The sequence below is a fragment of the Streptomyces sp. NPDC001851 genome, from assembly GCF_040297165.1.
Taxonomy (GTDB): domain Bacteria; phylum Actinomycetota; class Actinomycetes; order Streptomycetales; family Streptomycetaceae; genus Streptomyces.
On record NZ_JBEOYR010000018.1, the window covers coordinates 1 to 56,550 of the forward strand.

General features: G+C 71.8%; 51 protein-coding genes, 1 tRNA gene and 1 pseudogene (1 of these 53 only partly in view). 35 read left to right on the plus strand and 18 right to left on the minus strand.

Features of this window, described 5'->3' with window-relative positions:
- The 7 genes and pseudogenes from ABT171_RS25550 to ABT171_RS25580 all read left to right on the plus strand — a co-directional run.
- Window positions 1–120: pseudogene (locus ABT171_RS25550) on the plus strand (UTP--glucose-1-phosphate uridylyltransferase); the annotation flags it as partial.
- Window positions 117–1,439 carry a molybdotransferase-like divisome protein Glp gene (gene glp / locus ABT171_RS25555; protein WP_351247594.1) on the plus strand — a complete coding sequence of 441 codons (1,323 nt, stop codon included), beginning with the start codon at window positions 117–119 and terminating at the stop codon, window positions 1,437–1,439. The pseudogene ABT171_RS25550 and the gene glp, both read left to right, overlap by 4 nt.
- An 85-nt stretch (window positions 1,440–1,524) precedes the next feature.
- Window positions 1,525–2,037 (plus strand): cyclic pyranopterin monophosphate synthase MoaC, encoded by a 513-nt coding sequence (gene moaC / locus ABT171_RS25560; RefSeq protein ID WP_351247596.1) that lies wholly within the window; start codon window positions 1,525–1,527, stop codon window positions 2,035–2,037.
- On the plus strand, window positions 2,034–2,534 hold the full coding sequence (locus tag ABT171_RS25565; protein ID WP_351247597.1) for a MogA/MoaB family molybdenum cofactor biosynthesis protein: 501 nt from the start codon (window positions 2,034–2,036) through the stop codon (window positions 2,532–2,534). Before moaC ends, ABT171_RS25565 begins: the two co-directional genes overlap by 4 nt.
- Before the next feature lie 20 nt (window positions 2,535–2,554).
- Window positions 2,555–3,178 carry a GNAT family N-acetyltransferase gene (locus ABT171_RS25570; protein ID WP_351247599.1) on the plus strand — a complete coding sequence of 208 codons (624 nt, stop codon included), beginning with the start codon at window positions 2,555–2,557 and terminating at the stop codon, window positions 3,176–3,178.
- 173 nt (window positions 3,179–3,351) lie between these two features.
- Entirely contained in the window at window positions 3,352–4,593 is a 1,242-nt protein-coding gene (gene sepX, locus ABT171_RS25575) for a divisome protein SepX/GlpR (RefSeq protein ID WP_351247601.1), read from the plus strand.
- Window positions 4,594–4,684: 91 nt separating this feature from the next.
- Window positions 4,685–4,758 (plus strand) — tRNA-Ala (locus tag ABT171_RS25580).
- A 49-nt stretch (window positions 4,759–4,807) separates the two neighbouring features.
- On the opposite strand, the gene ABT171_RS25585 is transcribed toward ABT171_RS25580, so the two are convergent.
- Window positions 4,808–5,284 carry a GNAT family N-acetyltransferase gene (locus ABT171_RS25585; RefSeq protein WP_351247603.1) on the minus strand — a complete coding sequence of 159 codons (477 nt, stop codon included), beginning with the start codon at window positions 5,282–5,284 and terminating at the stop codon, window positions 4,808–4,810.
- A 79-nt stretch (window positions 5,285–5,363) separates the two neighbouring features.
- Here ABT171_RS25585 and ABT171_RS25590 point away from each other — a divergent pair, with 79 nt between their 5' ends.
- Entirely contained in the window at window positions 5,364–6,167 is an 804-nt protein-coding gene (locus ABT171_RS25590; RefSeq protein WP_351247605.1) for an exodeoxyribonuclease III, read from the plus strand.
- A gap of 4 nt (window positions 6,168–6,171) precedes the next feature.
- Here ABT171_RS25590 and ABT171_RS25595 read toward each other — a convergent pair whose 3' ends face one another.
- Window positions 6,172–6,792: a MerR family transcriptional regulator gene (locus ABT171_RS25595; protein WP_351247909.1), complete on the minus strand. Its 621-nt coding sequence runs from the start codon at window positions 6,790–6,792 to the stop codon at window positions 6,172–6,174.
- Window positions 6,793–6,978: 186 nt separating this feature from the next.
- Between ABT171_RS25595 and ABT171_RS25600 the strand changes: the two genes are divergently transcribed.
- The 4 genes from ABT171_RS25600 to ABT171_RS25615 all read left to right on the plus strand — a co-directional run bounded on the left by ABT171_RS25600 (window position 6,979) and on the right by ABT171_RS25615 (window position 10,689).
- Entirely contained in the window at window positions 6,979–8,487 is a 1,509-nt protein-coding gene (locus ABT171_RS25600) for a flavin-containing monooxygenase (RefSeq protein WP_351247607.1), read from the plus strand.
- Window positions 8,484–9,476 carry an alpha/beta fold hydrolase gene (locus ABT171_RS25605; protein WP_351247609.1) on the plus strand — a complete coding sequence of 331 codons (993 nt, stop codon included), beginning with the start codon at window positions 8,484–8,486 and terminating at the stop codon, window positions 9,474–9,476. The genes ABT171_RS25600 and ABT171_RS25605 overlap by 4 nt, the downstream gene beginning before the upstream one ends.
- A complete protein-coding gene (locus ABT171_RS25610; RefSeq protein WP_351247611.1) occupies window positions 9,473–10,357 on the plus strand; it encodes an SDR family oxidoreductase in 885 nt (294 codons plus the stop codon). The genes ABT171_RS25605 and ABT171_RS25610 overlap by 4 nt, the downstream gene beginning before the upstream one ends.
- Before the next feature lie 95 nt (window positions 10,358–10,452).
- Window positions 10,453–10,689: a hypothetical protein gene (locus ABT171_RS25615; RefSeq protein ID WP_351247613.1), complete on the plus strand. Its 237-nt coding sequence runs from the start codon at window positions 10,453–10,455 to the stop codon at window positions 10,687–10,689.
- A gap of 90 nt (window positions 10,690–10,779) precedes the next feature.
- Here ABT171_RS25615 and ABT171_RS25620 read toward each other — a convergent pair whose 3' ends face one another.
- Window positions 10,780–14,322, minus strand: coding sequence for a S41 family peptidase (locus ABT171_RS25620; protein ID WP_351247615.1), 3,543 nt, complete (start codon window positions 14,320–14,322; stop codon window positions 10,780–10,782).
- A gap of 154 nt (window positions 14,323–14,476) precedes the next feature.
- On the opposite strand from ABT171_RS25620, the gene ABT171_RS25625 reads away from it, so the two are divergent.
- From ABT171_RS25625 to ABT171_RS25650, 6 genes are all read left to right on the plus strand, one after another.
- On the plus strand, window positions 14,477–15,121 hold the full coding sequence (locus tag ABT171_RS25625; protein ID WP_351247617.1) for a TetR/AcrR family transcriptional regulator: 645 nt from the start codon (window positions 14,477–14,479) through the stop codon (window positions 15,119–15,121).
- Between the two features lie 155 nt (window positions 15,122–15,276).
- Complete coding sequence (locus ABT171_RS25630; RefSeq protein ID WP_351247619.1) at window positions 15,277–17,481, plus strand: MMPL family transporter; 2,205 nt, start codon at window positions 15,277–15,279, stop codon at window positions 17,479–17,481.
- Window positions 17,482–17,634: 153 nt separating this feature from the next.
- On the plus strand, window positions 17,635–18,147 hold the full coding sequence (locus ABT171_RS25635; RefSeq protein ID WP_351247621.1) for a YbaK/EbsC family protein: 513 nt from the start codon (window positions 17,635–17,637) through the stop codon (window positions 18,145–18,147).
- On the plus strand, window positions 18,144–18,989 hold the full coding sequence (locus tag ABT171_RS25640) for an EamA family transporter (protein WP_351247622.1): 846 nt from the start codon (window positions 18,144–18,146) through the stop codon (window positions 18,987–18,989). Before ABT171_RS25635 ends, ABT171_RS25640 begins: the two co-directional genes overlap by 4 nt.
- Before the next feature lie 66 nt (window positions 18,990–19,055).
- Entirely contained in the window at window positions 19,056–19,967 is a 912-nt protein-coding gene (locus ABT171_RS25645) for an NAD(P)-dependent oxidoreductase (protein ID WP_351247624.1), read from the plus strand.
- A 64-nt stretch (window positions 19,968–20,031) separates the two neighbouring features.
- Window positions 20,032–20,307 (plus strand): DUF1876 domain-containing protein, encoded by a 276-nt coding sequence (locus ABT171_RS25650; protein ID WP_351247626.1) that lies wholly within the window; start codon window positions 20,032–20,034, stop codon window positions 20,305–20,307.
- Here ABT171_RS25650 and ABT171_RS25655 read toward each other — a convergent pair.
- The 6 genes from ABT171_RS25655 to ABT171_RS25680 all read right to left on the minus strand — a co-directional run bounded on the left by ABT171_RS25655 (window position 20,297) and on the right by ABT171_RS25680 (window position 25,202).
- Window positions 20,297–21,502, minus strand: coding sequence for a serine hydrolase domain-containing protein (locus ABT171_RS25655; RefSeq protein ID WP_351247628.1), 1,206 nt, complete (start codon window positions 21,500–21,502; stop codon window positions 20,297–20,299). The two genes, ABT171_RS25650 and ABT171_RS25655, sit on opposite strands and share 11 nt — an antisense overlap.
- Window positions 21,503–21,585: 83 nt before the next feature.
- A complete protein-coding gene (locus tag ABT171_RS25660; protein WP_351247630.1) occupies window positions 21,586–22,032 on the minus strand; it encodes an organic hydroperoxide resistance protein in 447 nt (148 codons plus the stop codon).
- Between the two features lie 153 nt (window positions 22,033–22,185).
- Window positions 22,186–22,650 (minus strand): MarR family winged helix-turn-helix transcriptional regulator, encoded by a 465-nt coding sequence (locus tag ABT171_RS25665; protein ID WP_351247632.1) that lies wholly within the window; start codon window positions 22,648–22,650, stop codon window positions 22,186–22,188.
- Window positions 22,647–23,408 (minus strand): energy-coupling factor ABC transporter ATP-binding protein, encoded by a 762-nt coding sequence (locus ABT171_RS25670; protein WP_351247634.1) that lies wholly within the window; start codon window positions 23,406–23,408, stop codon window positions 22,647–22,649. The genes ABT171_RS25665 and ABT171_RS25670 overlap by 4 nt, the downstream gene beginning before the upstream one ends.
- On the minus strand, window positions 23,396–24,157 hold the full coding sequence (gene cbiQ / locus ABT171_RS25675; RefSeq protein WP_351247636.1) for a cobalt ECF transporter T component CbiQ: 762 nt from the start codon (window positions 24,155–24,157) through the stop codon (window positions 23,396–23,398). Before cbiQ ends, ABT171_RS25670 begins: the two co-directional genes overlap by 13 nt.
- Window position 24,158: 1 nt before the next feature.
- Window positions 24,159–25,202, minus strand: coding sequence for an energy-coupling factor ABC transporter permease (locus ABT171_RS25680; RefSeq protein WP_351247638.1), 1,044 nt, complete (start codon window positions 25,200–25,202; stop codon window positions 24,159–24,161).
- 169 nt (window positions 25,203–25,371) lie between these two features.
- Between ABT171_RS25680 and ABT171_RS25685 the strand changes: the two genes are divergently transcribed.
- Window positions 25,372–25,710, plus strand: a complete 339-nt coding sequence (locus tag ABT171_RS25685; protein WP_351247640.1) for an SsgA family sporulation/cell division regulator — start codon at window positions 25,372–25,374, stop codon at window positions 25,708–25,710.
- Here ABT171_RS25685 and ABT171_RS25690 read toward each other — a convergent pair whose 3' ends face one another.
- Both ABT171_RS25690 and ABT171_RS25695 read right to left on the minus strand, forming a co-directional pair.
- Entirely contained in the window at window positions 25,711–27,381 is a 1,671-nt protein-coding gene (locus tag ABT171_RS25690) for a penicillin-binding transpeptidase domain-containing protein (protein WP_351247642.1), read from the minus strand. It abuts the gene before it with no gap.
- Between the two features lie 160 nt (window positions 27,382–27,541).
- On the minus strand, window positions 27,542–29,290 hold the full coding sequence (locus ABT171_RS25695) for a dolichyl-phosphate-mannose--protein mannosyltransferase (protein ID WP_351247644.1): 1,749 nt from the start codon (window positions 29,288–29,290) through the stop codon (window positions 27,542–27,544).
- A 110-nt stretch (window positions 29,291–29,400) separates the two neighbouring features.
- On the opposite strand from ABT171_RS25695, the gene rsmI reads away from it, so the two are divergent.
- The 6 genes from rsmI to ABT171_RS25725 all read left to right on the plus strand — a co-directional run bounded on the left by rsmI (window position 29,401) and on the right by ABT171_RS25725 (window position 35,307).
- On the plus strand, window positions 29,401–30,249 hold the full coding sequence (gene rsmI, locus ABT171_RS25700) for a 16S rRNA (cytidine(1402)-2'-O)-methyltransferase (protein WP_351247646.1): 849 nt from the start codon (window positions 29,401–29,403) through the stop codon (window positions 30,247–30,249).
- 252 nt (window positions 30,250–30,501) lie between these two features.
- Window positions 30,502–30,903: a hypothetical protein gene (locus tag ABT171_RS25705; RefSeq protein ID WP_351247648.1), complete on the plus strand. Its 402-nt coding sequence runs from the start codon at window positions 30,502–30,504 to the stop codon at window positions 30,901–30,903.
- A 47-nt stretch (window positions 30,904–30,950) separates the two neighbouring features.
- Window positions 30,951–31,847, plus strand: a complete 897-nt coding sequence (locus ABT171_RS25710; protein ID WP_351247650.1) for a TatD family hydrolase — start codon at window positions 30,951–30,953, stop codon at window positions 31,845–31,847.
- 158 nt (window positions 31,848–32,005) lie between these two features.
- Window positions 32,006–33,430, plus strand: a complete 1,425-nt coding sequence (locus ABT171_RS25715; RefSeq protein WP_351247652.1) for a resuscitation-promoting factor — start codon at window positions 32,006–32,008, stop codon at window positions 33,428–33,430.
- Window positions 33,431–33,547: 117 nt separating this feature from the next.
- The gene (rsmA, locus tag ABT171_RS25720) at window positions 33,548–34,417 is read left to right on the plus strand and encodes a 16S rRNA (adenine(1518)-N(6)/adenine(1519)-N(6))-dimethyltransferase RsmA (RefSeq protein ID WP_351247654.1); all 870 of its coding nucleotides are present in this window, start codon (window positions 33,548–33,550) and stop codon (window positions 34,415–34,417) included.
- Window positions 34,414–35,307: a 4-(cytidine 5'-diphospho)-2-C-methyl-D-erythritol kinase gene (locus ABT171_RS25725; protein ID WP_351247656.1), complete on the plus strand. Its 894-nt coding sequence runs from the start codon at window positions 34,414–34,416 to the stop codon at window positions 35,305–35,307. Before rsmA ends, ABT171_RS25725 begins: the two co-directional genes overlap by 4 nt.
- 4 nt (window positions 35,308–35,311) lie before the next feature.
- Here the strand turns inward: ABT171_RS25725 and ABT171_RS25730 are convergent, their stop codons facing one another.
- A complete protein-coding gene (locus tag ABT171_RS25730; protein ID WP_351247911.1) occupies window positions 35,312–35,905 on the minus strand; it encodes a Uma2 family endonuclease in 594 nt (197 codons plus the stop codon).
- A 157-nt stretch (window positions 35,906–36,062) separates the two neighbouring features.
- Between ABT171_RS25730 and ABT171_RS25735 the strand changes: the two genes are divergently transcribed.
- The 4 genes from ABT171_RS25735 (at window position 36,063) to ABT171_RS25750 (ending at window position 43,035) form a co-directional block, all read left to right on the plus strand.
- Window positions 36,063–37,871 carry an ABC-F family ATP-binding cassette domain-containing protein gene (locus tag ABT171_RS25735; protein ID WP_351247658.1) on the plus strand — a complete coding sequence of 603 codons (1,809 nt, stop codon included), beginning with the start codon at window positions 36,063–36,065 and terminating at the stop codon, window positions 37,869–37,871.
- Between the two features lie 578 nt (window positions 37,872–38,449).
- A complete protein-coding gene (locus tag ABT171_RS25740) occupies window positions 38,450–40,222 on the plus strand; it encodes an outer membrane protein assembly factor BamB family protein (protein WP_351247660.1) in 1,773 nt (590 codons plus the stop codon).
- A gap of 80 nt (window positions 40,223–40,302) precedes the next feature.
- Window positions 40,303–42,123, plus strand: a complete 1,821-nt coding sequence (locus tag ABT171_RS25745; protein ID WP_351247662.1) for an outer membrane protein assembly factor BamB family protein — start codon at window positions 40,303–40,305, stop codon at window positions 42,121–42,123.
- Window positions 42,124–42,351: 228 nt separating this feature from the next.
- Window positions 42,352–43,035, plus strand: a complete 684-nt coding sequence (locus tag ABT171_RS25750) for a helix-turn-helix transcriptional regulator (protein WP_351247664.1) — start codon at window positions 42,352–42,354, stop codon at window positions 43,033–43,035.
- A 91-nt stretch (window positions 43,036–43,126) separates the two neighbouring features.
- Here the strand turns inward: ABT171_RS25750 and ABT171_RS25755 are convergent, their stop codons facing one another.
- The gene (locus ABT171_RS25755; protein WP_351247666.1) at window positions 43,127–43,471 is read right to left on the minus strand and encodes a hypothetical protein; all 345 of its coding nucleotides are present in this window, start codon (window positions 43,469–43,471) and stop codon (window positions 43,127–43,129) included.
- A gap of 21 nt (window positions 43,472–43,492) precedes the next feature.
- Window positions 43,493–45,184: a sodium:solute symporter family protein gene (locus ABT171_RS25760; RefSeq protein ID WP_351247668.1), complete on the minus strand. Its 1,692-nt coding sequence runs from the start codon at window positions 45,182–45,184 to the stop codon at window positions 43,493–43,495.
- Window positions 45,185–45,362: 178 nt separating this feature from the next.
- On the opposite strand from ABT171_RS25760, the gene galT reads away from it, so the two are divergent.
- The 4 genes from galT to ABT171_RS25780 all read left to right on the plus strand — a co-directional run bounded on the left by galT (window position 45,363) and on the right by ABT171_RS25780 (window position 49,690).
- Window positions 45,363–46,424 carry a galactose-1-phosphate uridylyltransferase gene (gene galT, locus ABT171_RS25765; RefSeq protein ID WP_351247670.1) on the plus strand — a complete coding sequence of 354 codons (1,062 nt, stop codon included), beginning with the start codon at window positions 45,363–45,365 and terminating at the stop codon, window positions 46,422–46,424.
- Window positions 46,421–47,383, plus strand: coding sequence for a UDP-glucose 4-epimerase GalE (gene galE / locus ABT171_RS25770; RefSeq protein WP_351247672.1), 963 nt, complete (start codon window positions 46,421–46,423; stop codon window positions 47,381–47,383). The genes galT and galE overlap by 4 nt, the downstream gene beginning before the upstream one ends.
- On the plus strand, window positions 47,383–48,537 hold the full coding sequence (gene galK / locus ABT171_RS25775) for a galactokinase (RefSeq protein ID WP_351247674.1): 1,155 nt from the start codon (window positions 47,383–47,385) through the stop codon (window positions 48,535–48,537). Before galE ends, galK begins: the two co-directional genes overlap by 1 nt.
- A 385-nt stretch (window positions 48,538–48,922) precedes the next feature.
- A complete protein-coding gene (locus tag ABT171_RS25780) occupies window positions 48,923–49,690 on the plus strand; it encodes a LuxR C-terminal-related transcriptional regulator (RefSeq protein WP_351247676.1) in 768 nt (255 codons plus the stop codon).
- Here ABT171_RS25780 and tamR read toward each other — a convergent pair.
- Window positions 49,649–50,146 carry a MarR family transcriptional regulator TamR gene (gene tamR / locus ABT171_RS25785; protein WP_069780386.1) on the minus strand — a complete coding sequence of 166 codons (498 nt, stop codon included), beginning with the start codon at window positions 50,144–50,146 and terminating at the stop codon, window positions 49,649–49,651. The genes ABT171_RS25780 and tamR overlap by 42 nt on opposite strands.
- Window positions 50,147–50,234: 88 nt before the next feature.
- Here tamR and ABT171_RS25790 point away from each other — a divergent pair, with 88 nt between their 5' ends.
- On the plus strand, window positions 50,235–51,047 hold the full coding sequence (locus ABT171_RS25790; protein ID WP_351247678.1) for a trans-aconitate 2-methyltransferase: 813 nt from the start codon (window positions 50,235–50,237) through the stop codon (window positions 51,045–51,047).
- Window positions 51,048–51,248: 201 nt separating this feature from the next.
- On the opposite strand, the gene ABT171_RS25795 is transcribed toward ABT171_RS25790, so the two are convergent.
- Window positions 51,249–51,926, minus strand: coding sequence for a TetR family transcriptional regulator (locus tag ABT171_RS25795; protein WP_351247680.1), 678 nt, complete (start codon window positions 51,924–51,926; stop codon window positions 51,249–51,251).
- Complete coding sequence (locus ABT171_RS25800; protein WP_351247682.1) at window positions 51,923–52,930, minus strand: acyl-CoA desaturase; 1,008 nt, start codon at window positions 52,928–52,930, stop codon at window positions 51,923–51,925. Before ABT171_RS25800 ends, ABT171_RS25795 begins: the two co-directional genes overlap by 4 nt.
- Window positions 52,931–53,232: 302 nt before the next feature.
- Here ABT171_RS25800 and ppc point away from each other — a divergent pair, with 302 nt between their 5' ends.
- Window positions 53,233–55,965: a phosphoenolpyruvate carboxylase gene (gene ppc / locus ABT171_RS25805; RefSeq protein WP_351247684.1), complete on the plus strand. Its 2,733-nt coding sequence runs from the start codon at window positions 53,233–53,235 to the stop codon at window positions 55,963–55,965.
- A gap of 68 nt (window positions 55,966–56,033) precedes the next feature.
- Here the strand turns inward: ppc and ABT171_RS25810 are convergent, their stop codons facing one another.
- Window positions 56,034–56,550, minus strand: the 3' portion of a protein-coding gene (locus tag ABT171_RS25810) for a hypothetical protein (protein ID WP_351247686.1). 182 nt of this gene lie beyond the right edge of the window; only the last 517 of its 699 coding nucleotides appear in the window; the start codon falls outside the window, past its right edge — the gene reads right to left on this strand; its stop codon occupies window positions 56,034–56,036.

Genomic DNA, 56,550 nt, shown 5'->3' on the forward strand with positions numbered 1-56,550 from the left:
GGCGACCGTGGCGACTATCTGCGTGCCATTGTCAGACTCGCGTGCGAACGTGAAGACCTGGGCCCGGGCTTCCGGACCTGGCTCCGCAGTTACGTAGCCGAGGAGATGCAGCAATCTTGAGCAGCGCCGCGACCCGCCCCGCCGGCCGGGACCAGCTGTGGTCGGTGGACGATCACCTGGAGGACATCCTCTCGACGGTCCGCCCCCTCGAACCCATCGAGCTGCACCTGCTCGACGCCCAGGGCTGCGTCCTGGTCGACGACGTCACGGTGCCGGTGTCCCTGCCGCCGTTCGACAACAGCTCCATGGACGGGTACGCGGTGCGGGTCGCGGACGTCGCCGGCGCCAGCGAGGAGTTCCCGGCCGTCCTGGAGGTCGTCGGTGACGTCGCGGCGGGCGCCGCCGACCCGGTCCGGGTCGGCCCCGGCCAGGCCGCCCGCATCATGACCGGCGCCCCGCTGCCGCCCGGCGCCGAAGCCGTCGTCCCGGTGGAGTGGACCGACGGCGGACTCGGCGAGGGACCCGTCAGCGGCATGCGCGCGCGCAGCCTCGCCCCCGAAGGCGCCGAGGGGCACGTGCGCGTGCACCGCCCCGCCGAGCCACGCGCGCACGTGCGCGCCAAGGGCAGCGACGTGAAGGCCGGCGACCGCGCCCTGGAAGCCGGAACGGTGCTCGGCCCGCCGCAGATCGCTCTGCTGGCCGCGATCGGCCGCGGGACGGTACGCGTGCGCCCGCGCCCGCGCGTGGTCGTCGTGTCCACCGGCAGCGAACTCGTCCAGCCCGGCGAGGAACTGGCCGACGGCCAGATCTACGACTCCAACAGCTTCGCCCTGACCGCCGCCGCGCGGGACGCGGGCGCCATCGCCTACCGGGTGGGCGCCGTCGCCGACGACGCCGAGACCCTCCGCTCCACCATCGAGGACCAGCTCGTCCGCGCCGACCTGCTGGTGACCACGGGCGGGGTGAGCGTGGGGGCGTACGACGTGGTCAAGGAGGCGCTGTCGTACGCCGGTGACGAGGACGAGGCGGGCAGCGGCGTGGAGTTCCGCAAGCTCGCCATGCAGCCCGGCAAGCCCCAGGGGTTCGGCTCCATCGGCCCCGACCACACGCCGCTGCTGGCCCTGCCGGGCAACCCCGTGTCGTCGTACGTCTCCTTCGAGCTGTTCGTCCGTCCCGCCATCCGCGCCCTGATGGGCCTCACGGACGTGCACCGGCCCCGTGTCCGCGCCACCCTGAAGGCGGACAAGGCGCTGCACTCGCCCCAGGGGCGCCGGCAGTTCCTGCGCGGTGCCTACGGCGACGGCCAGGTGACCCCCGTGGGCGGCACCGGCTCGCACCTGATCGCCGCGCTGGCACACGCCGACGCGCTGATCGTCGTCCCCGAGGACGTCGCGTCCGTCGAGCCCGGCACCGAGGTGGAGGTGGTCCTGCTCGGCTGAGCCCCGCTGGTTGGGGGTACCGTGTCGCGCACAGCAGGCCCGTGCACCGCACTGTGACGGGCCCGGACCGGGAGCGGCACACAGCATGACTGAGTCTTTCCGGGGGGAGACCCCCGGACCCGTTGCGCAGGACCGACTGACGCACATCGACGAGGCGGGCGCGGCCCGCATGGTCGACGTGTCCGAGAAGGACGTGACCGTGCGCACCGCCCGCGCCAGCGGCCGCGTCCTCGTCTCGTCCCGCGTGGTCGAGCTGCTGCGCGGCGAGGGGATGCCCAAGGGGGACGCACTCGCCACCGCGCGTATCGCCGGCATCATGGGCGCCAAGCGCACCCCGGATCTGATCCCGCTGTGCCACCCGTTGTCGGTGTCCGGTGTGAAACTGGATCTGTCGGTCGCGGACGACGCCGTGGAGATCCGAGCCACCGTGAGGACGACGGACCGCACAGGCGTCGAGATGGAGGCCCTCACCGCCGTGACGGTTGCCGCGCTCACCGTGATCGACATGGTCAAGGCGGTCGACAAGGGAGCGGTCATCACGGACGTACGGGTGGAGGAGAAGACGGGCGGCAAGTCGGGCGACTGGAGCCGGGCATGAGCTACCGCGCTCTGGTGGTCACCGCCTCCAACAGGGCCGCCGCGGGCGTCTACGAGGACAAGGGCGGCCCCTTGGTCGCCGACGGCCTGAAGAGCTTCGGGTTCGATGTCGACGGCCCCCAGGTCGTCCCGGACGGGGATCCCGTGGCGGCGGCCCTGCGCGCGGGAGCCGACGCCGGGTACGACGTCATCGTCACCACCGGCGGCACCGGGATCTCGCCCACCGACCGCACGCCCGAGGCGACCCGCGCGGTGATCGACCACGAGGTGCCGGGCATCGCGGAGGCCATCCGGGCGTTCGGACGGGAGAAGGTTCCCACCGCGGCGCTCTCCCGGGGCCTGGCCGGGGTGGCGGGACGGACCCTGATCGTCAATCTGCCGGGCTCCACGGGCGGGGTGAAGGACGGCCTCGCCGTGCTGGAGCCCCTGCTGGTCCACGCCGTCGACCAGATCCGCGGCGGCGACCACCCCAGACCCAGCAGCGGGGGTGCGAGCTGAACAGCCCTTCCTGGCCCGTCGTGCTGGCGGACGGCGATGTCGTCCTCCGTCCGATAAAGCTGCGCGACCAGCGGGCCTGGCGCGAGGTGAACCGGCGCAACCGGGACTGGCTGCGCCCCTGGGAGGCGACCATTCCGCCGCCCACGCCGAGCGGGCCGATCGCGCACCGGCCGACCTACCGCCAGATGGTCCGGCACCTGCGCTCCGAGGCCCACGCGGGCCGGATGCTGCCGTTCGTCATCGAGTACCAGGGGCGGCTCGTCGGGCAGTTGACGGTCGCCGGGATCACCTGGGGGTCGATGTGCTCGGGGCACATCGGCTACTGGGTGGACGAGGCCGTGGCCGGACGCGGGGTGATGCCGACGGCCGTCGCGCTCGTGGTGGACCACTGTTTCCGCATGGTCGGCCTGCACCGCATCGAGGTCTGCATTCGCCCCGAGAACCGGCCCAGCCGCCGGGTCGTGGAGAAACTCGGTTTCCGCGAGGAGGGGCTCCGGCCGCGTTATCTGCACATCGACGGGGCCTGGCGCGACCATCTGGTGTTCGCGCTCACTGCGGAAGAGGTGCCCGACGGGTTGCTCGCACGGTGGCACCGGGCAGGCTCCCCGCAGGTGCGGCAGAAACCCCAGAACACGGGAAATTGAATATGTGTTCGAAATTGAGCGGGCGTTGACCGCCTTGGATGCATCGAATTCGGTCCCGAGGTGGTCGGCTGATCGCATCGGTCGCAAAAGAAGCTGGAAATATCAGCCAGATCGTGCGACACACCGGCCCAATTGGCGGATGGCCTCACGCAAACCCCTCTACGGTGTGAGACGTGAGCAGCAGCGGCCTCATCTACGCAGTCATTGTCGGGGCCTGGGCCGCCTACTTGGTGCCGATGTGGCTCCGTAGGCAGGACGAGCTGAACGAGGCCCGTCCGACGGAACGCTTCAGCACCGCCATCCGGCTGCTGTCCGGAAGGGCGGGTATGGAGCGCCGGTACGCCAAGGACCTGCGGGCGCGCTCCACCGAGGAGGGGGAGCCGGACACCGGCGATCCGGACGCCGTCACCGACTCGGTGGACGTCCGGGCCTTCGCCATGCCTCCGACCCGCCGTCAGGTCCACGCCGGCGCCGACCTCGACGCGCCCGCGAAGGCGGAACCGGCACGCGAGCAGGCCTCCGGGCCGGTGCCCAAGCCCGCGTCCGCGCCCGCGTCCGGCGCCGTGCGCTCCTCCGGTGCCGCGCCCGCGTCTGCGTCCGGCTCCGTGCCCGCGCAGAAGCGAGTGCCGTCCGCGCGGCGCACGCCCTCGGCGCAGGCGGCCGCGGCGCGCGCCCAGCGCTCGAAGGTCCTCGCGCGCCGCCGGCGCACCACTGTGGTGCTCTTCCTCGCCTTCACGTTCGGCGCCATCGTCGCCGCCGTCGGCGGTTTCGCCTTCCTGTGGGCGCCGGCCGTACCGGCCGTGCTGCTCAGCGCGTACATCGCCTACCTGCGCTCCCAGGAGCGCCGGCGCTTCGCGTATCAGATGGACCGCCGGCGCGCCGAGGACGCCGCCCAGCGGCTGCGGGCGCGCCAGCCGCGCCGGCGCGCCCCCGCCGAGGCGGACCCCGGCGCGGAGGAAACGGAGGAGGCCTCACAGGCCGGGACGGACACCGGGCTCGCCGCGCTCGCCGCGGACCGGCGCGCCCTGGTCGAGCAGACGGACCACGCCGAGTGGGTCGACCAGCAGCGCGAGCGGCAGCGACGGCCCGGCGGGGACAGCTGGGACCCGGTGCCGGTGCCCCTGCCGACGTATGTGACCGCGCCGGTCGCGCCGCGTGCGACCTCCGACGTGGACCTGGGCGCGCCCGGCACATGGAGTTCGGCGCGCTCCAGCTCGGTGGCTCCGGAGCACGAGGCGAGCCACGCGCCGCAGGCCGGGGCGGCCGAGCCGGCGCCCGCGGCCGAGGGCAAGCCGGCCAGCGGTCGCAGCGACGCGCGCCGCGCGGCCTCCGCGCGCCGGGCGCGCGAGCGCGGCGGCACGCCGCTCTTCGATCAGTACGAGGACGGCGACCGCCCCCGCGCCGCCAACGAGTGACGGCCGCCACACTTCGGGAATGCCTGCTGACCAGTCAGGGAGCGGATTTCCAAGCACCCCGATCGGGATGCTAAAGTTTCACTCGTTGCAAGGGCCTGTGGCGCAGTCCGGTAGCGCACCTCGTTCGCATCGAGGGGGCCAGGGGTTCAAATCCCCTCAGGTCCACGCAGCATGAAGCCCCGGTCGGCGGAAGTCGACCGGGGCTTCATCGTCTTCACAGCCGCTTCGCGAAGCAGCGGCTCTCCTCGTGGTGGCGGTAGTAGCCGAACTTGGCGCACGGCTCGTAACCGCTGGAGGTGTACAGGGCGATGGCCTCCGGCTGCTTGGAGCCCGTCTCCAGGACCATGCGGACACGGCCGGCCATGCGGGCGTCCTCCTCCAGCTCCGCCAGGATCCGGCGGGCCAGGCCCCGGCCGCGCATCTCGGCGATGACGAACATGCGCTTCAACTCGGCGTCGCCGTCCAGGTTGCCCTCCTCGTTGCGGTCCTGGCTGCGCCAGCCGCCGGTGGCCACGGGGCGGTCGAACTCGTCGTACGCGATCAGGTAGACGCCGTGGGGCGGGTCGAAGTCCGCCGCGTCGAGGACGGTGGCGTCGCCGTCGTCGCCGTAACGCTCGGCGTACTCGGCCTGGACCTCGTCGTTGAGTTTGACGGCATCAGGGTGATCGAAACGAACACGACGTATATGCATGCTGGGCATCGTACTTCTATGCGAGGGTGGGGGCGCTGGGCTTTCCGGGCCCCGTCCAGTGTGCCGGTATCGTGCCCTGGTGCTGACTGTGACCTCGGTGAACGTGAACGGACTGCGAGCCGCCGCCAGGAAGGGCTTCGTGGAGTGGCTCGCGCAGACCTCCGCGGACGTCGTCTGCCTGCAGGAGGTGCGCGCCGAGCCGCATCAGCTGCCCGAGGAGGTGCGGCAGCCCGACGGCTGGCACGTCGTGCACGCCCCGGCAGCCGCCAAGGGCCGCGCGGGCGTCTCCCTCTACACCCGGCGTGAGCCCGACCGGGTCCGCGTCGGTTTCGGCTCGGCCGAGTTCGACGGCAGCGGCCGCTACGTCGAGGCCGACCTGCCCGGCGTCACCGTCGCCTCCCTCTATCTGCCCTCCGGTGAGGTCGGCACCGAGCGGCAGGACGAGAAGGTCCGCTTCATGGGCGAGTTCCTCGGCCACCTCAAGGAACTGCGGGAGCGGGCCGCCGCCGACGGCCGCGAGGTGGTCGTGTGCGGCGACTGGAACATCGCCCACCAGCAGGCCGACCTCAAGAACTGGCGCGGCAACACCAAGAACTCCGGCTTCCTGCCCGAGGAGCGCGAGTGGCTCGGCCGCGTGTTCGCCGCCGAGGAGGGCGGCTACGTCGACGTCGTACGGGCCCTGCACCCGGACGTCGAGGGACCGTACACCTGGTGGTCGTACCGGGGGCGGGCCTTCGACAACGACTCCGGGTGGCGCATCGACTACCACGTCGCCACGCCCGGTCTCGCCGGCAAGGCCGTCAAGGGCTTCGTCGAGCGCGCGGCCACGCACGCCGAGCGCTGGTCCGACCACGCGCCGGTGACCGTCGTCTACGACCTCTAGGGTCCTAGTCCCGCTTGCTGGTCCACCGGTCCAGCGCCAGGGACAGTTCCGCCTCCACCACGCTGCGCGCCAGCGGGCGCAGGCGCTGGAGGTCCTCCCGGCGGGCGTGGCGGAGGATCAGGTCGGTGAAGAGTGCGGCCAGTGCGTCGGCGTGTTCGCGGACGCGGGCGGCGGCCGTGAGTACCTCGCCGAGCGGGATGCCCTCGCGGACCAGGGCGGAGGAGACGTCCAGCAGGCGGCGGCTGATGTGGACGATCTCGTCGCCGTCGGTGCCGAGGTAGCCCAGGTCCAGGGCGGCGGCGAGGTTCTCGGGGGTGACCTCGCCCTCGAAGCGGGCGGCGAGTTCCTCGGGGGTGAGGCGGACCGGCTCCTCCTCGCTCGGGGGGCCGACGCCGAGGAGGTCGGCGACGTTCCGGCCCTGGTCGAGGGCCTCCGCGAGTTCCGCGATGCCGTTCAGGGTGTGGCCGCGCTCCAGCAGGGCGGCGATGGTGCGCAGACGGGCCAGGTGGTGGTCGTCGTACCAGGCTATGCGGCCCTCGCGGCGGGGCGGGGGGATCAGCTTGCGCTCGCGGTAGAAGCGCAGGGTGCGCACGGTGATGCCGGCGAGCCGCGCCAGCTCCTCCATGCGGTACTCGCGGCCGGCTTCCTGGTGTTCTGCGTCCTCTGCCACGCCCGCAGCCTATGGTGTACCGCCGGTAACTTCCTTACTCCGACCCCTACCGCTCGGTACGGAGCTGCTCTACAGTCCCATTGCGCCAGTGTTCACTGGCAGAGTTCCTGGGTTCCTAGGTGATGCGTGGAGGCTTCGTCGATGGCCGAGCACGAGCATGTACGGGTGGCGGTGATCGGGTCCGGCTTCGGCGGGCTGGGGGCCGCCGTGCGGCTGCGCCGCGAAGGGATCACCGACTTCGTCGTCCTGGAGCGGGCGGACAGCGTCGGCGGCACCTGGCGGGACAACAGCTACCCCGGGTGCGCCTGTGACGTGCCCTCCCACCTCTACTCCTTCTCCTTCGCCCCCAACCCCGACTGGCCGCGCACCTTCTCCGGGCAGGAGCACATCCGCGCCTACCTGGAGCACGTCACCGACGTCTTCGGGCTGCGCCCGCACCTCCGCTTCGACTCCGAGGTCAAGCTGATGACCTGGGACGCCGGGAACCTGCGGTGGCAGATCGAGACCGCGCGGGGCACGCTCACCGCCGACGTCGTCGTCTCCGCCACCGGGCCGCTGTCCGACCCGAAGATCCCCGAGATCCCGGGCCTCGCCTCCTTCCCGGGCAAGGTGTTCCACTCCGCCCGCTGGGACCACGACTACGACCTGCGCGGCAAGCGCGTCGCCATGGTCGGCACCGGCGCCTCCGCCATCCAGATCGTGCCCGCCATCCAGCCGCAGGTCGGCCGGCTCACCCTCTTCCAGCGCACCCCGCCCTGGGTCATGCCCCGCGTCGACCGCGCCATCAGCGGCGCCGAGCGCCGGCTGCACCGGTCGCTGCCCTTCACCACCCAGCTCAGGCGCGGCCTGCTGTGGGGCATCCGGGAGCTGCAGGTCCAGGCGTTCACCAGGCACCCCGACGAACTCGGCCTCGTGGAGCGGCTCGCCAAGCGCAACATGGCCCGCGCCATCAAGGACCCGGCCCTGCGCGCCAAGCTCACCCCCGACTACCGCATCGGCTGCAAGCGGATCCTGCTGTCCAGCACGTACTACCCGGCGCTGGCCGAGCCGAACGTGGACGTCGTCGCCGGCGGCCTCAGCGAGATCCGCGGCTCGACCGCCGTCGCGGCCGACGGCACCGAGGCCGAGGTCGACGCGATCGTCTTCGGTACGGGCTTCCACGTCACGGACATGCCGATCGCCGAGCGGGTGATCGGGGCCGAGGGCGTCACGCTCGCCGAGTCCTGGAAGAACGGCATGCAGGCGCTGCGCGGCGCCGCCGTCGCCGGGTTCCCGAACTGGATGACGATCATCGGACCCAACACCGGCCTCGGGAACTCCTCGATGATCCTCATGATCGAGTCCCAGCTGAACTACATGGCCGACTATCTGCGCCAACTGGACGTCCTCGGAGGCCGTACAGCCCTCGATGCCCGGCCCGCGGCCGTCGAGCACTGGAACCACAGGGTGCAGGAGCGCATGAAGCGCACCGTGTGGAACACCGGCGGCTGCACCAGCTGGTACCTGGACGCGAGCGGCCGCAACACCACCATCTGGCCCGGTACGACGTCCGAGTTCCGGCGCGCGACCCGGCGGGTGGACCTGGGGGAGTACGAGGTCATCCGCACGCCGGCGGCAGCGCCCGGGAAGCGGAGCGAGGCCGTCGCATGAGCCGCCGCGCCTCCGTCACCTCCGTCACCTCCGTCACCTCCGGCCCCTATGCCCCGCCCGTCCCCTCCCGCGAACTCACCGTCTTCTCCGCCGACGGCGCGCGGCTGCACGTCGAGGTGCACGGCCCGAAGGACGCGCCCCCCGTCGTCCTCTCCCACGGCTGGACCTGCTCGACCGCCTTCTGGGCGGCGCAGATACGGGACCTGGCGGCCGACCACCGGGTGATCGCGTACGACCAGAGGGGGCACGGGCGTAGCCCCGCGAGCCCCACGTGCACAACCCGCGCGCTGGCGGACGACCTGGAAGCGGTGCTCGCGCAGACACTCGCGCGCGGGGAGAAGGCGCTGATCGTCGGCCACTCCATGGGCGGGATGACGGTCATGGCCGCAGCCACGCGCCCCCGGTTCCGTGAGCACGCCGCCGCCGTCCTGCTGTGCAGCACCGGCAGCTCGCGGCTGGTCGCGGAGTCGCGGGTGGTGCCGTTGCGCGCCGGGCGTGTGCGCACCTGGATCACCGGGCGCGTACTCGGATCACGCGCCCCGCTCGGACCGGTCACGCCGGTCGCGAAGAGCATCCTCAAGTACGCCACCATGGGCGCCGGTTCCGCCCCGCACATGGTGGAGGCGTGTGCGCGGATCGTGCACGCCTGCCCGCGCGCCGTGCGCCACGCCTGGGCCGGCGTGCTGGAGGCGCTCGATCTCGACCACGGCGTACGTGAGTTGCACGCGCCCACCGCGGTGCTGCACGGCGCGTCCGACCGGCTCACGCCCCCGGTGCACGCACGTGCGCTGGTCGCCGCGCTGCCGCACTGCGTCGGCCTCACCGAGCCGGCCGGCGTCGGCCACATGACCCCGATCGAGGCTCCCGACCTGGTGATCGACAGGATCCGGGAACTCGTCACCACGTACGTCACCGTCACCGGGACCGACCCCGACGACGAGCACGACGAGCGCCGTTCCACCCCGGCGCAGACCAAGGAGGGCGCATGAGCAGGGTCAGCCTCGAAGGGCAGGTCGCGGTCGTCACCGGAGCGGCGCGCGGGGTCGGTGAGCTGCTGGCGCGCAAGCTCTCCGCGCGCGGCGCGAAGGTCGCGCTGGTCGGCCTGGAGGAGGAGGCGCTCAAGGAGGTCTCCTCGCGCCTGCACAGCGACAGCGCCCACTGGTACGCCGACGTCACCGACCATGAGGCCATGGGCCGGGTCGCGCAGGAGGTGAAGGCGCGGTTCGGGAAGGTCGACATCGTGGTGGCCAACGCCGGTGTGGCGACGGGCGGCCCGTTCGCCGACTCCGACCCGCAGGCATGGCGGCGCGTGATCGAGGTGAACCTGATCGGGTCGGCGGTGACCGCGCGGGCGTTCCTGCCGGTGCTGGTGGAGAGCCGGGGCTATCTGCTGCAGATCGCCTCGCTCGCCGCGATCACCCCGGCGCCGATGATGACGGCGTACTGCGCGTCCAAGTCGGGTGTGGAGGCGTACGCGCACAGTCTGCGCGCCGAGGTCGGCTACCAGGGCGTGCGCGTCGGCGTCGGGTACCTGTCCTGGACCGACACCGACATGGTGCGCGGCGCCGACCAGGACGACGTCATGCGGGAGTTGCGGCAGCGGCTGCCGTGGCCGTCCAACAAGACGTACCCGCTGGGACCGGCGGTGGACCGGCTGGTCGCCGGGATCGAGCGGCGCTCGGCGCATGTGTACGGGCAGTGGTGGCTGCGCGGCATGCAGGGCGTGCGCGGATATCTGCCGGCGCTCATCGGCACGGTCGGGCAGCGCGAGATGAAGCGGTTCGCGCCGCGCCTGCAGGGGATGCGCTCGGGACTCGTGGGCGCGGGCGGAGCGGCCGACGAAGCAGCGCGCGCTACGCACCGTGACTGATCCACATGCATACCGTGGTCGGCCGTGTGAATCTGGGTGAGGCCCCCCGAGGGGGGCCGATTCCCCCACCTCACCCACTACGGGAGTGAACCCACATGGGTATGAAGGACAAGGCCAACGAGTGGCAGGAACAGGGCAAGCAGAAGATCGGTCAGGCCCGGGAGCGGGCCGGCCAGCAGCAGCCCCAGCGTGGCCAGCAGCAGTCCCAGCGCGGTCAGCAGCAGCCGCAGCGCGGTCAGCAGCAGTCCCAGCGCGGTCGTGAGAACATGCGCGACATCGAGGACACGGAAGCGGAGATGGAAGACCGCTTGGACCGGGACTACGACGCGTAGTCGCTGCGCTCGGCTCTGGCCGGTGTGACGTGGGGCACCCTCCCTTGTGGAGGGTGCCCTGCACTTGTGGAGAGTGCCCTGCGTTTGCGGCTACTGGCGTGGCGGCAGCTTGGGGCGGGAGCGGTCGGGGGTCTCGCTGTAGTCGGGGGGGACGGCCGCCGGGTTGGACTCCAGGAGTTCCAGGGCGAGTTGGACCGCGTCGTCGAGCTGGGCGTGGCGGCCCTCCGCCCAGTCCAGGGGGGTGCGCAGGATCTCCAGGTCGGGGGCGACGCCGTGGTTCTCCACGGACCAGCCGTAGGCGTCGAACCAGGCCGCGTTCATCGGTACGGTGATGACCGTGCCGTCGCCCAGCCGGTGGCGGCCGGTCATGCCGACCACGCCGCCCCAGGTGCGCTGCCCGACCACCGGGCCGAGCTTCAGCAGCTTGAAGGCGGCCGTGATCATGTCGCCGTCGGAGGAGGTCGCCTCGTCGGCGAGGGCCACGACCGGGCCCCTCGGCGCGTTCGAGGTGTACGACACCGGTTGCGCGTCCCGTGTCAGGTCCCAGCCCAGGATCGTCCGGGTCAGCTTCTCGATGACGAGTTCGCTGATGTGCCCGCCCGCGTTGCCGCGCACGTCCACGATCAGGGCCGGCCGGGACACCTCCATGCGCAGGTCGCGGTTGAACTGGGCCCAGCCGGAGCCGCCCATGTCGGGGATGTGCAGGTAGCCGCACTTGCCGCCGCTCAACTCCCGGACGACGTTGCGGCGTTTGGCCACCCAGTCCTGGTAGCGCAGCGGCCGTTCGTCGATCAGCGGGACGACGGCGACCCGGCGGGCCCGGCCCGGCTGCCCCTCCGGCGGGGTGAACGTCAGCTCCACGGTCGTACCCCCGGAGCCGGCGAGGAGCGGGTACGGTCCGGTCACCGGGTCCACCGGGCGGCCGTCGACGTGGGTGAGGACGGCGCCCTCGCGGATGCCCGTGCCGGCCAGCGGTGAGCGGGCCTTGGAGTCGGAGGAGTCGCCGGGCAGGATGCGTTTGACGACCCAGCCCTCCTCCCGGTGCACGAAGTTGGCGCCGAGGAGGCCCTGCCAGCGCTGGTAGTGGGGCGGGCCCTCGTTGCGGCGGGCGGCGGTGACGTAGGCGTGCGAGGTGCCCAGTTCGCCGAGGACCTCCCGCAGCAGATCGGCGAACTCGTCCGGGGAGGCGACCCGTTCGACGAGCGGCCGGTACTGGTCGAGCACCGCGTCCCAGTCGATGCCGCTCATGCCCGGGTCCCAGAAGTAGGCGCGGATGATCCGGCCCGCCTCGTCGTAGGCCTGACGCCACTCGGCGGGCGGGTCGACCGCGTGGAGGAGGCGGCGCAGGTCGATCCAGACGGTCGTGTCGCTGTCGCCCGGCTCGGTGGAGGGGGCCGCGCGCAGGTCGCCCTCGTCGACGACGACCAGGCGGGTGCCGTCGCCGCTGACCGCGAACCAGTCCAGGTGGTCGACCAGTTCGGACTTCTTCGCCTTGGTGAGGTTGAAGTACTCCAGGGTCGGGCGGCCGCTGATGTCGGAGGGGTTGGCGAAGGTCTCGCCGAGCGCGCCGGAGATCGGCCAGCGCAGCCAGACCAGGCCGCCGCCGGCGACCGGGTGCAGCGCGGAGTACTTGGAGGCGATGACCGGGAACGGCGTGACCCGCATCGCCAGGCCCTCCACCTCCACGGTCACCGTGCCGGCCTCGCCCGTCTCCTCGTCCTCGGCCGGGTCGAGTCCGCCGGCCGCCGGACGGCCCTCGGGGTTCAGGGCGAAGGGCGAGGGCGTCGCCGAGTTCAGCGGGACGAGGTACGGGCGGCAGCCGAGCGGGAAGGACAGGTCGCCGGTGTGGACGTCGTAGACCGGGTCGAAGCCGCGCCAGGAGAGGAAGGCGAGATAGCGGCCGTCGCGGGTGAAGACGGGGTTCTCGTCCTCGAAACGCCCGTTGGTCACGTCCACGATCAGCCGGTCCTTGATACGGGCCAGCTTGATCTGGCGCAGGGAGCGGCCGATGCCCGGGTGGGACCAGGCGAGCCAGGCGCCGTCCGGCGAGAAGGCGAGGTCACGGACGGGGCCGTTGACGGAGCGGATCAGCTCGGTGACCGGGCCTACGGCGGCTTCCCCGGGCCCGGCGCCCTGCTCCCCGGCGGCTTCCCCATGTCCGGTGCCCTGCTCTCCGGCGGCCGCTGCGGCTACGGCGTCCTGCCCCCCGGCGCCTGCTGCGGCTACGGCGTCCTGTTCGCCGGCGCCTGCTTCGGACCCGGCCCCCTGCGTACCCTCCCCGGCGTCCCCGGCGTCCCCGGCGTCCCCGGCGTCCCCGGCGTCCGTGGCCTCCCCAGTCCCAAATGCCTCTACCGCCTCTGTGCTGGCCTCTGTGGCCTCCCCAGCCCCCGCCTCCTCAGCCCCCGCCTCCTCCCCCGCATCGATCAGCAGCAGCCGCCCGTCATGCGAAGCGATCGCCAGCCGTTCGCCCAGGGGGTCGGAGATCATCTCCAGGACGCGGCCCAGTGCGCCGGAGGCGACCCGGCGGGGAGCGCGGTCGCCGGTCGTGCGGGGGAGCTGGGCGATCTCGACGGCGTCCTCGCCCTCGGCGTCCGTCACATACGCGACCTGGCCGGTCGTGCCCAGCATCTCCGGCAGCCGTACCCGCACCCCGGGTGTGTCGGTGATCGTACGGGCGGGGCCGTCGCGGTGGGTGAGCCAGTACAGGCTGCCGCGTACGACGACGGCGCTGGCCCGGCCGGTGTCGTCCACGGAGATGCCGTCGACGTTCTGCGCGGCCGGCACCTGGTACCGGCGGCGCCCGGTGGCCGGTCCGCCGAGGCGGATGTCCAGCTTGCGCGGTACGGCGTCCGGGGAGAGGTCGTCCACGAGCCACAGGTCGCCCGCGCACTGGTAGACCACGCGGCTGCCGTCGCTGGAGGCGTGCCGGGCGTAGAAGGCGTCGTGGTCGGTGTGGCGGCGCAGGTCGGTGCCGTCGTGGGCGCAGGAGTACAGGTTGCCGACGCCCTCGTGGTCGGAGAGGAAGGCGATCCGGCCGGCGACGAACATGGGGCAGGCCAGATGGCCGCCGATGTCGGGCAGGAGCCGTTGCCCGTGCAGCCAGAGGCGGCCCGTGGCGCCGCCGCGGTAGCGCTTCCAGGAGGCCGGTTCGTGCGGCGGGGTGCCGGTGAGCAGCAGGGTCTTGTGCTGTCCGTCGATGTCGGCGACCTGGATGTCGGAGACCGGGCCCCAGGGCAGTTTGCGGCCCGGTTCGCCGTCGGTGGACACCTTGTAGGCCCAGGTGAAGTAGGAGAAGGGCTCGCCGTGGGAGGCGACGGCCAGGATGTCGGCGTTGCCTTCCGCGTCGGGGGGTGTCCATCCGCAGACCTGGGTGTCGGTGCTGCCCCAGTACGTCAGCTGCCGCGCGGGGCCGCCTTCGACGCCCACGAGGTGGATCTCGGGTACGAGGCTGCGCCAGTTCGTGTACGCGATGTGGCGGCCGTCGGGCGAGAAACGCGGGTGCCCGTCCTTCGTGCGGTCGACGGTGAGCCGCCAGGCACGGCCGGGAGCGTCGAGGGGGGCCAGCCACAGGTCGTCCTCGGCCACGAAGCACAGCAGGTCGCCGCTGAGGTGGGGGAAGCGCAGATAGCTCACCTCCCCATGCTTTTCCGCGGGCGGGGGCGCAGCAACTTATGCGTCTTTCACACTCGTGACCCAGGGCACGTACGAAACAGTTTCGTTTCGCATCCTGGGCGGGGTATCTTCAGGGTGTACACAGCAGACAGGGACCGGAGCGGAGGTGAGTGGCATGACCGAGGCCGCACCCGAGGGCGCTGCGTCAGCCGCTCCGGCGGAGCCGGCGCTCGCACCGGGACGCCGCAGCCGGATCACGCCCGAGCGCGAGGCCGAGTTGTACGCGGCCGTGCTCGGCCTGCTCCGGGAGGTCGGGTACGACGCCCTCACCATGGACGCCGTCGCCGCCCGCACCCGCTCCAGCAAGGCCACGCTCTACCGCCAGTGGGGCGGCAAGGCCGAGCTGGTCGCGAAGGCGGTACGGCACACCAAGCCGGGCCGGGTCGGGGACGTCGACACCGGGTCGCTCAGGGGCGACCTGCACGCCCTCACGCGGGCCTCGGACGACTGCGAGATGGAGCAGAACTCCGCGCTGATGCGCGGACTGGCCATGGCCGTCCACAGCAACCCGGACCTCCTGCGGGCGTTCCGGGACCATCTCATCGAGCCGGAGATGGCGGAGTTCCGCCGCGTGCTGCAACGGGCCGTCGACCGGGGCGAGGTCCGTGCGGACAACCCGGCGATCGACTACGTGATGCACATGATGATCGGCGGGTTCGCCGCCCGCACCATCATCGACGAGCAGCCGCCGACGCAGGCCTTCCTCCTGTCGTACATCGACGCCGTGGTCCTCCCCGCCCTCGGCGTCCCCACCACCTGATCACTCCTGATTGCTCCTGATCATCCCTGATCGGGAGCTGCTCACCAGCTGAACCCTCTCCCCAGCGAAGCCCACCACTGACGTCACCGCTCACGTCGTCGGGCTGATCACCCCTGCCCTGATGAACCCCACGACCTGACCGGGAGTACGCCTTCGTGGCCACGTTCCTCTACAAACTCGGCCGGCTCGCCTTCCGGCGACGCCACTTCGCCGCCCTGATATGGGTCGCGCTGCTCACCCTCGCCGGGGTGGGCGCCGCCTCCGCGCCGACCGCCGGCAACACGTCCTTCTCCATCCCCGGCACCGAGGCGCAGAAGGCCTTCGACCTGCTGGAACAGCGCTTCCCCGGGATGAGCGCCGACGGCGCCACCGCGCGGGTCGTCTTCAAGGCGCCCGGCGGCGAGAAGATGACCGGCCACAGCAACAAGGCGACCGTCGAGAAGACGGTGAAGGAGCTGCGGCGCGGCTCCGAGGTCGCCTCCGTAGCCGACCCCTACACCGGGCACGCCGTCAGCGGGAACGGCACGATCGCCTACGCCTCGGTGAAGTACAAGGTCTCCGGCATGGAGCTGGAGGACTCCGCCAAGGACGCCCTGAAGGAGGCCGCGCAGCACGCGCGGGACGCCGGGCTGACCGTCGAGATCGGCGGTGACGCGCTCAGCGCCGCCCCGGAGACCGGGTCCAGCGAGGTCATCGGCATCGCCATCGCCGCCGTCGTCCTCGTCATCACCTTCGGTTCGCTGCTCGCGGCCGGATTCCCGCTGCTCACCGCCATCATCGGAGTGGGCATCGGCGTCTCCACGATCACCGCGCTCGCCAGCGCCCTGGATCTCGGCTCCACCACCTCCACCCTGGCGTCCATGATCGGACTGGCCGTCGGCATCGACTACGCCCTGTTCATCGTCTCCCGCTACCGCGCCGAACTGGCCGAGGGCCGCGAGCGCGAGGAGGCGGCCGGACGCGCCGTCGGCACGGCGGGCTCGGCGGTGGTCTTCGCCGGCCTCACCGTCGTCATCGCCCTGGTCGGTCTGTCGGTCGTCGACATCCCGATGCTGACCAAGATGGGCATCGCGGCGGCGGGCACGGTCGCCATCGCCGTCCTCATCGCCCTGACGATGATCCCGGCGCTGCTGGGCTACGCGGGCCGCAGGATCAAGCCGGCGGGTGAGAAGAGCAAGCTGCTCGGCGGCGGCCGCACGCCGAAGAAGCCCGGCCGCCCCAACATGGGCACCCGCTGGGCGAGCTTCGTCGTACGCCGCCCGGTCGCCGTCCTCCTCCTCGGCGTCCTCGGCCTCGGCGCGGCGGCGATCCCGGCCGCCTCCCTGGAACTGGGCCTGCCCGACGACGGCTCCCAGCCCGCCTCCACCACCCAGCGCCGCGCCTACGACCTGCTCTCCGAGGGCTTCGGCCCCGGCTTCAACGGCCCCCTGATGGTGGTGGTCGACGCCAAGGACAGCGCCCGTCCCAAGAAGGCGTTCAAAGAGGTCGGCGACGAGATCAAGGGCCTGAAGGACGTCGTCACGGTCACCCCGGCCCTGGCCAACAAGGCCGGCGACACCGCGACGATCACCGTCGTACCGCGGTCCAAGCCGTCCTCCCGCACCACCGAGGACCTGGTGCACGCCATCCGCGGCAAGGGCGCGGACATCGCCGAGCAGACCGGCTCCAAGGTGCTGGTCACCGGCTCCACGGCGATGAACATCGACGTCTCGCAGAAGCTGAACGACGCGCTCCTGCCGTACCTCGCCCTGGTCGTCGGCCTGGCCTTCCTGCTGCTGATCGTGGTGTTCCGCTCGGTCCTCGTCCCGCTGAAGGCGGCGCTCGGCTTCCTGCTGAGCGTGCTCGCGGCGCTCGGCGCGGTCGTCGCCGTCTTCCAGTGGGGCTGGCTGTCCGGCCTGATGAACGTCGAGCAGACCGGCCCGGTCATGTCGATGATGCCGATCTTCATGGTGGGCGTCGTCTTCGGCCTCGCGATGGACTACGAGGTCTTCCTCGTCACCCGGATGCGGGAGGCGTTCGTCCACGGCGAGACGCCCAGCCAGGCCGTGGTCACCGGCTTCAGGTACGGCGCGCGGGTCGTCACGGCCGCCGCCGTCATCATGATCGCCGTCTTCTCCGGCTTCATCGGCTCCACCGAGTCGATGGTCAAGATGATCGGCTTCGGCCTCGCGGTCGCCGTCTTCTTCGACGCGTTCATCGTCCGCATGGCCATCGTCCCGGCGGTGCTCGCCCTGCTCGGCAGGCGGGCCTGGTGGCTGCCGAAGTGGCTGGACCGCGCGCTGCCGAACGTGGACGTCGAGGGTGAGGGCCTGCGCACCCCGTCCGGCAGGGAGGAGGAGCGGGAGCTGGTACGGGCCTGACGCACCGCTTCCGGCCGACGGCGACCGGCCGGTGAGGGTTCCGCGGGACGGAACTGCCCTCACCGGCCGGTCTTCCGCATGCGCTCGGCGTCGTCTGAAAGTGCGGAGAAAACGCCGTGAGCGGGGCTTCGGCGTTGGCGTAGCGTGCCCGGCATGACGACGACAGCCGCCACCGACGACGAGTCCCGGGCCCACCCGCGGTTTGCCGAAGCTCTGCGCGCCCTCGGCCTCGACGGCCTGCTCGCGCAGACCCTGCGCTTCCCGGAGGCCACCCGGACCGCCGCCGAGGCCGCCGCCGCGATCGGGTGCGGGGTGAGCCGGATCTGCAAGTCGCTGGTCTTCGCCGCGGACGGCGTCCCGGTGCTGGTGCTGGTGGACGGTGCCTCGCGCGTGGACGTGGAGCGGGTGCGCGAGGTGCTGGGCGCCGGGGAGGTGGCCCGGGCCGGCGCCGGCGTCGTGCGGGAGACCACCGGGTACGCCATCGGCGGTGTGCCGCCCTTCGGGCACCGCACGCGCACGCGTGTCCTCGCCGACCGCTCGCTGCTCGCGCACGACGTGGTGTGGGCGGCGGCCGGCACGCCGTACACCGTCTTCCCGATCGAGCCGAAGGTGCTCGTGGCCCATGCCGGCGCCGACCTGGTGGACGTGCGCGAGCAGAGCGCGTGACGCCGCTCGTCACGGCCGCCGTCCTGCTCGCCGCCGTCACCCACGCCAGCTGGAACGCCATCGCACACCGCATCACCGACAAACTGGTCGGATTCGCCCTGATATCGGGGGGCGGGGTGCTGATCGGGCTCGCGATCGCGCCGTTCACGGCCTTCCCGGCGGGGCCCGCCTGGCCGTACCTGCTGGTCTCGGCGGGCGTGCACATCGCCTACTACGCCCTGCTGATGACCTCCTTCCGGCTCGGCGACTTCGGGCAGGCGTACCCCATCGCGCGCGGCAGCGCCCCGCTCGTGGTCACCGTGCTGGCCGCCGTCCTCGCGCACGAGGTGCCCGGGGACCGGGCGCTGGCCGGGATCGCCGTGTCCTGCGTGGGGCTCATGGGCGTCAGCCTGTGGGGGCTGCGCGGACGCCGGCCCGACTGGGCGGCGATCGGCGCGGCCTTCGCGACCGGGCTGACGATCGCGGTGTACACGGTGGTCGACGGCCTGGGGGTACGGGCGGCGCACGCGCCGCTCGGGTACATCGCCTGGCTGATGGCCGTCCAGGGAGTCGTCCTTCCCGGCTGCATGTACGCACGCGCGCGTGCCGGCACCGTCCGGCTGCTGAGGCCGTACGCCGCCCTCGGCCTCCTCGGCGCGGCCCTGTCCGTCACCGCGTACGCCCTGGTCCTGTGGGCCCAGACCCGCGCCGAACTCGCGCCGGTCGCCGCCCTGCGCGAGTCCTCGGTCATCGTCGGCGCCGCGATCGGCGCGGTGTTCTTCAAGGAGCGGTTCGGGGCGCCCAGAATCGCCGCGGCCGGACTGCTGGTGGTGGGCATCGGGCTGATGATGCACCCGGGGTAGGCGGGTAGGGGTGGTGAGGAGCATCCGGGAGCATCCGGGCGCAACGGGAACGACAGGGAGCCGTTCATGACCGACAAGCCGACCGTCAGCGTGCTGGGCACCGGCATCATGGGGGCCGCGATGGCCCGGAACCTGTGCCGGGCGGGGCTGGAGGTGCGCGCGTGGAACCGCACTCGCGAGAAGGCCGAGCCGCTCGCCGCCGACGGCGCGCGGATCGCCGGCACCCCCGCCGAGGCCGTCGAGGGCGCCGACGCCGTCCTGACGATGCTGTACGACGGCCACACCGTCCTCGACGTCATGCGCGAGGCGGCACCGGCCCTGCGGCCCGGCACCGTGTGGGCGCAGTGCACCACTGTCGGCGTCGACCTGATCGGCGGCCTGGCCGCCTTCGCCCGCGAGCACGGACTCGTCTTCTACGACGCTCCCGTCCTCGGTACCAAGCAGCCCGCCGAGGCCGGCCGGCTGACCGTGCTGGCCGCCGGGCCCGAGCAGGGGCGGGCGACGGTCGCGCCCGTCTTCGACGCGGTCGGCGAGAAGACCATGTGGACGGGGGCCGACGGCGGCGCCGGCAGCGCCAGCCGGCTGAAGCTGGTCGCCAACAGCTGGGTGCTCGCCGCCACCGCCGCCACCGGTGAGGTCCTCGCCCTCGCCCAGGCCCTCGGCGTGGATCCGCAGGGCTTCTTCGACCTCATCGAGGGCGGCCCGCTCGACATGGGCTACCTGCGGGCCAAGGCCGCGCTGGTGCTGGACGGCACGCTGTCCCCGCCGTCGTTCGCGGTGGCCACCGCCGAGAAGGACGCCCGGCTCATCGTCCAGGCCGGCGAACGCGGCGGCGTACGGCTGGACGTCGCCGCCGCGGCCGCGGAACGGTTCGCCCGCGCCGCCGCCCTGGGCCACGCCGACGAGGACATGGCCGCCGCGTACTTCGCCAGCTTCGGCGAGCCCGGGCAGGACGGCGCGACCGCGCCGCCGAGGTGACGTTCCCCGCGCACGGGAGCACCCTGGAAACAGCTGGAATCAGCTGTCCCCGGAGGTGATCGTCATGATGCGCACAGCTGTCGGATGGCATGTCGAGCTGGAGTTCATGGAGGACGATCAGCACACCAAGGCGGCGGCCCTGGTGCGCTTGCCCGACGGTACGGAGGTACGGGCACACGGCCACGCCACCCGGCACCGGGTCGACTCCAACCAGCCCAGGGTCGGCGAGGAGATCGCCGGCGCACGTGCCCTCAACGAACTGGCCATGCAACTGCTGACCAAGGCCCACGACGAGATCGACGCGGAGTCCGGACGGACCTCGCACACGATCAACGTATGACGGCGCCTTGTACGACGCCGTGCGTACGGCGGCCCGGTGCGAGCGCCGCGCGGACCGCCCGTACCAGCGCCTGCGCCCGCGGGTCAGCGGTCACGCTCTTCCGGAAGCCGTTGGTGACATAGCCGAAGGCGATGCCGGTCTCCGGGTCGGCGAAGGCCAGGGCGCCGCCCCGGCCCGGGTGGCCGAAGGAGCCGGGGGAGAGCAGCGGGGACGCGGCGCCGTGCAGCATGTGGCCGAGGCCGAACCGGGTGCCGGCCACCAGGACCCGGTCCGGCCCGGCGGACTGCTCGGTGCGGGCCAGCGCGCCCGTTGCAGGGGTGAACAGCCGGGTGCCGCCGTCCACGTCGCCGATGAGCGAGGCGTAGAAGCGGGCCAGCCCGTCGGCGGTGGCGATGCCGTTGGAGGCGGGCAGGGCGGCCGTGCGGTAGGCGGGGTCGTTCTCGTCGGGGAGCGGGGTGATCGCGGCGAACGCGCGCCGGGTCAGCGAGTCGGGGTCGGCGTAGGCCTCGGCCATCGCCCGTTTGGGGCGGGTCTTCAGGCCGCCCGCGGCCTCGGGCGCCTCGACCGGGCCGACGCGGCCCACGCGCGCGTGCTGCGACTCCGGCAGGCCGAGCCAGAGGTCCGCGCCGACGGGGCCGGCGATCTCGTGCGCGATCCACTCGCCGACCGGGCGGCCGGTGATCCGCCGGATCAGTTCGCCGGTGAGCCAGCTGTAGGTCTGGGCGTGGTAGCCGTGGTCGGTGCCCGGCTCCCACACCGGGGCCTGCGCGGCGACGGCAGCCGCGCCCAGGTCCGGGTCGGCGGCCTCGGCGGGGGTCAGGGGGCGGTCCAGCACGGGCACGCCCGCCCGGTGGGCGAGCAGGTGCCGGACGCGGGTGTGCTCCTTGCCGGCCGCCTTGTACTCGGGCCAGTACGCGCCGACCGGGGCGTCCAGGTCCAGTTCGCCGCGCTGGTGCAGCAGCAGGAGCGCGGCGGCGGCGACACCCTTGGTGGCCGAGCGCACGATCTGCGCGGTGCCGGGCTCCCAGGGAGCCGTGCCGTCCACATCCCTGGTGCCGGCCCACAGGTCGACGACCTTGTGCCCGTCGCGGTACACGGCGACGGCCGCGCCGCGTTCCCCGCGCAGCGCGAAGTTCGCTGCGAACGCCTCCCTGACCGGCTCGAAGCCCTCGGCCACTGTGCCGTTCACGTCCACGCCCGCCGTCCTTTCGATCACCGGCCCCTCGCCTGCGACAGTGGGTGCAACGCGGACCGCGTGCCTGTGATTCCTCGGTGGGATCAGCCCAGCAGGATCGTTACGTCGATGTTGCCGCGGGTCGCGTTGGAGTACGGGCAGACCTCGTGCGCCGCGTCCACCAGCCGGGCCGCCAGGTCCGGGTCCAGGACCGGCAGGGAGACGCTGAGGGCGACCGCGAGGCCGTAGCCGTGGTGCCGGTTGGGGCCGATGCCGACCTTGGCGGCCACCGTGGAGCCGGTCAGGTCGTAGCCCGCGCGGTTGCCGACGAGGATCAGCGCGTTGTGGAAGCAGGAGCTGTAACCGGCCGCGAAGAGCTGCTCCGGGTTGGTGCCGCTGCCGTCACCGCCCAGCTCCACGGGCATCGCCACCTTCAGCGCGATCCGGCCGTCCTGGCTGGTGACATGGCCGTCGCGACCGCCGTGGGCGGTGGCCTCGGCGACGTACACGATCTTCGTCGGACGGGTGTCGACAGCGGTGTCCTCGGTCATGGCCGGCCTCCCCCGGAAAAGTGGCGCACAAGTACATCGTGCACAAGGTACTTGCCGGCGGGTCAGCAGGTGGCACTCGGGGGGTGGCGACAGGTGCTACTCGGGGGTGGCGACAGGTGCCACTCCGGGGTGGTGAGCGCGGGTAGCCGGGGGTCAGCGCCGGTCGGCCGCCGCGTCGGCGCGCTCGGTGAGCTTCCAGAGCTCCTCACGCAACCGCGCGATGTCCTGCGCGCCGAGGCCCGTCGTGGTGACAAGTGCGCCGGGTACGCGCGCCGCGCGCTCCTTGAGTTCCTCGCCGCGCCCCGTGCACGCGACGAGCACCGAGCGCTCGTCGCCGGCCGCGCGCTCCCTGCGCACCAGACCCGCCCCCTCCAGCCGCTTGAGCAACGGCGAGACGGTCCCGTAGTCCAGACGCAGGGCGCGCGCCAGTTCCTTCACGCTGGTCTCGCCGCGCTCCCACAACACCAGCAGCACGAGGTATTGCGGATAGGTGAGACCGAGGTCGTCCAGCAGCGGACGGTACGCGGCGGTCACGGCGCGCTGCGCGGCGTACAGCGCGAAGCACAGCTGGTCGTCCAGCAGCAGCGAGCCCTCGACGGCATGGTCCTCGTTCGTCACGCGCCCATTGTCACGGACGCCGGGTCGAACCCGAACGGCAGCTCCAGGCGGTGGGCGCGCATCAGCGCGTCGTCGGAGAGCAGCCCGGCGGTCGGGCCGTCGGCCGCGATCACGCCGTCGCTGAGGATGAGCGAGCGCGGGCACAGCTCCAGGGCGTACGGGAGGTCGTGGGTGACCATGAGGACGGTGACGTCCAGGGAGCGCAGGATGTCGGCGAGTTCGCGGCGGGAGGCCGGGTCGAGGTTGGACGACGGCTCGTCGAGGACGAGGATCTCCGGCTCCATGGCGAGCACGGTGGCCACGGCCACACGCCGGCGCTGCCCGAAGGACAGGTGGTGCGGCGGACGGTCGGCGAAGTCCTGCATGCCGACCCGCTCCAGCGCGGTGCGCACCCGTTCCTGGAGCGCGGCCCCCTTGATCCCGGCGGCGGCCGGCCCGAACGCCACGTCCTCCCGCACGGTCGGCATGAACAACTGGTCGTCCGGGTCCTGGAAGACGATGCCGACCTTCTGCCGGATCGCGGCCATGTGCTGCCTGCCGACGGGCAGCCCGGCCACCGTCACCGTGCCGGTGCCGCCGCCCAGGATGCCGTTGAGGTGGAGCACCAGGGTGGTCTTGCCGGCGCCGTTGGGGCCGAGCAGCGCGACCCGCTCCCCGCGCGCGATGGTGAAGTCGACGCCGAACAGGGCCTGGTGGCCGTCGGGGTAGGCGAAGGCGAGGCCGGAGACCTCCAGGGAAGCAGTACTCACAGGATCCATCCCAGCAGACAGACGACAAGGGCGGCGCAGGGGAGTGCGAGAGCGTGCCGCCACTGCGCACCGGACGCGGTCACCTCGTCGATGACCGGCAGGGAACCGGCATATCCGCGGCTCACCATGGCCAGGTGGACGCGCTCCCCGCGCTCGTAGGAGCGGATGAACAGCGCGCCGGCGGACTTGGCGAGCACGCCCCAGTGCCGTACGCCCCTGGCCTCGAAACCGCGCGACTCACGGGCGATCCGCATCCGGCGCATCTCGTCGGTGATGACGTCGCCGTAGCGGATCATGAAGGAGGCGATCTGGACCAGCAGGGGCGGCAGCTTCAGCCGCTGCAGGCCCAGCAGCAGTTCGCGCAGCTCGGTGGTGGCGGCCAGCAGGACGGAGGCGGCGACACCGAGCGTGCCCTTGGCCAGCACGTTCCAGGCACCCCACAGGCCGTTCACGCTCAGCGACAGCCCCACTACGTGCACCCGCTCGCCCTCCGCCACAAACGGCATCAGCACCGCGAACGCCACGAACGGCACCTCGATCAGCAGCCGCTTGAGCAGGAAGACGGCGGGCACGCGCGCGTGGTACGCGACGCAGGCGAGCAGGGCGGCGTACGCCGCGAACGCCCACATCGCCTCGCGCGGAGTGGACACGACCACCACCACGAACAGGAAGGCGGCGGCGAGCTTGGTGTGCGGCGGCAGGCCGTGCACGGGCGAGTGCCCGTGCCGGTACAGCCTGTGCGCGTGCCCGGCTCCCACCTCAGAGCCCCGGGTTGACGGGGGAGACGTCCTCGGCCCGGCGCCGGCGCAGCACCCAGAACACCGCGCTGCCCGCCACGACCGTGACACCGACGCCGATCACGCCGGCCAGGCCGCCGGACAGCCGGGCGTTCGAGACGTTCCTGACGCCGTAGTCGGCGAGCGGGGAGCCGGCGGAGGCGTGCTTCTCCTCCTTCTTGTCGATCCCCTTGTCGTGCGCGACCTTCTCCAGGCCGTCCGGGCTGGAGGAGGCGTAGAAGCTCACGAACCCGGCGAGCACCAGCGAGGTGACCAGGCCCGTCACCCACAGCGCGCGCCGCGAGGTGCGCGCCGCCACGGGCGCCGTGGGAGCCGGCGCGTCCACCAGCGTGCCGCCCACGCGCAACTTGAGCCGCTGCCGCAGGCCGCGCGCGCCGTGCACCAGATCCGGGCGCACGGCGATCACCGCGCTCACCGTGAGCGCGGTGATGACGGCCTCGCCGACGCCGATCAGGACATGGACACCGATCATCGCGGTCGCGACCTTGCCGAGGGAGACGTCGGTCGTCCCGCCGACCGCGTACAGGAGCGTGAAGACGACCGCGGCGGCCGGTACGGACACCAGCGCGGCGACGAAGGACGCGACGGTCACCGAACGCCGCTTGCGGGGCAGGACGGCGAGCAGCGCGCGGAAGACGGCGTACGACACGACCGTCGTGGTGATCGCCATGTCGGTGATGTTCACGCCGAGCGCGGTGAGCCCGCCGTCCGCGAACAGCACGCCCTGCATGAGCAGCACCACGGACACGCAGAGCACGCCCGTGTAGGGGCCGACCAGGATCGCGGCGAGCGCTCCGCCCAGCAGATGGCCGCTTGTTCCGGCCGCGACGGGGAAGTTGAGCATCTGTACGGCGAAGATGAACGCCGCCACCAGACCGGCCAGTGGGGCCGTCTTCTCGTCGAGTTCGCGGCGGGCGCCGCGCAGGCTCACCGCGAGGGCGCCGGCGGCGACCACCCCGGTGACGGCGGAGGTGGGGGCGTCGATGAATCCGTCAGGTACATGCACCAGATGATTTTAGGGCGTTCTTGCGAAACATGTGCAAGAGCCAGCCGGTCGTGCATCGGCTCCGCAGAACCGCCCGCTTCAGCGGGCGGCAACGGGAAAGTGTGCGACATTGGAGAGAAAGCGGATGCACAGCTTTCGCTTAGGTCACTCAGCGTGAAGGGGCGGTACGATGTCTGTGGTCGAGCAGTACGCGCGCGCCCATATCGTCACGGACGAGGAGGACCCGGGGGCCGTACCGGTGGTGCTGCGGTACGACCCCGACAGCGATCCACGCTCGGTCCGGGTCGGCCTTCCGGGTCCGCACGAGTGGACCTTCTCCCGCGCACTGCTCGAACGGGGGCTGCGGGTACCGGCCGAGAGCGGCGCGGTGCGGGTGTGGCCGTGCGGGCGTGTCCAGGCCGTCGTCGAGTTCCACTCCGACAACGGTGTCGAGGTGGTCCAGTTCGACTCGAAGGCGCTGCTCAGATTCCTGCGCCGCACCTACACCGCGGAACCCGTCCGGACCTGATCAGCCGCCCGTCTTCAGCAGGGTCGCCACGATCGGCCCGGCCGTGTCGCCGCCGTGGCCGCCCGCCTGGACCACGCCCGCGGCGGCGAGGTCGCCCTTGAAGGCGGTGAACCAGCCGTTCGGCTTCTTCTGCCCGTCGACCTCGGCGGAGCCCGTCTTCGCGCCGTAGTCCCCGCTCATGCCCGCCATCGCCTTGGCGGCCGTGCCGTAGTCCGCCGTGAACCGCATGACGTCCTTCAGCTGGGACTGCGTCGCCGACGACATGGTGCGCGCGGCCTTCGCCAGCGTGCGGTGGTCCACCTCGGGAGACACCAGGTACGGCTGGTGGAAGACACCCGACTCGACCGTCGCCGCCACGGACGCCATGTTCAGCGGGTTCATCCGCACCCCGCCCTGACCGATCAGCGAGGCACCCATCTGCGCGCCGCTCTGCACCGGGACGGAGCCGTCGAACGACGGGACGCCGATCGCCCAGTCGTCCCTGCCGAGGCCGTAGACCTGCTCGGCCTCCTTCGTCAGGTCGCTGTTCGACAGCTTCGGCGCGAAGTCGATGAAGGCGTTGTTGCAGGACGCTCCGAAGCTCTGCTTGAACGTGCCCTTCTTGATCTCGGAGTCGTCGTCGTTGTGGAACGTCCAGCCGGCCAGCTTGTACGTCTTGGGGCACGGATGCGACGCGCCCGGGGTGACGAGCTTCTTCTCGAAGAGCATCGTCGACGTCACGATCTTCATCGTGGAGCCGGGCGCGAGGGAACCCTGGAAGGCGACGTTGAAGCCGTGCCCGCTGTTGGCGACCGCGAGGATCTCCCCGGTGGAGGGCCGTACGACGACCACGGACGCCCGCGCCCGCTTGCCGACCTGCTGCTCGGCCGCCGCCTGCAGGGCCGGGCTCAGCGTCGTCCGCACCGTGCCCGGGGTGCCCTTGCTCAGCTCCACGAGCGTCTTGTCGGACAGCTCGGCCTTCTGCGACGCCTTGCCGCGCACCACGCGCAGCTCGACGCCAGCCTTGCCGCCCGCCGTCTTGCCGTACTTCTCCCGCAGCCCGTCCAGCACCGTGCCCAGCGACGGGTACGCGGCGGCCGTCAGCTCGCCGCCCGCACGGTCCAGCGCCTTGATCGGCGGGGTGCCGGACTCACCGGTGACGAGGGTGTCGCCGTCCTTCAGATCCGGGTGGACGACCGAGGAGTGCCAGTCCACCAGCGGCTTGCCGTCGCTCGCCCGCCGCACCACGGTGAACGAGCTCTCGTACGCCAGCGGCTTGCTCAGGTTCTTGTACGACACCGTCGCCTTGACGGAGAACGGCACCCTGGCGCCCTTGGCCGCGCCCGGCGTCAGCTTGACGTCCTTCAGGTGCGCGTCCTTGGCGTAGCCGGTGAGCAGCCTGGCGGCGGCGGACGCGTCGTCGGTGGCGGCGGCCGCCTCGGCGGGCCGGCCCTGCTGCCACGCGGTGAGGAAGCGGGTGGAGACCGTGCGGACCTCGGCGGCGCTGAGCGGGCCGGTCGGGACCGCCTTGTGGCCGGCCGTGGCGGACGTGCGCTCGTCGGCCGCGGCACCGCCGTCGTACACCGCGTAGACGCCGAACCCGGCGCCGCCGACGACCAGCGCGATCATCCCGCCGAGCACGGCGGGACTGGTCGTCTTCCGTCGCTCGGCGACGCGCCTTCTCTTGCCCACAGCCTCAGATCCTCCGTACGTTCCCCAGGCTCCCCGTAGCCCTCACACTCCCCAACGACGGCACTCACCTTAAAGTCCCCACCTCAGAGGGTGATGTCGGCGGCCGATCCGTAGCAGGCTTGCGACAATCGGACTGCGGCACACCCCGGGCGGCCACGGCTCAGACCCAGGTGTCCAGCCACATCCGCGACCGCCAGGAGTCGATCGGGATCGCCGTGCCGGTGTACAGCGGCCAGAAGTAGATGAAGTTCCAGGCGATCAGCAGCACCAGTACGCCCGCCGCCGACGCGCCGATCACCCGGCGGGTGTCGGAGGAGCCCGGCGGGCCGACGATCGCGCCGGCCATCATCGCCACCGCCAGGCACAGGAACGGTACGAAGACGACCGCGTAGAACAGGAAGATCGTCCGCTCCTGGTACAGGAACCAGGGCAGATAGCCGGCCGCGATCCCGCACGCGATCGCACCGGCGCGCCAGTCGCGGCGGAACGCCCAGCGCCACAACACGTACAGGATCGCGAAGCAGGCCGCCCACCACAGCAGCGGTGTGCCGATCGCCAGCACCTCGCGCGCGCACTTCTGGCCGGCGTCCGCCGGGCAGCCGTCGGCGCCGGGATTCGGCGACTCGTAGAAGTACGACACCGGGCGGCCCAGCACGATCCAGCTCCACGGGTTGGACTGGTAGGTGTGCGGGGACGTGAGACCGACGTGGAACTTGTACACCTCGTGCTCGTAGTGCCACAGGCTGCGCAGCCAGTCCGGCAGGAAGGACCAGCCGCCGCCCTTGCCGTCGGTGGCCGCCCAGTTGCGGAAGTAGCCGCCGGTGCCGTCCGTGGGGGAGAGGATCCACCCGGTCCAGGAGGCCAGGTAGACGACGATCGCCACCGGGACCGTCGCCAGGAAGGCGATCCCCGTGTCGTACTTCAGGGCCGCCGCGTACGGGTGCTCGGCACCAGCGGTCTTCCGGGCGCCGACGTCCCACAGCACCGCCATGACGCAGAACGCCGCCAGGATGTACAGGCCGTTCCACTTCGTGCCGATGGCCAGGCCCAGCATCAGCCCGGCCGCCCAGCGCCAGGGGCGCAGCCCGAAACGGAACGTGTCGGCCACGCGCGCGTGCGGGCGGACCCGGCCGTCCGGGCCGGCGGGCAGCGCGGCGGCCAGCCTCTCCCGCGACCGGTCCCGGTCGAGGACCAGGCAGCCGAACGCGGCCACCACGAAGAACATCAGCACACCGTCGAGCAGCGAGGTCCGGCTCATCACGAAGTGCAGACCGTCCACCGCCATCAGCGCGCCCGCCAGGCAGCCGAGGAACGTCGAGCGGAACATCCGGCGCCCGATCCGGCACAGCAGCAGGACGGAGAGGGTGCCCAGCAGCGCGGTCATGAACCGCCAGCCGAACGGGTCGAACCCGAACATCAGCTCGCCGAGCCCGATGACGTACTTGCCGACCGGCGGATGCACGACATACGCCGCGTCCGTCGGGATCGCCAGGTGGCCGTGCCTCTGCAGCACCAGGTCGTTGGCGTTCTTGTCCCAGTTGACCTCGTAGCCGCGGTGGACGAGCGCCCAGGCGTCCTTGGCGTAGTACGTCTCGTCGAATATCACCGCGCGCGGGCTGCCCAGGTTCCAGAACCGCATCAGGCCCGCCATCAGCGTCACCAGCAGCGGACCCACCCAGCCCGACCAGCGCGTGATCCGCTCGGCCAGGACCGGCGGCACGCCGAGCACCTGCCACAGCCGGGGGGCCGGCTCGGCGTACGGGGGCACCAGCCGGTCCCGTACGTCGCCCGAGGGCGCGTCCCCCGCCGGTACGTACCCGAATCGGCGCAGCCGCCGCTGCCACGACGGCCGCTGGTCGTGCGGCGCCTGGCCCTGCCGGAGGTCCATGGAGGACGCGGTACTGGTCACCGCGCCATCGTAGGGAACGGTTCTGTGCGAGTCCCGTGCATGGGCGTACCGGTCGGCTTTCGGCAGGACTGTCCGGGAGGACTGTCAGTGGTTCCTGGGAGGATGGTCGGGTGACTGGAACCCTTGTCCTCGCAGGTACCCCCATCGGCGACATCGCGGACGCCCCGCCCCGGCTGGCCGACGAGCTGGCCGGCGCCGACGTCGTCGCGGCCGAGGACACCCGGCGGCTGCGCCGGCTCACCCAGGCCCTCGGCGTCACACCCAGGGGCCGCGTCGTGTCCTACTTCGAGGGCAACGAATCCGCCCGTACGCCGGAGCTGGTCGAGGAGCTGCTCGGCGGCGCGCGCGTGCTGCTCGTGACCGACGCCGGGATGCCGTCGGTCTCCGACCCGGGCTACCGGCTGGTCGCGGCCGCCGTGGAGAAGGACATCCGGGTCACCGCCGTGCCGGGGCCGTCCGCCGTGCTCACCGCGCTCGCGCTGTCCGGGCTGCCCGTCGACCGGTTCTGCTTCGAGGGCTTCCTGCCGCGCAAGGCGGGCGAGCGGCTGTCCCGGCTGCGGGAGGTCGCGGGCGAGCGCCGCACCCTCGTCTACTTCGAGGCGCCGCACCGGCTCGACGACACCCTCGCCGCGATGGCCGAGGTCTTCGGCGAGCAGCGGCGGGCCGCCGTGTGCCGGGAGCTGACCAAGACGTACGAGGAGGTACGGCGCGGTCCGCTGGCGGAGCTGGCGCGGTGGGCCGCGGAGGGTGTCCGCGGGGAGATCACCGTCGTGGTCGAGGGAGCCCCCGAGGCCGGGCCGGAGGAGCTCGACGCGGAGGAACTGGTGCGCCGGGTGCGGGTGCGGGAGGAGGCCGGGGAGCGGCGCAAGGAGGCCATCGCGGCGGTTGCGGTGGAGGCCGGGGTGCCGAAGAGAGTGGTTTTCGATGCGGTGGTCGCAGCCAAACGCGCCGGTGGTTGAGGGGCGCCGGGACGCTCTGTCAACGGCCTCTGAGCAGGGCTGTTCTCGTGTGAGCGGATGGGCCATGGGAGGGCAAAAGGCTGTCGCCGAAAGCAAAGCCCAACGGGGTGGGAGAGGGCGGTTTCTGCAAGGAACTGCCAAATCGCCTCCAACACTCGACAGCCCTGCTGCATTCGCGCCGGCGGAAGAGTCCACTGGTTGAAGAGGCGCCCCGTTGCGGGGCGCCTGTCCAGCGGAACAAGAGGAGCTGGCATGAGTGAGATCGCAGGGCACTCCGGCCTCCGCGGTACGGCCACAGCCGTCGTTCACGAGTCGTATTCCTTCGCCTGCATGCGATGCGGGCACGGCTGGGAGCAGTCGTACGAGATAGAGCACCACACGGACGCAGACGGGCAGGAGTTCGTGCTCTACGTGGCCGACGGCCAGGTCGTGCCGTCGCCGCTGAGCCGGCCCAGCTGCCACAACTGCGACGGCCACGTCGTGCGGATCATGCGCGCCGGGCAGGTCTCGTCGGTGCGGGGCGCCGCGGAGCGGCACCACGGCGTGCCGCAGGCGGGCCCGGCCGAGGCGCCGGAGGGGCCCGCGCAGCACAAGGAACCCCACCACTGGCACCTGTCCGATCTCCTGCACCCGTTCCAGCGCAAGGCGAGCTGAGCGGATCGCCGGCCGCAGCGGGCATGCCCCTTTCGTAGGATCGGGGCATGCCTTCGAACGCCGGCCAGAACGCCAAGGCCGACAAGAACGCCGCGCCGCCGCTTCCGGCGCCGCTGCGGGTTCCGGTCGCCGACTCCCACACCCACCTCGACATGCAGTCCGGCACGGTCGAGGAAGGCCTCGCGAAGGCCGCGTCGGTGGGGGTGACGACCGTCGTCCAGGTCGGCTGCGACATCAAGGGCTCGCGCTGGGCCGCCGAGATCGCCGCCGCTCACGACGGCGTCCACGCCGCCGTCGCCCTCCACCCCAACGAGGCCCCGCGCATCGTCCACGGAGACCCCGACGGCTGGTCCCGGCAGGGCGCCCGCGCGCCGGGCGGTGACGCGGCGCTGGACGAGGCCCTCGCCGAGATCGACCGGCTCGCCGGACTGCCCCAGGTCAAGGGCGTGGGCGAGACCGGGCTCGACTACTTCCGCACCGGCCCGGAGGGCAAGGCGGCCCAGGAACGGTCCTTCCGCGCCCACATCGAGATCGCCAAGCGGCACGGCAAGGCGCTCGTCATCCACGACCGGGAGGCGCACGCCGACGTCCTGCGCGTCCTGAAGGAGGAGGGCGCCCCCGAGCGCACCGTCTTCCACTGCTACTCCGGCGACGCCGAGATGGCGGAGATCTGCGCCCGCGAGGGCTACTTCATGTCCTTCGCCGGCAACGTCACCTTCAAGAACGCCCAGAACCTCCGGGACGCCCTCGCCGTCGCCCCCCTGCAGCTGGTCCTCGTGGAGACCGACGCGCCCTTCCTGACCCCGGCGCCGTACCGGGGCCGGCCCAACGCCCCGTACCTCGTCCCGGTCACCGTCCGCGCGATGGCCGCCGTGCGCGGCATCGACGAGGATGCGCTGGCGACGGCCCTCGCCGCCAACACCGCTCGGGCCTTCGGCTACTGAGCCCCTGTTCGAGCGGCGAGCGGCGCTCCCCTGTCCGGGTGGCGAGCGCACACTCGGCGGGCAACAGTACGCAGTCGCGTCGCTTTGGAGAGTGACGGTCGCTCCGCTAGGTTCGGGGCCCGATCCGGACCCCTCTGGCACCTCTGGAGCGTGTCGGCGTGAGCAAGTCGCAGTACGAGACGTTCGAGACATGGTGGCCGTACGAGCCGTACGGCCCCGGCGCCTCCGTGTACACCGCGGACACCCAGCCGTACGGGCTGTACGAGGACACCTACCGGCCCGCTTACGAGGCGCAGGCGTACTTCGTCACCGAGCCGGTGCTACCCCGGCAGGGCGGGCGCGCGCAGCAGGCCGGGAGCGTGCCGCAGGCGGCACGCTCCCCCGAGGCGTGGAGCGCGCCGGACGACGAAGGGGCGAGCGGGCCCGAGACGCCCGCCGACGTGGGCGGGCGAGCCGCGCGCCGGCGCAGGGAGCGCTGCGCCGAGCGCCCGGAGTCCGCCGTGCGCCGTCTGCTGCCGCAGGCGCTGGTCGTGGCCTTCCTGGCCGGCGGCACCACCGCGTTCGTCGCCAAGGACAAGGCGGTCGAGCTGACCGTCGACGGCAAGCAGCGCACCCTGCACACCTTCGCCGACGACGTCGGCGAGCTGCTCGCCGAGGAGCGCGTGCCCGTCGGAGCGCACGACCTGATCGCGCCCGCCCCCGGCACGCCGCTCGCCAGCGGTGACACCGTCGCTGTGCGCTACGGGCGCCCCGTCCGGCTCACCCTGGACGGCCAGCAGCACGAGGTGTGGACGACGGCGCACACGGTGAAGGGAGCGCTCGACGAGCTGGGGGTGCGCGCGGAGGGCGCGTACCTCTCCACCTCGCGCTCCCAGAGCATCGGACGCGCCGGGCTCACCCTCGACGTGCGCACCGAGCGCGCCGTCACGGTCATGGCCGACGGCCGCACCCGCACCATCCGCACCAACGCGGCCACCGTCCGCGAGGTCATCGGAGAGGCCGGGATCGGCCTGCACGGCGAGGACATCACCTCCGTGCCGCTCGACAGCTTCCCGCGCGACGGGCAGACGGTGACCGTGCTGCGGGTCAGCGGCAGCCGGGAGATCCGCGAGGAACAGATCCCGTTCGCGGTCGAGCGCACCGAGGACCCCACCCTCTTCAAGGGCACCGAGGTCGTCGTACAGGAGGGGCAGCCCGGACTGCGGCGCGACACCTACCTGCTGCGCATCGTCAACGGGGTCCGGGAGAAGCCGCGCCGCGAGACCTCCGAGGTGGTGCGCAAGCCGCGCAAGCAGATCGTCAAGGTGGGCACCAAGCCGCTGCCGCACTCCGTGGCCGGCGCCGACCACCTGAACTGGGACGGTCTCGCCAGCTGCGAGTCCGGCGGCCGGCCGGACGCGGTCGACCCGTCCGGAACGTACGGCGGCCTCTACCAGTTCGACGCGCGCACCTGGCACAGCCTCGGCGGCACCGGACGCCCGCAGGACGCACCGGAGGCCGAACAGACCTTCCGCGCGAAGAAGCTGTACGTGCGCCGCGGGTCGACGCCCTGGCCGCATTGCGGGGCGCGGCTGCGGGGCTGAGCGCCGGCGGGTACGGGGAGGCGCCGCGGGGACGCCCGGCCGTCGCCGGTGCGGGCGGTCCGCGGCTGGTCGCGGCACCTGGCGATCCGGCCGGGCAGACCCCCGTACCCTTGTCCCGTGAGCAGCCCCACCCCCGACGCCCTCCTCGGCCCCGCCGACATCCGTGAGCTGGCGGCAGCGCTCGGTGTCCGTCCCACCAAGCAGCGCGGCCAGAACTTCGTGATCGACGCCAACACGGTCCGCCGTATCGTCCGCACCGCCGGGGTCCGCCCCGACGACGTGGTCGTCGAGGTCGGCCCCGGGCTCGGCTCCCTCACGCTCGCGCTGCTGGAAGCGGCCGACCGGGTCACCGCGGTCGAGATCGACGACGTACTCGCCGCGGCCCTCCCCGCGACCATCGGGGCGCGCATGCCGGCGCGCGCCGACCGGTTCGCGCTGGTCCACTCCGACGCGATGCACGTCGCCGAGCTGCCCGGCCCCCCGCCGACGGCACTGGTGGCGAACCTCCCGTACAACGTCGCCGTCCCCGTGCTGCTGCACATGCTCGACACCTTCCCGAGCATCGAGCGCACCCTCGTCATGGTGCAGTCCGAGGTCGCCGACCGGCTGGCCGCCGCGCCCGGCAACAAGGTGTACGGCGTGCCGTCGGTGAAGGCGAACTGGTACGCCGAGGTGAAGCGGGCCGGGGCGATCGGCCGTAACGTCTTCTGGCCCGCGCCGAACGTCGACAGCGGGCTGGTGTCGCTGGTACGGCGGGCCGAGCCGATCAAGACGACCGCCTCCAAGGCCGAGGTCTTCGCCGTCGTCGACGCGGCCTTCGCACAGCGCCGCAAGACCCTGCGGGCGGCACTGGCCGGCTGGGCCGGGTCCGCCGCTGCCGCCGAGGCCGCCCTGGTAGCGGCCGGGGTCTCGCCGCAGGCGCGCGGGGAGTCGCTGACGGTGGAGGAGTTCGCGCGGATCGCGGAACACAAGGGGAGCGGCGAGTGAGCGTCACGGTACGGGTACCGGCCAAGGTCAACGTCCAGCTCGCGGTCGGCGCGGCCCGCGCCGACGGGTTCCACGACCTCGCCAACGTCTTCCTCGCCGTCGGCCTCTACGACGAGGTGACGGTGACCCCCGCGGACGGACTCCGGATCACCTGCGAGGGGCCGGACGCCGACCAGGTGCCCCTGGACCGCACCAACCTCGCCGCACGCGCGGCCACCGCCCTCGCCGGGCGGCGGGGCATCGAGCCGAACGTCCACATCCACATCGCCAAGGACATCCCGGTCGCCGGCGGCATGGCTGGCGGCAGCGCGGACGGCGCGGGCGCGCTGCTCGCCTGCAACACGCTGTGGGATGCGGGTGCCTCCCGGGCCGAGCTGCTCGCGATCTGCGCCGAACTGGGCAGTGATGTGCCGTTCAGCCTGGTCGGCGGGGCGGCCCTCGGTGTCGGGCGTGGCGAGCAGCTGACCGCCCTGGAGGTCGGCGGCACCTTCCACTGGGTGTTCGCGATGGCCGGCCGGGGGCTGTCCACGCCGGCGGTCTTCCGCGAGTTCGACCGGCTGGCGCAGGGGCGGGAGATTCCGGAACCGGTGGCTTCGGCCGAACTGCTGGAGGCGCTGGCGAAGGGGGACGCGGAGGCGCTGGCCGCGGCTGTGTCCAATGACCTTCAGCCTGCCGCTCTGTCCCTGTTCCCGGAGCTGGCGGAGACGCTGGCGGCGGGGCGGGGGGCGGGTGCGCTCGCCGTGCTGGTGTCCGGTTCCGGGCCTACGACGGCGTTTCTCGCCCGGGACACCGAGGCGGCTCAGAAGGTGGCAGCGGCCCTGCGGGCGTCCGGTACGTGCAGGTCGGTGCGGACGGCGGCGGGGCCGGTGGCGGGGGCGACGGTTCTCTAGGGCCTCAGAGTTCGTCGATCGCCGTCAGGTCGATGTCGATGGGGTACGGCTTGTCGACCTTGATGCGGTCGCGATGCATGCCGGTGTGGATGTATGCCCTGGTGAGCGGGTCGAGCTCGTAGACGTGGATGACGGGCCTGCCGCTCGTCCCGTTCTCCTCGACGCGCCAGAAGTTCGGGATCTCGGCAGCGGCGTACTTCTGGGGCTTGGTCGTGCGGTCGCGGGACTCCGAGTCCGGGGAGACGACTTCGATGGCCAGGAGCACGTCCTTGGCCTCGTACTTCGCCTGGCCAGGGCCCGTGACGGCGTCGGCGCGGATGATGCTTACATCGGGCTCCGGGCCGTTGCGCTCGTCGAGGACGATGGTCATCTCACGCTTCACCTTGAACCCGATCGGCAGGCCCTGGCGAAGGCCGTTCACCAGCAGGTCGATCGCATCGGCGTGAAAAGCGCGCTGCGGACTCACGAAAACGAGGCTCCCGTCGATCAACTCGGTGTGCGGCGGGAGATCCGGCAGTGTGAACAGGTCGTCCACGGTGTAGCCGTCCTGGGGCGGCACCGGCCAGTGGTGGCGGTGCTCTACGGACTCGGCGGTCATGGTTCCTCCCATGGACGGGATCCTGCTGCCTGTCCTCCACGGTAGCGGCCGTTTCCCGGTCACGTCATCACAAAGAGTGACAACCTCCTCGCGCCCCGCCCTCACCCCGGTAGGCCCTACGCTAGAAGGCTGACCCACCACCGCGCACAGGAGTGAAATGGCCGTCAACCTGGTCAATGTCGAGAACGTCAGCAAGGTGTACGGCACCCGTGCCCTGCTGGACGGCATCTCGCTCGGTGTGCAGGAAGGGGACCGGATCGGGGTCGTCGGGCGCAACGGCGACGGCAAGACCACCCTCATCCGGATGCTGGCGAAGGTGGAGGAGGCCGACACCGGACGCGTCACCCACGCCGGCGGTCTGCGGCTCGGCGTGCTCACCCAGCACGACTCCCTCGACCCCGCCGCCACCGTCCGCCACGAGGTCATCGGCGACATGGCCGACCACGAGTGGGCGGGCAACGCCAAGGTGAGGGATGTCCTGACCGGCCTGTTCGGGGGGCTGGACCTGCCCGGCTTCCCCAAGGGGCTCGACACCGTCATCGGACCGCTGTCCGGCGGTGAGCGGCGCCGGATCGCGCTCGCCAAGCTGCTCATCGAGGAACAGGACCTGATCGTCCTCGACGAGCCCACCAACCACCTCGACGTCGAGGGCATCGCCTGGCTCGCCCGGCACCTGCAGAACCGCCGCTCGGCGCTGGTGTGCGTCACGCACGACCGGTGGTTCCTGGACCAGGTCTGCACGCGCATGTGGGACGTGCAGCGCGGCGACGTGTACGAGTACGAGGGCGGCTACTCCGACTACGTCTTCGCGCGCGCGGAGCGTGAGCGGATCGCCGCCACCGAGGAGGTCAAGCGGCAGAACCTGATGCGCAAGGAGCTGGCCTGGCTGCGACGCGGGGCGCCCGCCCGTACGTCCAAGCCGCGCTTCCGCATCGAGGCCGCCAACGAGCTGATCGCGGACGTGCCGCCGCCCCGGGACAGCTCCGAGCTGATGAAGTTCGCCTCCTCGCGGCTCGGCAAGACCGTCTTCGACCTGAAAGACGTCACCGTGCAGGCCGGGCCCAAGGTGCTGCTGAAGCACGTCACCTGGCAGCTCGGTCCCGGCGACCGGATCGGTCTCGTCGGCGTGAACGGCGCCGGAAAGACCTCCCTGCTGCGGGCCATGGCCGTGGCGGCGCGCACGGAGGGCGAGGAGCAGCCGGCCGGTGGGCGTATCGCCGTCGGCAGGACCGTCAAGCTCGCCTACCTCTCCCAGGAGGTCGCCGAACTCGACCCGGACTGGCGGGTCCTGGAGGCCGTGCAGCGGGTGCGCGAGCGTGTCGACCTCGGCAAGGGGCGCGAGATGACCGCCGGGCAGCTGTGCGAGACGTTCGGCTTCGGCAAGGAGAAGCAGTGGACGCCGGTCGGGGATCTGTCGGGTGGTGAGCGCCGCCGGCTGCAGCTGCTGCGGCTCCTCATGGACGAGCCCAACGTCCTCTTCCTGGACGAGCCCACCAACGACCTCGACATCGAGACCCTCACCCAGCTGGAGGACCTCCTCGACGGCTGGCCCGGCTCGATGATCGTGATCTCCCACGACCGGTTCTTCCTGGAGCGCACCACGGACCGGGTCTTCGCGCTCCTCGGCGACGGCACCCTGCGGATGCTGCCGCGCGGCATCGACGAGTACCTGGAGCGGCGGCAGCGGATGGAGGAGGCGGTCGCCGCGCAGGCAGCCGCCGCGGCACCCAGGCCGGCCGCACCGGAGAAGAGCGCCGCCGACCAGCGTGCCGCCAAGAAGGAACTCCAGAAGATCGAGCGGCAGTTGGACAGGATCTCCGAGAAGGAGACCGAGCTGCACGCCCGGATCGCCGAGAATGCCACCGACTTCGCGAAGGTCGCCGACCTGGACGCCCAGCTGCGCGACCTCGCGGGGGAGCGCGAGGAACTGGAGATGCGCTGGCTGGAGTTGGCGGAGGACGCGTAGCGGGAGCACGGGGGCGGGGATGCGGGGTTGCCGCGCGGGCGCGGAGGGCTGAGCACCGGCGCGAGTCGGGGGGTGTGCGCGCCGCCGACTACGGCGCTCGGGCCGAGGCTTGTGCGGTACCAGTGACGGCGCTCGGCCCGGCACGCGCTCCTCAACGCACGGCGCGCGCAACGCCCGCCCGCGCCCGCTCCCCCCGGTCCGCGCCCGCTCCCCCGGGTCCGCGCCCGCTCCCGCACAGCACCTCGCGCCCGCTCCCCCGTTCACGCCCGCTCCCCGGGCGCGTGTCGGCACCGTCCGCGCCCGAGGCGTGAACCAGCCACCGCCCGCCTTCCGCCGCACACCCAACCCTCCCGGCGCGCGGCGCTGTTGCGTGCGCCGCGTGAAGGGGGCGTGAAGGCGCGTAACGGGCGCATCACGGCCCGGTCGTCCCTTGGGAACAGCGGCGGATCCGGGCCGCTGCGCTGTCGGTACCGGGTGATAGAAAGGGCCGTCTGAGAACTGTCTGAAGTAACGACCCAGGGTCCGTCAAGAACCTCAGGGCGTGGCTAAAAATCAGTGAACGAGGGGGAAGAGCGCTGATGACTCAGCCGCCCAACCAGCCGCCGCAGGGCGGTTTCGGAGCGCCGCAGGACCAGCCGCCGCAGGGCGGCGGTTTCGGGGCCCCGCAGACGCCGCCGGCACAGGGCGGTTTCGGCGCCCCGCAGGGCACCACGGGCGCCCCCGGCGTGCCGCCCACGCCCCCGCCGCCGGCCCAGCCGCCCGCCGCCCCGCCCCAGCAGCCCCAGCCCGGCTACGGCTATCCCCAGCAGCCGGGTCCGTACGGCACCCCGGGACCCTACGGCTACCCGCAGCAGCAGCCGGGCCCCTACGGGGCGGCGCCCCAGCCCGGTTTCGGGTATCCGCAGCAGCCGCCGTACCCGGGCGCGCCCGGCGGTGCGCCGGCGTCCGGGAAGAAGACCGCGCTGATCATCGGTGCCGCGGTCGCCGCGCTGCTGGTCGTCGGCGGCGTGGGGTACGCGGTCGTGAGCGGCGACGGCGGCGGCAAGAAGAAGCCCGTCGCCCAGCAGAGCGACGACCCCAAGCACTCCGCCTCCGGCGCGCCGAGCCGGTCGGGCGGCGGTGACGACCCGGAGAACCTCAACGACGGCCGCAAGCCCGGTGAGGACAAGGTGCTCTGGTACAAGTCGGCGCCGGACGCCCCTCGTAGCGGCGCGGAGGCGCCCGGCATGTGGGTCACGGACAAGGCGGTGGTGAAGGCGGCGTACAAGCAGGTCTTCGCCTATGGCGTCGGTGACGGCAAGCCGGCGTGGGCTCCGGTCTCCTTCCCGCAGAAGATCTGCGCGGTCACCCCGCAGAAGTCGGACGACGACAAGGTCGTCGTGGCGTACATGAGCGGCACCAGCGACAAGGCCCAGTGCAACCAGCTGCAGCAGATCGACCTGAACACCGGTCAGAAGGGCTGGAGCGGCACGGTCGACCGCCAGGGGGCGTTCGACATCGCGGTCGAAATCAGCCTGACCATCAGCGGCAAGACGGTGGTGGCGGGCCGCGCGGGGTCGGCGGGCACGGCGTACGACGTCGACAGCGGCAAGAAGCTGTACGACAAGGGGGGTGACGGCGGGTCGTGCGCTCCGTCCGGGTACGCGGGTGGCGCCGGCCGGCTGATCCAGGCGTCCTCCTGCAACGCGTTCGCGCCCAACGAGCACGACGAGATCCAGGAACTGGACCCGGCCACCGGCAAGGTCAAGTGGACCCAGCCGGTCAAGAAGGGCTGGGAGGTGACCAAGGTGTACTCCGTGGACCCGCTGGTGGTGTACCTGACCAACCCGGACAAGAAGGTCTGGAACATCTCCACGTTCACCAAGGACGGCAAGTTCCGCTCCCAGGTGAAGGTCGACGAGAAGTTCGCCCCCCGCTGCGGCTTCCTCGACCGGAATCTGCAGCCCTGCCAGGGCGTGGTGGCCGACGCCGACACGCTGTACCTGCCGACGGACAGCACGAACAAGGCCAACGAGATCGTCGCGATCAGCCTCACCACCGGCAAGGCCGAGTGGCGGGTCAAGTCCCCGGCCGACGAGCCGATGTATCCGCTGAAGAGCGAGGGCGGCAAAGTCATCGCGTATGTGCAGCCGTCGTACGACGCGGGCGGCCAGGTGGTGTCGATCCCGGCCACCGGCTCCTCCCACAAGCCCACCAGGCTGCTGCAGAACCCGCAGGGCACGGCCCAGATCGAGGAGAGCTTCTTCGAGTCCGTCGTGGACTGGTCCGACGGGCGGTTCTTCATCTCCAGTGCCCAGCTGAACGGCAGCGACGAGGCCAGGGAGAAACTGATCATGGCCTTCGGCAACTGAGCCGTCCGTCCCGGCTTCCCTGTCCCTGCCAAGCCCTCGATGCCATCCGGCCTTCCGAGCCTCACTGAGGTACCCACCCCATGACCCAGCCGCCCCCTCCGCCGCCGAACCAGCCCCCGCAGCAGCCCGGCTTCGGCCCCCCGAGCCCGCAGCAGCCTCCGCAGCCCCCGCAGCCGCAGCCCGGCTACGGCTACCCGCAGGCCGCTCCGCCCCCGCAGCCCCCTCAGCCGCAGCCCGGCTACGGCTATCCCGGCCCGCAGCAGAACCCGTACGGCCAGCAGCCCCCGGCCTACGGCCAGCAGCCCCCGGCCTACGGTCAGCAGCCCCCGGCCTACGGTCAGCAGCCCCCGGCCTACGGTCAGCAGCCTCCTGCCTACGGCCAGCCGCAGAGCCCGTACGCGCAGCCCGTGCAGCCGGGTTACGGCTATCCGGGCCAGCCGCCGACCGTGCCGGTTCCGTCGCAGCCGGGGCAGGGCGGGGGCGGGCGGAACAACACGGTGCTGTTCATCGTCGTCGCGGCCGTCGTCGCCATCGCGCTGATCGTCGCCGGCGGCATCTGGTACGCCGGCTCCTCCGGTGGCGACGTCGAGAAGCACGGTGCCGCCTCCTCCGGCGGCGGCACCGGCGGCAGCGGCGGCGGCACGGGCGGCGGCAAGGAGAAGGTGCCGGCCGACCCCGCGGCCAAGGTGCTGTTCCAGGTGCCGCTGCCCGTCACGGACGACACGACCAGCACCGTCGGTTCATGGCTGACCGACAAGGTGTACGCCAAGAGCGGTGTCGCCGAGATCGCCGGTTACGACCCGGTCAAGGGCACCAAACGGTGGACGATCAAGCTGCCCGGTCCGGTCTGCGCGGCCAGCAGGCACACCACGGCGGACGGCAAGACCGCGATCACCTACCAGCCGAAGTGGAGCACGAAGAACAGCTTCGCCGGATGCACGCAGATCGCCGCGATCGATCTGAACGCCGGCACCAAGCTGTGGACGAAGTCGGTCAAGGTCGGGGACTCCCCGATCAACTACGACAACGTGACGGTGGGTCAGAATACTGTCGCGGTCGGCGACAGCGAAGGCGGCGCCGCCTTCGACATCGACTCCGGAAAGCCGCTGTGGCTGCCGAAGCAGGGCGACGAGTGCAACGACGTCGGGTACGGCGGTGGCGCGAAGCTGGTCGCGGTGCGCAGATGCGGAGACATCGACAACCCGCGCCTGCACATCCAGACCCTCGACCCGAAGACGGGGAAGGTGATCTCCGAGTACAAGATGGACCCGGGCATCAGCGAAGCGTCCATCGTCTCCACCGACCCGCTGGTGGTGGCCGCCGCCGTGGGCGACAGCACCCAGGTCTCGGACTACTTCTCCGTCGACAACAAGACGGGCAGGCTGCTCGCCCACATCTCCGCGCCGTCCGACAACTACGCCGGCAAGTGCGACGGCATCACCCGCTTCGAGGACTGCCACGAGGTCGTCGCCGGGAACGGCAAGCTGTACCTGCCGACCGCGGAGCACGACGGCTCCTCGTCCCTCAGCCAGACCAACGAGATCGTCTCCTTCGACCTCACCACCGGAAAGCCGACCGGTCAGCGTGCCGAGGCCGGCGAGGACACCACGATCTCCCCGCTGCGCATGGACGGGAGCAATCTGATCGCCTACAAGGCGCCGTCGTACAAGGCCGGCGGTCAGATCGTCAGTATCGACGGCGGCAGTTTCAAGATGACCAAGCTGCTGGTGAACCCGGCCGCGAGGAGCACGCGGGAGTCGGAGAGCAACATACTGCCCGACAGCGATGAGCTCCTCTTCGGCGGCGGCCGCCTGTACATGGGGCAGGTCTACGCCAAGCGGAAGGGCCTGTCGTCGATCGGCCAGGAGGACCTGGTGCTGGTCTTCGGCACGGACGGCTGACGCCGCGCCGCCGCCGCGGCGGGTCTCGCCCGAATGGGTGACTTGCCGAGGAGTGCCCCGGATTTCATCGATCCGGGGCACTTCTCATCAAGAGGGGCAGCGCGACGTCGAACAAGCGTGTAGCTTCCGGGGGCATATGGAGGGCGGGGTGCCGGGGGGCCCTCTGTCCTCGCGGACCGGTGGGCGTCCATAGTGGGGCATCCATGGGGGGGACTGGGGGGTTGCTCTATGGGAGTGCGGCTCATGGTCGTCGACGACCATCGCCTGCTCGCGGAGGCGCTGGCGTCGGCGCTCAAGCTGCGCGGGCACCGGGTGCTCGCCGCGGCGGCGCCGGCCGCGGGCGCGGCGGACCTGGTGATCGCGCGGGCGCCGGAAGTGTGCCTGCTGGGTACGGCGGCGCCGGCCGAACCGGGCGTGTTCGACCCGGTGGTGAAGATCAAGCGGGACCGGCCGCAGGTGGCGGTGCTGGTGCTCGGCCCGGTGCCGTCGCCGCGCGGGATCGCGGCGGCGTTCGCGGCCGGGGCGTCGGGGTACGTGCGGCACGACGAGCGGATCGAGGGGGTCGAGCGCGCCATCATGAAGGCGCGCGCGGGGGAGGCCGCGGTGGCTCCGCAGTTGCTGCAGGGGGCGTTCGGGGAGCTGCTCAATCCTGCCGCGCAGCCCGATGACGAGGCTCAGCGGTTGCTGTCGGTGCTGACGCCGCGGGAGGTGGAGGTGCTGGTGCGGGTGGCCGACGGCGAGGACACGCGGCTGATCGCGGCCGGGATGGGGATCGCGCCGAGCACGGCCCGTACGCATGTGCAGCGGGTGCTGATGAAGCTGGGGGTGGGGTCGCGGCTGGAGGCGGCGGCGCTGGCGGCGCGTACGGGGCTGCTGGACCGCGCGGGGCCGTTGGGTTCCGGTCGCGAGTAGGCGCCGCGGAGGGGCGTGGGGCTGTGTCGGCTTGCGGCTCCGCCGCGTGGGCGCGACCAGCCCCCGCCCACCCGCACTCGGGAACGGTGCTTCAGTCCCCCTGCCTCTCCTCCGGCAGACCCTCCGGGGGAAGCGGCGGCGGAGTGGGCCGCAGCTTCAGCCAGGCCAGGAAGAAGAGGCCCAGCAGCAGCATGCCGGTCCCGGTCCAGAGGTTGATGTTGACGCCCTGGGCCTTGTCGATCGCGGACCGGGAGTCGGTGATGCCCACGATCGTGACGATGACGCCGTACAGCACGAACAGGCCGCCGATGATGCGGCGCAGGTCGAAGATGCGCGCGGCGGTTGCGGACTTGGTCTCCAGCTCGGTGACCTCCCGCGCCACCTCGTCCTCGGTGTAGTGGTGGCGGCGGTCGGGGTGCTCGGGGTGTTCGGACATGGTTTCCTCGGTCCTCCCGCGTCAGAACGAGAACGGGATGTAGCAGGCGGCGGCCAGCACGACCGCGCCCCAGCCCAGCAGGGCCGGCTTGCGGTACCAGGCGTCGTCGCCGGCGGCGGGCGGCTCGGACATGCCGGGGGAGCGGGTGCCGTAGACCAGCCCCTGCAGCTCCTGTACCGGCTTCGGCTTGGTGAACAGGGACACCGCGACCATCACGACCGCGCCGGCGACGAAGCCCGCGATCGCGGAGACGAAGTTGGCGCCCTGGTCGGAGGGGATGGAGATGATGCCCTTCTTGTAGAAGACGAAGTAGTTGATCATCGCCGCGGTCGTGCCGGCGAGCAGGCCCCAGAAGCCGGACCTGGCGGACGCGCGCTTCCAGAACATGCCGACGATGAAGACGACGAACATCGGCACGTTGAAGAAGGAGAACAGGGTCTGCAGGTACGCCATGATGTTCGAGAACGAGGAGGCCAGGAACGCCGTACCGATCGACGCCAGGACGCCGATCGCGGTGATCAGGCGGCCGAAGCGGACGTAGTAGGCGTCCTCGCGGCCGCGCACCACGTACTTCGCCCAGATGTCGTTCGTGAACACCGTGTTGAAGGACGACACGTTCGCCGCCATGCCCGCCATGAAGGCCGCCAGCAGACCGGTGACGGCGATGCCGAGCACGCCGTTGGGCAGCAGCTCCTGCATCAGGTACGGGATGGCGTCGTTGTACTGGTAGCCGGAGCCGGGGGTGCCGAACTTCGGGACGATCGCGGCGGCGACCAGGCCCGGGATCATCACCAGGAAGACGATGAAGATCTTCGGGTAGGCGGCGATCAGCGGGGTCCGCTGCCCGGCGGAGAGGTTCTTCGCGGACAGGGCGCGCTGCACCTCGGCGAAGTTGGTCGTCCAGTAGCCGAAGGAGAGGACGAAGCCCAGGCCCAGGACGATGGTCAGCCAGTTGGCGCCGAGCGGGTTGGCGCTGCCGATGCCGGTGCCGCCCCACGCGGTGGTGAAGTCCGCCCCGTGGCTCGCGGTGAGCTTGTGGGTGAGGCCGTTCCAGCCGCCGGCCTTCTTCAGGCCGAGGATGGTGATCGGGATGAGGGCGGCCAGGATCACGAAGAACTGCAGCACCTCGTTGTAGATGGCCGAGGACAGGCCGCCGAGGGTGATGTACGCCAGCACGAACGCGCCGGCCACCACGATCGCGACCCACTGCGGCCAGCCCAGCAGCGCCTCGACGACGATCGCGAGGGCGTAGAGGTTGACGCCGGCGATCAGGATGGCGGCGAACGCGAACAGGATCGAGCTGAGCAGGTGGGCGGCCCGGTCGAAGCGCAGCAGCAGGAACTCGGGGACCGAGCGGACCTTGCTGCCGTAGTAGAAGGGCATCATCACCAGGCCGAGGAAGACCATGGCCGGGATGGCGCCGATCCAGTACCAGTGCACGGTGTAGGCGCCGTACTGGGCGCTGTTCGCGGCCATGCCCAGGATCTCGGTGGCCGCCAGGTTCGCCGAGATGAAGGCGAGGCCGGTGATCCAGGCGGGCAGCGAGCGTCCGGAGAGGAAGAAGTCGAGGCTGGTCTTCACCGAGCGGCGGGCCGCGAAGCCGATGCCCAGGACGACGACGAAGTAGATCGCCAGGATCGTGTAGTCCAGCCAGTTGACGGGGAGCTGTAGCTGCGCCGCCAGATACAGGGGACTTTCTGTGGGGGTCTGCATGCGTACTCGCTTCGTTGCGCGAACGGGTCCAGAGCGGAACCTACGTCTCCGCGTTCGTTAATTGAACACTTCTGTTGATGTTCTTTGTTTGATTGTGATGAACTCCGCCGTGGTGAGTTGTGGTCTGTTATGTTTGATTGTGTTGGGTGATGGGTGCGGCACGTAGAGGAGTCCGGCGTTGAAGAAGACCTCGACACGGCTGGCCGACGGTCGTGAGCTGATCTACTACGACCTGCGGGACGACACCGTGCGCGACGCCGTCGACCGCCGGCCCCTGGACCGCACGGTCACCACCTCCGGGATCCGCCGCGACGTGCTGCTCGGCGACGCGGTCGCCGTCGCCTCCCACCGGCAGGGGCGCACCTACCATCCGCCGGCCGACGAGTGCCCCCTGTGCCCGACACGGGGCGGCCGGCTCAGCGAGATCCCGGACTCGTCGTACGACGTCGTCGTCTTCGAGAACCGGTTCCCCTCGCTGGCCGGCGACTCCGGCCGCTGCGAGGTCGTCTGCTTCACGTCCGACCACGACGCCTCCTTCGCGGACCTGAGCGCCGGGCAGGCGCGCCTGGTGCTGGACGCGTGGACGGACCGCACGTCCGAGCTGTCGCACCTGCCCGCCGTCGAGCAGGTCTTCTGTTTCGAGAACCGCGGTCCCGAGATCGGCGTGACCCTCGGCCACCCGCACGGGCAGATCTACGCCTACCCGTTCACCACCCCCCGCACCGCGCTGATGCTCCGCTCGCTCGCCGCGCACAAGGAGGCCACCGGCGGCGAGAACCTCTTCGACGCCGTACTGGAGCGGGAACGCGCCGACGAGCGGGTCGTCCTTGAGGGTGAACACTGGGTGGCGTTCGTGCCGTACGCGGCGCACTGGCCGTACGAGGTCCATCTCTACCCGAAGCGCCGCGTCCCGGACCTGCTCGCCCTGGACGAGGCGGCGCGCACGGAATTCCCCCAGGTCTATCTGGAACTCTTGAGGCGCTTCGACCGTATCTTCGGCGAGGGTGAGCCTCCGACGCCGTACGTCGCCGCCTGGCACCAGGCCCCGTTCGGCGCGCTGGAGGAGTTCGACGGTGTCACGCGGGACGACTTCGCGCTGCACCTTGAGCTTTTCACCGTCCGCCGCACTTCCGGCAAGCTGAAGTTTCTCGCGGGTTCCGAGTCCGGCATGAGCGTGTTCATCAACGACGTGCCGCCGGAACGCGCGGCCGAGCGACTGCGAGAGGTAGCGAGTTCATGAAGTACCTGGTGACGGGTGGTGCGGGTTACGTCGGCAGTGTGGTCGCCCAGCACCTGCTGGAGGCCGGCCACGAGGTCACGGTCCTCGACAACCTCTCGACGGGCTTCCGCGAGGGCGTGCCCGCGGGCGCCGCCTTCATCGAGGGCGACATCCGCGACGCCGCCAAGTGGCTCGACCCCTCCTACGGGGGTGTGCTGCACTTCGCCGCGTCCTCGCAGGTCGGCGAGTCGGTGGTGAAGCCGGAGAAGTACTGGGACAACAACGTCGCCGGCTCCATGGCGCTGCTCGGCGCGATGCGCGAGGCGAACGTCCGCACGCTGGTCTTCTCCTCCACGGCGGCCACGTACGGCGAGCCGGAGCAGGTCCCGATCGTGGAGAGCGCCCCCACGAAGCCGACCAACCCCTACGGCGCCTCCAAGCTGGCCGTCGACCACATGATCACCAGCGAGGCCGGCGCCCACGGCCTGGCGGCGGTCTCCCTGCGCTACTTCAACGTGGCGGGCGCCTACGGCGCCTACGGCGAGCGCCACGACCCCGAGTCGCACCTCATCCCCCTGGTCCTCCAGGTCGCCCAGGGCCGCCGCGACGCGATCTCCGTCTACGGCGACGATTACCCGACCCCGGACGGCACCTGCGTGCGCGACTACATCCACGTCGCCGACCTGGCCGAGGCCCACCTGCTGGCCCTGGCGGCCGCACGGCCGGGCGAGCACCTGATCTGCAACCTCGGCAACGGCAACGGGTTCTCCGTCCGCCAGGTCATCGAGACCGTCCGCCAGGTCACCGGCCACCCGATCCCCGAGATCACCGCCCCGCGCCGGGGCGGCGACCCCGCGGTCCTGGTCGCCTCGGCGGACACCGCCCGCGAGAAACTGGGCTGGAACCCGACCCGCGCGGATCTCGCGGGCATCGTCGCGGACGCGTGGCAGTTCGCGCAGAGCATCACAAGGGAGCACTAGTGGGGGCACAGCAGGTCCGGGAGCGTTTCGCCGAGCTGTACGGCGCGGAGCCGGAGGGCGTCTGGGCGGCGCCGGGCAGGGTCAACCTGATCGGTGAGCACACCGACTACAACGACGGCTTCGTGATGCCCTTCGCCCTGCCGCACCAGGCGACAGCGGCCGTCTCCCGCCGCACCGACGGCGTCCTGCGCCTGCACTCGGCGGACGTCGGCGGCGGGATCGCCGAGCTGTCCCCGGACGCGCTCGCACCGCAGGGCGACGACGGCTGGACGGCGTACCCGGCGGGCGTGGTCTGGGCACTGCGCCAGGCCGGCCACGAGGTCACCGGCGCGGACATCCACCTGGCCTCGACCGTGCCGGCCGGCGCGGGCCTGTCCTCCTCCGCCGCCCTGGAGGTCGTGATCGCGCTGGCCCTGAACGACCTGTACGGACTCGGCCTCGCGCGCTGGCAGCTGGCCCGCCTGTGCCAGCGCGCCGAGAACGTCTACGTCGGCGCGCCGACCGGCATCATGGACCAGACGGCGTCGGCCTGCTGCCAGGCCGGGCACGCCCTGTTCCTGGACACCCGCGACCTGTCCCAGCAGCAGATCCCCTTCGACCTGGCGGCCGAGGGCCTGCGCCTGCTCGTCGTGGACACCCGGGTCAAGCACGCCCACAGCGGCGGCGAGTACGGCAAGCGCCGCGCGGGCTGCGAGAAGGGCGCGGCCCTGCTCGGCGTCGACGCCCTGCGGGACATCCCGTACGCCCAGCTGGACGCGGCGCTGGCCCGGCTCGGCGACGAGGAGGAGACCGTCCGCCTGGTCCGGCACGTGGTCACGGAGGACCAGCGGGTCGAGCGGGTGGTGGAACTCCTCCGCGCGGGCGAGACCCGGGCGATCGGCCCCGTCCTCACCGAGGGCCATGCCTCGCTGCGCGACGACTTCCGCATCTCCTGCCCCGAGCTGGACCTGGTGGTGGACACGGCCCTGTCCGCCGGCGCGCTCGGCGCCCGGATGACCGGCGGCGGCTTCGGCGGCTCGGCGATCGTCCTGGCGGAGGCGGCCGACGTCGGCACCCTCACGAAGACGACCGAGGAGGCCTTCGCGGCGGCGGGCTTCACGGCCCCGCGGGTCTTCGAGGCGGTGCCGTCGGCGGGGGCGCGGCGGCTGAACTGACACCCGCCGTCCCGGCGGGCGGTTACGGCAGGCCTTTGCCGCATTCCTCCCCCACGGGGAACATGCGGCACGCGAATCACGCATCCGACGGCCAGTTCTGCAAATCCGCTTCCGCAGCGTGCTCCCTTCCGTACTCTGTGAAACAGCACCGGTGGGGGCCGGTGCTGTTTCAGGGGGCGAGACAGGCGGGTACGGCACCCGCGGTGGGGTAGCAGTTTCCGCGACGGCGGCGGCCGCGCGGCGCGCGTCCTTGCCGTGGGGTGTCGTACCCGCGGGTCGTCGTTCTCCGGGCCGTTCCGGTCCTCGCGGACCGGCTGATGGCGGCCGGCCCTTTCCGGACCTTGGTTGTCCCCTGCTCCACGCGGAGCCTGGGGAAGGGGGTTTCGTGGTTCGCATCCGAGTCCTGGTCGTGGACGACCACCGCATCTTCGCCGAGTCGCTCGCCGCCGCGCTGGCCGCCGAGCCCGACGTCGACGTCTTCGCCGCCGGCAGCGGCCCCGCCGCGCTGCGCTGCCTGGACCGGGCGGCCGGCGAGGGCCGCCGCTACGACGTCCTCCTGGTCGACGCCGACCTCGGCGGCCATGTGCCCGGCAGCCGTCCGGCCGTGCCCGTGCAGGACGGCGACGAGGAGGGGCTGGTCGACGGCATCTCGCTGGTCGCGGGCGTGCGCGCGGCCCAGCCCGCGGTGCGGATCGTGGTGCTCGCCGAGAAGGACGATCCCCGGCGGGCGGCCCTCGCGCTGCAGGCCGGGGCCTCGGGCTGGGTCGCCAAGGACTGCTCGCTGTCCCGGCTGCTGACGGTGATCCGCGGCGTGCTGCGCGACGAGACCCATCTGCCGCCCGCCCTGCTCACGGGCGTCCTGCGCGAACTCACCGCCGCCCGCCGGCACCGCACCGAGAGCGAGCGGCTGGTGGAGTCCCTCACCCCGCGGGAGCGGGAGGTGCTCCGCTGCATGGTTGCGGGGCTGGGCAGGAAGGCCGTCGCCGAGCGGCTGTTCCTCTCCCCGCACACCGTGCGCACCCATATGCAGAACGTCCTCGGCAAGCTGGGTGTCCACTCGACGCTGGCGGCCGTGGCACTGGCCCGCCGCGCCGGTGTCGGACCGGCCGACCTAACCGGGGATGTTGTCGAACGGGGCGGTCAGCTGGCGTAGCAGACCGGCCAGCTCCGCCCGCTGGGCGCGGGACAGCTCGGCGAGGATCGCCCGCTCCTGCTCCAGCAGGCCCGCGAGCGCCTGGTCCGCGCGGTCCCGGCCGGTGTCGGTCAGCCGGACCAGCACACCGCGCCGGTCGCTCGGGTCGGGCAGCCGTTCCACCAGGCCCTTCTTGGCCAGCCGGTCGATGCGGTTGGTCATCGTGCCCGAGGTGACCAGGGTCTGGGTGAGCAGCTGGCCGGGGGAGAGCTGGTACGGCGTGCCCGCGCGCCTCAGCGCGGTCAGCACATCGAACTCCCAGGGCTCCAGCTGGTGCTCGGCGAAGGCGAGCCGGCGCGCACGGTCCAGATGCCGGGCGAGTCGGCTCACCCGGCTGAGCACTTCCAGCGGCTCCACGTCGAGGTCCGGACGCTCCCGGCGCCACGCTGCGACCAGCCGATCGACCTCGTCCTCCATGGAGATCAGTGTAGTGGTTGTGTCGACATGAAGTCTCTTGATGTCGAGTCTCTTGACATCGAGAGACATGGGCGGGGAGAGTGAAGCCATGACGCACCCCATCTGGGACCCCGGTCAGTACCTGCGGCACGCCGGTCACCGGGCCCGCCCCTTCACCGACCTCCTCGCCCGGATCCCCGACCCGCCCGCCGGGCGGCCCCGCATCGCCGACCTCGGCTGCGGACCGGGCAATGTCACCGCCCTGCTGACCGAACGCTGGCCCACCGCCCACGTCACCGGCTACGACAACTCCCCCGAGATGCTCGATACCGCCCACACCGCGCACGAGGGCCCCACCGCGGGCGGCGGCCGGCTGGACTTCGCCCACGCCGACGTCCGTACCTGGACGCCCGGGGAGCCGTACGACCTGATCGTCTCCAACGCCACCCTCCACTGGGTGCCCGCGCACACCGAGCGCTTCCCCGACTGGATCGCCGGCCTGCGTCCCGGCGGCACCTTCGCCTTCCAGGTGCCCGACAACATCGACGCCCCGCTGCACGCCCTGATGCGCGAACTCGCCGGCAGCCCCCGCTGGAAGTCCCGCCTCGCCGACGTGCTGCGCCCCACCGGCTCCGTGCACACCCCCGACGTCTATCTGGACCGCCTCGCCCGCCTCGGCTGCGCGACCGACGTGTGGCAGACGACGTACTTCCACGTCCTCGCCGGTGCGGACCCGGTCCTGGACTGGGTGAAGGGAACCGGACTGCGGCCCGCCCTGACCGCGCTCGCCGACGATCCCGAGGCGCGGGACGCGTTCCTCGCCGAGTACCGCGATCTGCTGCGGCAGGCCTACCCCGGCGCGCCGTACGGCACCGTCCTGCCCTTCCGCCGCCTGTTCGCCGTCGCCGTGAAGGAGACCTGAGTTCCTGGAACCGTGAACCGTTCGCGGCCCCTCGTCCGGGGGTGACGGGCATGGGCGGGGAGCGGCGCCGCGGCGGCGTGGCGCGGGAGACCCTCCTCGCGGTGTGGCACGGCCCGGGCGCGGCACGGCCCGGGCGCGGGCACGGCCGTGGCCCGGTGCCGGGAACCGGGACCCCGGCCCTGACGCCGCCCGGGCGCGCGTTCAGCTCTTCCGGTGGCCTATCAGGCGGGGCTTCGGCTCCAGCCCGTCCAGCCCGTGCCACGCCAGGTTCACCAGATGCGCCGCGACCTCCGCCTTCTTCGGGCGGCGCACGTCCAGCCACCACTGGCCGGTCAGGGCGACCATGCCGACCAGCGCCTGCGCGTACAGGGGGGCCAGCTTCGGGTCGAAGCCCCGGGACTTGAACTCGCGGCCCAGGATGTCCTCCACCTGTGTGGCGATGTCCGAGATCAGCGAGGCGAAGGAACCCGTGGACTGGGGGATGGGGGAGTCGCGGACCAGGATGCGGAAGCCGTCCGTGTACTCCTCGATGTAGTCCAGCAGCGCGAACGCCGCCTGCTCGCACAGCTCGCGCGGATGCCCGGCCGTCAGCGAGCTGGTCACCATGTCCAGCAGACGCCGCATCTCGCGGTCGACCACCACCGCGTACAGCCCCTCCTTGCCGCCGAAGTGCTCGTACACCACCGGCTTGGACACCCCGGCCTTCGCCGCGATCTCCTCCACCGAGGTGCCCTCGAAACCTTTCGCCGCGAAGAGGGTCCGACCGATCTCCAGCAGCTGCTGGCGGCGCTCGGCACCGGTCATACGGGTCCGGCGGGCCCGCCTGGGCTTGTCGTTGCTGGAGGTGCTGCTGGAGTCGGTCGCCACGGCGTCAATCATGCCGCCTTCGCGGTCTCCTCCCGGCGCCGGGAGCCGTCCTGGCCGGTGTTCCGGCGCGAATCGATACGCGAGCGTGACGGCCAGCGCACGTCGTACGCCCAGCCGAGCAGCTCGAAGATGCGGATGATCCGGGCCGAGGAGTCGATCTGGCCGCGCATCACACCGTGCCGCGCCGAGGTCGGGTCGGCGTGGTGCAGGTTGTGCCAGGACTCACCGCACGACAGCACGGCCAGCCACCACACGTTGCCCGAGCGGTCCCGCGACTTGAACGGCCGCTTGCCCACCGCGTGGCAGATCGAGTTGATCGACCAGGTCACATGGTGCAGCAAAGCCACTCGTACGAGTGAACCCCAGAAGAACCCGGTGAACGCGCCCCACCAGGACATCGTCGCCAGACCGCCGATCAGCGGCGGCAACCCCAGGGACAGGGCCGTCCACAGCACGAACTGGCGGGAGATCGCACGGATCGCCGGGTCCTTGATCAGGTCCGGCGCGTACTTGTCCTGCGGAGTCTGCTCCTCATCGAACATCCACGCGATGTGCGCCCACCACAGGCCCTTCATCAAGGCCGGGACCGTCTCCCCGAACCGCCACGGAGAGTGCGGATCGCCCTCCGCGTCGGAGAACTTGTGGTGCTTGCGGTGATCGGCCACCCAGCGCACCAGCGGACCCTCGACCGCCAGCGAACCCATGATCGCCAGCGCGATCCGCAGCGGCCGCCTGGCCTTGAACGAACCATGGGTGAAGTACCGGTGGAAACCGATCGTGATGCCGTGGCACCCCAGGAAGTAGAAGAACACCAGCAGGCCCACGTCGAGCCAGCTCACCCCCCAGCCCCAGGCCAGCGGCACAGCCGCCACGAGTGCCAGGAACGGCACGGTGATGAACAAAAGCAGCGTGATCTGCTCGATCGAACGCTTCTGCTCGCCACCCAGCGTGGCGGACGGGGGAGGAGTGTCGTCGGCCTTACGGGCTTCTTCGATCACATCGGAACTTGAGGTCATGCGCGTCCCCTGTGGGGTCGAGAGTCGAGACAGATGCCGGGCCGCCGGGACCGGACGGGACTCGACGGTACTTCCCTACGGTTCCGTAACCTACGGCTTCGTAAGTATGGCAGCGTGTCGTGCGGCGGCAAGAGCCCCACGGCCTGCGCGTCTCCATCGACACCTATCCTTGGAATCGGTCGGACAGCGCGGTCCGCTGAAGTTTCCTTCCCGGACGCTCCGGCCCCCATGCGGCGCACGCCGCCCGGCAGCCGGCCGGGTTCCCTCCCAGACGAGCTTCAACACTGCAAGGAGCCGCACCTGTGAGCAGTGCCGACGACCAGACCACCACGACCAGCAGCGAGCTGCGAGCCGACATCCGCCGGCTGGGTGATCTCCTGGGCGAGACCCTCGTCCGGCAGGAGGGCCCCGAGCTGCTCGACCTGGTCGAGAAGGTCCGCCGCCTCACCCGCGAGGACGGCGAGGCCGCCGCCGAGCTGCTGCGCGGCATCGAACTGGAGACCGCGGCCAAGCTGGTACGCGCCTTCTCCACCTACTTCCACCTCGCCAACGTCACCGAACAGGTGCACCGCGGCCGTGAACTGCGCGCCCGGCGCGCCGCCGAGGGCGGCCTGCTGGCCCGCACCGCCGACCGCCTGAAGGACGCCGACCCCGAGCACCTGAAGCAGACCGTCCAGAATCTGAACGTCCGCCCGGTGTTCACCGCACACCCCACCGAGGCCGCGCGCCGCTCGGTGCTGAACAAGCTCCGGCGCATCGCCGCGCTCCTGGACACCCCCGTCCAGGGCTCCGACCGCCGCCGCCACGACGTCCGCCTCGCCGAGAACATCGACCTGGTGTGGCAGACCGACGAGCTGCGCGTCGTCCGCCCCGAGCCCGCCGACGAGGCCCGCAACGCCATCTACTACCTCGACGAGCTGCACGCGAACGCCGTCGGCGACGTCCTGGAGGACCTGACGGCGGAACTGGAGCGGGTCGGCGTCAGACTCCCCGACGACACCCGCCCGCTCACCTTCGGCACCTGGATCGGCGGCGACCGCGACGGCAACCCCAACGTCACCCCCCAGGTCACCTGGGACGTCCTCATCCTCCAGCACGAACACGGCATCAACGACGCCCTGGAGATGATCGACGAACTGCGCGGACTGCTCTCCAACTCCATCCGCTACACCGGCGCCACCGAAGAGCTCCTGCAGTCCCTGAGGACCGACCTCGACCTGCTCCCCGAGATCAGCCCCCGCTACAAGCGCCTCAACGCCGAGGAGCCCTACCGGCTCAAGGCCACCTGCATCCGGCAGAAGCTGGAGAACACCAAGCAGCGCCTCGCCAAGGGCACCCCGCACGAGGACGGCCGCGACTACCTCGGCACCGGCGAACTCCTGAAGGACCTGCGGATCATCCAGGCCTCCCTGCGCGAACACCGCGGCGGCCTCCTCGCCGACGGCCGCCTGGCCCGCACCATCCGCACCCTGGCCGCCTTCGGCCTCCAGCTCGCCACCATGGACGTACGCGAGCACGCCGACGCCCACCACCACGCCCTCGGCCAGCTCTTCGACCGCCTCGGCGAGGAGTCCTGGCGCTACGCCGACATGCCCCGCGAGTACCGCGCCAAGCTCCTCGCCAAGGAGCTCCGCTCCCGCCGGCCCCTCGCCCCGACCCCCGCGCCCGTCGACGCGGCCGGGCAGAAGACCCTCGGCGTCTTCGAGACCGTCAAGAAGGCCCTGGAGGTCTTCGGCCCCGAGGTCGTCGAGTCCTACATCATCTCCATGTGCCAGGGCGCCGACGACGTCTTCGCCGCCGCCGTCCTCGCCCGCGAGGCCGGCCTGATCGACCTGCACGCCGGCTGGGCGAAGATCGGCATCGTGCCCCTGCTGGAGACCACCGACGAGCTCAAGGCCGCCGACACCATCCTGGAGGACATGCTCTCCGACCCCTCCTACCGCCGCCTGGTCGCGCTGCGCGGCGACGTCCAGGAGGTCATGCTCGGCTACTCCGACTCCTCCAAGTTCGGCGGCATCACCACCAGCCAGTGGGAGATCCACCGCGCCCAGCGCCGGCTGCGCGACGTCGCCCACCGCTACGGCGTACGCCTGCGCCTCTTCCACGGCCGCGGCGGCACCGTCGGCCGCGGCGGCGGCCCCTCCCACGACGCCATCCTCGCCCAGCCCTGGGGCACCCTGGAGGGCGAGATCAAGGTCACCGAACAGGGCGAGGTCATCTCCGACAAGTACCTCATCCCGTCCCTGGCCAGGGAGAACCTGGAACTGACCGTCGCGGCCACCCTGCAGGCCTCCGCCCTGCACACCGCCCCCCGCCAGTCCGACGAGGCCCTGGCCCGCTGGGACGCGGCGATGGACGTCGTCTCCGACGCCGCCCACGCCGCCTACCGGCGCTTCGTCGAGGATCCGGACCTGCCGACGTACTTCCTCGCGTCGACGCCGGTGGACCAGCTCGCCGACCTGCACCTGGGCTCCCGGCCCTCCCGCCGCCCCGGCTCCGGCGTTTCGCTCGACGGCCTGCGGGCCATCCCGTGGGTGTTCGGCTGGACCCAGTCCCGGCAGATCGTCCCCGGCTGGTTCGGCGTCGGCTCCGGCCTCAAGGCACTGCGCGAGGCCGGGCTGGACACCGTCCTCGACGAGATGCACCAGCAGTGGCACTTCTTCCGCAACTTCATCTCCAACGTCGAGATGACCCTCGCGAAGACGGACCTGCGCATCGCCCAGCACTACGTCGACACCCTCGTCCCCGACGAGCTCAAGCACGTCTTCGACACCATCCGGGCCGAACACGAGCTGACCGTCCGCGAGGTGCTGCGCGTCACGGGAGAGCAGGAACTGCTGGACGCCCAGCCCGTCCTGAAGCAGACCTTCGCCATCCGCGACGCCTACCTGGACCCGATCTCCTACCTCCAGGTCACCCTGCTCAGGCGCCAGCGCGACGCGGCAGCCGCGGGCACCGACCCCGACCCGCTGCTCTCCCGCGCCCTGCTCCTCACCGTCAACGGCGTGGCGGCCGGCCTGCGCAACACCGGCTGACGGCCACACCACACAAGGGTGCCCCCGAGGTCGTACGACCCCGGGGGCACCCCTGCGTCACGGAGCCCTCAGCCCCGCTGCACCCTCCGGCGCCAGGCCACCAGGCAGCCGCCCACACCGACCAGCGCCGCGGCACCGGCCGACAGCAGACCCACCGGAGCGCCGTTACCGGTCTCGGCGAGACCGCCACCGGCACCCCGGGCGGACGGCGAGGAGGACGGAGCCGCGGCGGCGGGCGATCCCGGCGCCGGCGCACTCGGGGCCGTACCGGACGACGAAGACGACGAAGAGGACGGCGACGGAGAGGAAGGCGACGACGGCGACGCCGGGCGCGACGGCTTCCCGCCACCGCCCGCCGCACCCTTGCAGTCCGTCCAGAACACCTTGTGCTTGGCCGCGCCCTTCTCGCCCTCGAAGTTCCAGAACAGCTTGTAGTGCCCGTCCGGCAGCGACAGGTCGCCCGTACGGCCGTGGCCGTCCGCGCCCAGCGCGATCGCACCGGTCCTCACGGTCGCGCCCTTCACGGCGGCCGTCGGCGCCCAGGCCTCGATGTGCCAGTCGACCCTCCGGCCACCGTCGAACCCG

What these genes read in the sequence shown, in the direction of transcription:
- moaC (WP_351247596.1), top strand. Translation starts at nt 1,525, where the DNA reads ATGACTGAGTCTTTCCGGGGGGAGACCCCCGGACCCGTTGCGCAGGAC.
- ABT171_RS25565 (WP_351247597.1), top strand. Translation starts at nt 2,034, where the DNA reads ATGAGCTACCGCGCTCTGGTGGTCACCGCCTCCAACAGGGCCGCCGCG.
- ABT171_RS25585 (WP_351247603.1), bottom strand. Translation starts at nt 5,284, where the DNA reads ATGCATATACGTCGTGTTCGTTTCGATCACCCTGATGCCGTCAAACTC.
- ABT171_RS25595 (WP_351247909.1), bottom strand. Translation starts at nt 6,792, where the DNA reads ATGGAGGAGCTGGCGCGGCTCGCCGGCATCACCGTGCGCACCCTGCGC.
- ABT171_RS25600 (WP_351247607.1), top strand. Translation starts at nt 6,979, where the DNA reads ATGGCCGAGCACGAGCATGTACGGGTGGCGGTGATCGGGTCCGGCTTC.
- ABT171_RS25605 (WP_351247609.1), top strand. Translation starts at nt 8,484, where the DNA reads ATGAGCCGCCGCGCCTCCGTCACCTCCGTCACCTCCGTCACCTCCGGC.
- ABT171_RS25610 (WP_351247611.1), top strand. Translation starts at nt 9,473, where the DNA reads ATGAGCAGGGTCAGCCTCGAAGGGCAGGTCGCGGTCGTCACCGGAGCG.
- ABT171_RS25615 (WP_351247613.1), top strand. Translation starts at nt 10,453, where the DNA reads ATGGGTATGAAGGACAAGGCCAACGAGTGGCAGGAACAGGGCAAGCAG.
- ABT171_RS25625 (WP_351247617.1), top strand. Translation starts at nt 14,477, where the DNA reads ATGACCGAGGCCGCACCCGAGGGCGCTGCGTCAGCCGCTCCGGCGGAG.
- ABT171_RS25635 (WP_351247621.1), top strand. Translation starts at nt 17,635, where the DNA reads ATGACGACGACAGCCGCCACCGACGACGAGTCCCGGGCCCACCCGCGG.
- ABT171_RS25645 (WP_351247624.1), top strand. Translation starts at nt 19,056, where the DNA reads ATGACCGACAAGCCGACCGTCAGCGTGCTGGGCACCGGCATCATGGGG.
- ABT171_RS25650 (WP_351247626.1), top strand. Translation starts at nt 20,032, where the DNA reads ATGATGCGCACAGCTGTCGGATGGCATGTCGAGCTGGAGTTCATGGAG.
- ABT171_RS25660 (WP_351247630.1), bottom strand. Translation starts at nt 22,032, where the DNA reads ATGACCGAGGACACCGCTGTCGACACCCGTCCGACGAAGATCGTGTAC.
- ABT171_RS25670 (WP_351247634.1), bottom strand. Translation starts at nt 23,408, where the DNA reads ATGGATCCTGTGAGTACTGCTTCCCTGGAGGTCTCCGGCCTCGCCTTC.
- ABT171_RS25685 (WP_351247640.1), top strand. Translation starts at nt 25,372, where the DNA reads ATGTCTGTGGTCGAGCAGTACGCGCGCGCCCATATCGTCACGGACGAG.
- ABT171_RS25705 (WP_351247648.1), top strand. Translation starts at nt 30,502, where the DNA reads ATGAGTGAGATCGCAGGGCACTCCGGCCTCCGCGGTACGGCCACAGCC.
- ABT171_RS25710 (WP_351247650.1), top strand. Translation starts at nt 30,951, where the DNA reads ATGCCTTCGAACGCCGGCCAGAACGCCAAGGCCGACAAGAACGCCGCG.
- ABT171_RS25730 (WP_351247911.1), bottom strand. Translation starts at nt 35,905, where the DNA reads ATGACCGCCGAGTCCGTAGAGCACCGCCACCACTGGCCGGTGCCGCCC.
- ABT171_RS25735 (WP_351247658.1), top strand. Translation starts at nt 36,063, where the DNA reads ATGGCCGTCAACCTGGTCAATGTCGAGAACGTCAGCAAGGTGTACGGC.
- ABT171_RS25740 (WP_351247660.1), top strand. Translation starts at nt 38,450, where the DNA reads ATGACTCAGCCGCCCAACCAGCCGCCGCAGGGCGGTTTCGGAGCGCCG.
- ABT171_RS25745 (WP_351247662.1), top strand. Translation starts at nt 40,303, where the DNA reads ATGACCCAGCCGCCCCCTCCGCCGCCGAACCAGCCCCCGCAGCAGCCC.
- ABT171_RS25750 (WP_351247664.1), top strand. Translation starts at nt 42,352, where the DNA reads ATGGGAGTGCGGCTCATGGTCGTCGACGACCATCGCCTGCTCGCGGAG.
- ABT171_RS25755 (WP_351247666.1), bottom strand. Translation starts at nt 43,471, where the DNA reads ATGTCCGAACACCCCGAGCACCCCGACCGCCGCCACCACTACACCGAG.
- ABT171_RS25760 (WP_351247668.1), bottom strand. Translation starts at nt 45,184, where the DNA reads ATGCAGACCCCCACAGAAAGTCCCCTGTATCTGGCGGCGCAGCTACAG.
- galE (WP_351247672.1), top strand. Translation starts at nt 46,421, where the DNA reads ATGAAGTACCTGGTGACGGGTGGTGCGGGTTACGTCGGCAGTGTGGTC.
- tamR (WP_069780386.1), bottom strand. Translation starts at nt 50,146, where the DNA reads ATGGAGGACGAGGTCGATCGGCTGGTCGCAGCGTGGCGCCGGGAGCGT.
- ABT171_RS25790 (WP_351247678.1), top strand. Translation starts at nt 50,235, where the DNA reads ATGACGCACCCCATCTGGGACCCCGGTCAGTACCTGCGGCACGCCGGT.
- ABT171_RS25795 (WP_351247680.1), bottom strand. Translation starts at nt 51,926, where the DNA reads ATGATTGACGCCGTGGCGACCGACTCCAGCAGCACCTCCAGCAACGAC.
- ABT171_RS25800 (WP_351247682.1), bottom strand. Translation starts at nt 52,930, where the DNA reads ATGACCTCAAGTTCCGATGTGATCGAAGAAGCCCGTAAGGCCGACGAC.